Below are 57,671 nucleotides of genomic sequence, written 5' to 3'. Positions count from 1 at the left end.
CTGCGCCTTCGGCTCCTCTTTCTTTTCCACCTTCTCCGTCGCGGCAGTCGTCGCTTCTGCCTTCTTCGGCTGGTTCACCACGTCCTTCTTCTCAGCCTTTGCCGTGGGCGGAAGCTGCGCAACCTTGGCGTCCTGTTTTGTCTTGGCAGCGGCCGATTCGAAGGCCTGAGGCTGCCGACGGGCAGGTGCCGGCTGGGGCTTCGGCTGCTCCTTCTTCGGTTGTTCCTTCTTCTGTTGGGCTTGCTGCTTGGGTTTTTCCTGCTGCTTTGGCTGCGGTGGAGGGACGAGTTCGACGTTGACGCTCTGCTCGCCCTCAGGCTTCGGCGTCTCCTGCGGCAGCTGGATCAGAAGCAGGGCGATGACAAGCAGGTGCAAGCCCACCGAGATCGGTGTGCCCCATCTGATCTTCTCCCACCATTCTTCGGAAAACAGCTGCATTGCCTACGAGATAATGGACCTCAGGGACGGAAGCTAGGTGCCTGCAAAATCTGACGGAATTATTGCATGGTCGGCCCGTGCATTTGCCCATGCATTGGAATGTAGCAAATGCCCGCGTGTAGTGGGCGGGAGGCCAAGGTGGAAACGGGACAGCTGTTTTTTGTTTTGCTCGTGGGCGTTCCGGTCATCGCGCTCGCCTTGTTTGGCATTCTGTGGCTGATCTGCGTCGTAAAGCGTCCGCTTCTCGGAATTGTCGGAATGACGATCGTCGGTGCGACGTATTGCTACGGAGAAGCTCCTGTTCTCTTGCTCTTCGTTCCGGGCATCTTCGCCTGCGTCGCCGCGACCAAAGGGTCGAGGAAGCCCCTCTCGAAAAGGCTGCGAAAAGCGAAACCGGCGCCGCCTCTGCGCCCTTAGCGTCCATTGTGCGAGCTGGCGTCAGTTTCGCGCCGGAGCCGACGTCACCGCCATTTTTCTTTCAGATCAGAAATTTCTTCCCGCAACGGCGGAGATTCCGCACAACCATCCCTATTCTATATTCTCTATAGATTTAAAACATAAAACAGTTGCGGCCCTGAATGTGACGGGCGGCGCGACGGACGTACATCATGGCCAGGAGCCTCTTCATGCAGCGAAATTCTATCCGAAGCCGATTTTTCACAAAGGCATTTGCCGCGACGGCGGCCCTGACGGCCGCGCTGGTCGCCTCCTCCGCGCTCGCAGGCGAAACCCTCGACAAGATCAAGGCACGCGGCCTCATCAAGGTCGGCGTCGGCACCACGCCTGGCTTCTTCACGCCCGACAGCAGCGGCCGCTGGCAGGGTTTCTTTGTCGATTTCGGCCGCGCACTCGCCGTCACTGTCTTCAACGATGCCGAGAAGGTTGAGTTCACCAACTCCTCGCCGCAGCAGCGGCTTCCCGCTTTGCAGTCGGGCGAATTCGACATTCTGCTCTCTGGCGTGACCCAGACCGTTACCAGGGCATTCAAGCTCGGCTTCCATTTCGGCCCGGTGGTCTTTTATGACGGCCAGGGCCTGCTGGTGCGCAAGGATCTCGGCGTCGGCAAGGGCGAGGAGCTCGACGGTGCGACGATCGGGGTCCAGAGCGGCACGACCGGCGAACTCAACATCGCCGATTTCTTCCGCAAGACCGGCAAAACCTTCACACCTGTGACGATCGAGGAAACCGGCGAATTCCTGAAGGCGCTCGATTCCGGTCGCGTCGATGCGCTCACTCAGGACGCCACCGACCTTGCCGCCAAGCGCACCCAGCTCTCCAAGCCGGACGACTACGTTCTCCTGCCCGAGCGCCTGTCGAAGGAACCGCTGGCACCGGCCATCCGCGCCGGCGACGACCAATGGCTCGAAATCGTCAACTGGACCGTTTACGCCACGATCCAGGCCGAAGAATTCGGCATCACCCAGAAGAATGTCGACAGCTTCCTGACCAGCGAAGACCCGGGCATCAAGCGCTTCCTCGGCGTCGATCCGTCGCTCGGCGAAGCCATCGGGCTTGATCCGAAGTTTGCCTACAACATCGTCAAGGCCGTCGGAAACTACGGAGAGATCTTCGACCGCAATGTCGGCAAGGGCACCCCGCTCAACTTCGACCGCGGCTACAACCAGCCCTGGACCGCCGGCGGCCTGCTCTATTCGCCGCCGTTCCGTTGAGCCTTTGCCGGTATCTGCGATGACATCCACTCTTCAACCGGGCCCGCAAGGGCCCGGATTTCCCTCCCGCCTGCGCACATGGCTCGGCCCGCTGCCGCTACAACAGGTTCTGCTGTTTGCCGGCGTGCTCGCGATCTTTGCACTCTTCGGCTCCAACACCGCCGACAGCATGCACCGCATGGGGCTGACGCCGGGCTTCGACTTTCTCTTTCATCAGGCGAATTTCGAAATCGGTGAGAGTGTGCTCCCCTATTCGGCCGGTGACACCTATGCCCGCGCGCTTGCGGCGGGCCTTGCCAACACCATCAAGGTCGCCGCTGTCGGCTGCGTGCTTGCGACTGTGCTCGGCGTTGCGCTTGGCATCGCCCGACTGTCCGGCAACCTGTTGCTGGCGACCTTCGTGCACGGTTATGTGGAACTGCTGCGCAACACGCCGCTCTTGCTACAGCTCTTTCTCTGGAGCGCGATCATCCATGCGCTTCCGCCGCCGCGCGGCGCTTCTGCCTTCCTTGGCAGCATCTATCTCAGCAATCGCGGCGTCTATGTCCCCTCCGTTTCGCTGCAGGGGCTTTCCTGGGCGATCTGGCTGCCGGCGATCCTGCTGACTGGCTATGCCTCGTTGTCGCTCGCACGCCGCTTGCTGACAGGCACCACCTTCTACATGCCGAAGGCCACCATGACTGTCCTCGGCTCGCTCACCGTCTGCACGCTCGCCCTCACCTCCTTCGGTCTTGCCGCCACGATCGATCTGCCGGCCAAGGGTGGCTTCAACATCAAGGGAGGCCTTTCGCTGACGCCGGAGTTCTTCGCGCTTCTGATCGGTCTTGTCGTCAACGCCTCGGCTTCGATTTCCGAAATCGTGCGCAGCGGCATACAGTCGGTGAAATCGGGCCAATGGGAAGCCGCTCGCGCGCTTGGGCTGAGCCCCGCGCAAATCCTGCGCCTCGTCGTCCTGCCGCAGGCGCTGCGCGTCATCACGCCACTGATGATCTCGAGCTTTCTCGACCTGACGAAGAATTCGAGCCTCGCCGTCGCCATCGGCTATCCCGACATCGTCAGCGTCGCCAATACCACTGCCAACACCACCGGCCAGGCGCTCGAAGCGATCTGCATCATCGCCGCGGTCTATCTCACACTCAGCCTTTCGGTGTCCGCGCTGATGAACCTCTATAACCGGCGCGTCGTGCTTCGCGGGGAGACACGGCGATGAGCCATATCGAACTGCCGCCACCGACGGCCCCGGACTGGCATCGCTGGCGAAGCGGCCTTTTCGGCGGCTGGGGCAACAGTCTCGTTACGCTAGCCGCGCTCGGCGTCTTCGTCTGGCTCCTGCAACCGTTCCTCCGCTGGTCAATCTTCGACGCGGTGTGGACGGGTACGGCCAAGGAGTGCGCGGTTGACGGCGCCGGCGCCTGCTGGGCTTTCATCGGCGCCAAGCTGCGTTTCATCCTGTTCGCGTTCTATCCGCCGGACCTGCAATGGCGCCCCGCTCTTGTCGTCGCGCTGGTGATCGCCTTGCTGGTTCTGTCGGCATTGCCGCGTTTCTGGCGTTTCCGGCTCGTCCCGTTATGGATTGCTGCGCTCGTCTTGAGCTGGCTGCTGATGGCAGGAACGCTGACGCCTCCTCAGGTGTCGACCAACAATTGGGGCGGGCTGCCGATCACATTGGTGGTCTCGATTGCCGGCCTGGCTCTTGCGTTTCCGATTGCGCTCCTGCTGGCGCTTGCCCGGCAGTCGAGCATGGGCATCGTCCGCACACTCGCAATCGCCTTCATCGAGACACTGCGTGGCGTGCCGATGATCGCGGTGCTTTATGTGGCGATGCTGATCGTGCCACTCGCGCTGTCGAGCGGCGCAGCCATCGACAAGCTTTTGCGCGCGCAGATCGGCGTCACGCTGTTCTTCTCGGCCTACCTCGCCGAAGTCATCCGCGCCGGGCTGCAGGTCGTGCCGTGGGGACAGCGGGAAGCGGCGCTCTCGCTTGGCCTTGGTTATATCCAGACCATCCGGCTCGTCGTCCTTCCCCAGGCGCTTCGCGCCGTCATCCCGGCGATCGTCAATCTTTCGATCGGCATCGTCCTCAACACGTCGCTGCTGGCGGTGATCGGCATCTACGACCTCCTGAATGCGGCGCGGACCTCGGCCACGGATCCGACCTGGCTCGGCTTCTACACGGAGGTCTATGTCTTTGCTGCCTTGGTCTATTTCGCCATCTGCTTTACCGGCTCACGCTACAGCATCTGGTTTGAGAAACGCCTTGGCGCCGCCGTCCGGCATTGAGGCGGCCCTTCACTCCACCTTGCGCGCGAGGCGCCGACGGGCCAAGAGTGGCGGCAACGGAATCGGATGCCGGACGGGTGCATGAAACGAAGCGAAATCGCGATCATCGGCGGCGGGCCGAGCGGGCTGATGGCGGCTGAGATCCTGTCTCGGCAGGACCATTCGGTGACGGTCTACGACAGCATGCCGACCGTTGCCCGCAAGTTTCTGCTCGCCGGCAAATCCGGGCTGAACATCACCCATTCCGAAGATTATGAACGCTTTTCCGGTCGTTACGGCGCCTCATCGAAGCGCTTGCGAACTGCGCTCGACGCGTTCACCCCGACGGATGTCCGAACCTGGGCAGCTGATCTCGGGACCGAAACCTTTATCGGCTCGTCGGGTCGTGTTTTTCCGAAGGCGATGAAGGCTTCGCCGCTGCTGCGCGCCTGGATCAGGAGGCTCGAGACGCAGGGGGTGCGGATCCTGACACGGCACCGATGGACAGGTTTTGACGGGCAGTCCCTGACCTTCGACACGCCCGACGGGCGCAAGATTGTCCATTGCGACGCCGCGTTGCTGGCGCTCGGTGGCGCCAGCTATCCAAGGCTCGGATCCGATGCCGGCTGGGTGGCGACACTCAAAGACAAGGGTGTCGATATCGCCGATTTCCGCCCCGCCAACTGCGGTTTCGATGTCGACTGGAGCGATCCGTTTCGTGCGCGTTTCGCCGGCGAAGCGCTAAAATCAGTGACTGCGCGTTCTGAAGCCGGCACAATCCCGGGCGAATTCGTCATCACTCGCCACGGCATCGAAGGCAGCCTGGTCTATGCGCATGCGGCACAGTTGCGCGACCGCCTGCACACCCAGGGCTCTGCGACCTTGACGATCGATCTTACTCCAGGGCGAACGATGGACCGGTTGGCCAAGGACCTGGCGCGCCAGGACGGCAAGATGAGTTTTTCCAATCGCCTGCGCAAAGGCGCGGGGTTGGAGGGTGTCAAATCGGCGCTGCTGCGTGAAATTGTTCCCGAGGTGGCGCGCAGCGACGCGAGCTTCCTTGCGGAACGCATCAAGGCGTTGCCGATCACTATCGTGCGGCCCCGCCCGATCGTCGAGGCGATTTCATCGGCAGGCGGCGTGCGTTGGACCGCCATGGATGGCGCCTACATGCTGAAGGCGCTGCCGGGCATTTTCGTCGCCGGCGAGATGATCGATTGGGAAGCGCCGACCGGCGGCTACCTGCTGACCGCCTGCTTTGCCGTCGGCCGCGCCGCAGCGCACGGTATCGACGTTTGGCTGAAGCGACCGTAGCGCCATCGAGGCCTGCGCCTTGCACCAGGCAATACCGGGGCAATCGGAAACGACAACGCCGCTACCTGGAGATAGCGGCGTTCCGACGTTTGTCTGGCCGCCGGGCGGCAAGCCTCAACTGTCGTTGAGCACCAGCCCCTTGGTCAGTTCCAGCGCTTGCCGCTCGAACAGGCCGCGGTAGATGCCGCCGTCAAGGCGGATGAGTGCCTCGTGCGTGCCTTCCTCCGCGATCCGGCCGTGGCTGAACACCAGCAACCGATCGAGCGCGCGCACCGTCGACAGCCGGTGTGCGATCACCAGGGTGGTGCGCCCGAGCATCAGCCGCTCCATCGCCTGCTGGATCAGCACTTCCGATTCCGAATCGAGGCTCGACGTCGCCTCGTCCAGAATGAGGATCGGTGCATCCGCCAGGAAGGCCCGGGCAATCGCGATGCGCTGGCGCTCGCCACCCGACAGCTTGACGCCGCGTTCACCCACCAGCGTGCCATAGCCTTTTGGCAGGCCGGTGATGAAGTCGTGGGCGCTCGCAAGCTTTGCCGCCTTCTCGATCTCCGCTTGCGTGGCCGTCGGCCTCGCATAGGCGATGTTCTCCGCCAGCGAGCGGTGGAACAGGATCGGCTCCTGCTGGACGATTGCGATCTGCTGGCGCAGCGACGCCTGGGCAACGCCTGCGATATCCTGGCCGTCGATCCGGATCTGGCCGGACTTCAGGTCATGCAGGCGCTGGATCAGCTTGACGAAGGTCGTCTTGCCCGAGCCGGAGTGCCCGACAAGGCCGACACGTTCGCCCGCCGGGATCGTCACCGAGAACCGGTCATAGAGCGGCTTGCGATGGGCACCGTAGTGGAAGGTCACATCGTTGAATTCAATGCGGCCATCGGTGATGCGGATCGGCTTTGCATCGGCCTTGTCTTCGATACCGAGCGGCTGGGCGTGGATGTCCACCAGCTCTTCCATATCGTTGACCGAACGCTGCAGGTTGCGGATGTGCATGCCGACTTCACGCAGGTAGCCCTGCAGGATGAAGAAGGAGGTCAGCACGAAGGTGATATCGCCGGCCGTTGCCTGTCCCTTAGACCAGAGAAACAAGGCAAAACCGATGACAGCTGCCCTGAGGATGAGCAGCAACGCACCTTGAGTCGTGCCGTTCACCGTCCCGCGCACCCAGGTGCGGCTCGTGCGGTCGCGCCATTTGGTGATCACCTTGACCAGCCGCGCGTCCTCGCGCGCCTCCGCGCCGAAGCCCTTGACGACATTGTTGCAGCTGACGGCATCGGCAAGCGAGCCGCCGAGCTTGGTATCCCAGCTGTTGGCCAGGCGCGCCATCGGCGCGACATAGCCGAGCGACAACACGACCGTCGCGGCGATGAAGACGAGCGAGCCCACCCCGATGATGACACCCATCATCGGCCAGTACCACGCCATCAGCGCGGTGGAACCGACCAGCATGATGACCGATGGAAACAGCGCGATCAGCAACGTGTCGTTGAGCAGGTCGAGCGCCCACATGCCGCGCGTCACCTTGCGCACCGTCGAGCCGGCAAAGCTGTTGGCGTGCCAGTCGGACGAGAACCGCTGGATGCGGAAGAAGGCGGCTGAGGCGATGTCGGACATCATCTTGAGCGTCAGATCGACGACGCCCATGAAGGTGAAATGCCGGAAGATGATGGCGCCGAGCGACAGCGCCGTCATCGTCCAGAAGGCCGCAAGCGCCGCATCCCAGGCCACCTGATCGGAGGCAGCCCCAGTGACGACAGCGTCGACCAGCCGACCGGAGTAAAGCGGCGTCAGCACATCCGCGACCGTCGACAACATGACGGCGCCGAGGATGAAGGAAAGGCGAAGCGGCTGGCGCTTCCAATGAACCCAGGTGAAACCGAGAACGCTGCGGAACGCACCGCCGCGCAAGGCGAAACGAGTAAAAGCCATAACGATTGCCCAATGCCTTGAGCATTGGCCTCAAAATTCTAGTCAATGAAACATGCCGAGAAAGGGAAACTGTTTTCCGATCGGCACCAATGGATTGGTAGCTTCCGCATAGAGGGAAGACCAAAGTCAGCGAAACGGGCCCTGACTTGAAACGACCAAAGAGCGAGGCTCTCCAGCGCCTATGTCAGAACTGTACGCCGCCCCGTAGGGAGAAAGAATAAGCTGGCATCTGAAACCTCCCTGATCTGTTGCCGGAAGTCGGGTTATAGGCGATCCGCCCGCAACCGCCAAGCGAGGAAATCTAGCCATGCTGCCAAAGTGCAACCGGTGCGGCCCGATTGCAACAGTGTATGGAGGCCTGTCGGGGTTTACGGCGGGACGGTCTTGGTAGAAAAGTAGACCGCCGACCGATGGCGGGATCAACCCGCCGGGACGCCGACAAAGAGGGAGGGACCGCGCGGGCTTTTTCCAGAAAGAGCTGGCGTCGGTCGTGGTGACGTAAAGTGCTGAAGTTTCGGTTCGTCATTCTTGCGGCGTTGCAGCTGCTGGCTTTTGCCGGCCTCGCCATGTTCGCGACCGCCGCGCGTGCCGCCGAAAAACAGGATCTGGTGATCGTCACCTCCTACCCGCCATCCTTCTTCGAGCCGTTTCGACGTGCATTCGAGACTGCAAACCCTGATATCCGCCTGTCGATCATCCAGCGCAACACGGCAAGTGCCACGCGCTTCGTCATGGAGAAGGCCGATGTGCCGGCCGACATCTTCTGGGCCTCGGCGACCGATGCTTTCGAACTGTTGAAGCGCAGCGGCGAACTGCGGCCCATTGCACCGCGCCAGACAGGCGCCGCGGAGAAGGTCTTCGGCTACCCCGTCAACGATCCCGCGGGCTATTACCTGGGCTTTGCGCTGTCCGGATACGGCTTCGTCTACAATCAGTCCTACCTCGCCCAGAACAAGCTGCCGGTGCCCCGAGACTGGCAAGATCTTTTGAACCCTGTCTATTCCGGCCAGATCGGCATCACGACGCCGTCGCGCTCAGGCACCACTCATCTGATCGTCGAAGCGTTGCTTCAGACCTACGGATGGGAAAAAGGCTGGGCGATGCTCTCCCAGCTCGGCGGCAATCTGTCGACGGTTACCGCCCGCAGTTTCGGCGTTGCATCCGGTGTCGCCCAGAGGCGCTTCAGTATCGGCATCACCATCGATTTCCTTGCCAATGCGCCAGAGTTCGCGGACGCCGGCAATGTGTTCATCCTGCCGCCCGATACTGTGTTCGTGCCGGCAAGCATCGCGATCCTGTCACGAGCGCGCAATGTGTCCGCCGCCGAGCGCTTCATCGATTTCGTCCTGTCAGAGGACGGCCAGAAGGTCCTGTTGCTGCCGGCCGTCGCTCGCATTCCTCTCAACCCAGCGCTCAACAAGGGCCTGCTGCCACAGGAAAGCGGTGACGGCCTGCTGAAGTACAGCGGCTTCGACGCGGCGCTTTCGGCGCGAAGATACGGTCTCGTCAACCTGATCTTCGACGACTATATCGTGCGCCGCCGGGCGACGCTTGCCCGGCTCTGGAAAAGGGTGGCGGACCTGGAAGCACTAGAGATCGACGACGCGCAGCAGCGTAGCGTGCTTGCGAGAGCCAAGCGCCTGCTGGCCACGCCGCCGCTTTCGGCAAACGACGTCGAAAACGCCGACGAAACGCTGAAGGCCGATTGGCCGCGCAGCATCGCCCGCTCGCCGGCACATACCGCGCTGACGCAAAGAGTGCGCGCCACCATCGAGCGGAATCTGGCAACGGCCGAATTGCTGCTTGCCTCCGTCGGGCGCCCGGCGACAGACCTCACGCCATGGCGGCAATAATGGGACAATCGATCGATCACGACGCCGGCGCATCGCCCTGGCGTTTCGGCATCGGTGCGCGCCTTATCCTCGCCTTCGTTGCCATCGTTGGCCTTGCCGTTGGCGCGTGCCTCGTCGGCTGGCTTTCCTACGAGCGCCTGTCGGGTGAACTGTCTCGAATTGCCGAAGACCAGATGCCGCAGCTCGCCTTCGCCTCTCGGCTGTCGAAGGCGGGCGCCGACATCGGTTCGGTGACGACGGTTCTCGCTGGAGCCGAAACACGCGCCGAATATAACGAGATCCGCAGCAGCTACGCCGCACGCCTTACCACGTTGCGCGCGCTGCTCAAGGAAAGCGGCACGAAATCGGATGCGACCGACCTCTTACCGCTGGCCGAAGCGATCGGCGAAAACCTCGACAAGATCGACCTTGCGGCCGGCAAGCGCTTCACGCTCAGAGAGGCGATGCGCTCCGATATCGACGAGTTGCGTTGGGTTCAGGCGGACCTGCTCGAGGAGGCTGATCCGCTCGTAGACGATATTCGCTTCAACATTGAAGCCGAGACCCGCAACGGCCACGGCGCTGCAGCGCTTGCGGAACAGCAAAAGAGCGAGGCCCTGTTGACGGCGGTGTCGCAGGCAAACCTCGCCACCGGGCTGATCGGCCGCCTCGTCAACGCCACCACGCAAGAGGAAATTCAAGAAACCAACGCCTTTCTCGGCGACAGCGCCGACGACCTTGCAAGCCGCATCGCCAGCCTCGAAAACTGGCCGGATAGCATCACCGTCCGCCAGCTGGCACGCCGCATTCTCGACCAGTCGGACGTCTCGACAGGAATCCCCAATCGCAAGCGCTCGGAAATGATCGAGGCGGCAAAGCTCTCCGAGCTTGCCGCCCAGAACGGCCGCCTGGTCGACGACCTCGGACGCAGGATCGAAACCAAAGTCGTTGCGATCGAGGCGAGCGCCGCCGCCGCCGCGCAGCGCGCCGCCACGGCAATCGAAACCGGCCGCAGCCTGCTGCTGGCAATCGCCATTCTCTCGGTGTTGCTGGCGACAGCGATCGGCTTCTTCTATGTCTACCGCAATCTGCTGGCGCGCATCCGGCTGCTTTCGGCCGCCGCCGGCGCGATCAGCAGCGGGCGCCCCGCAACCGCCATCCCCGCACCAGAGGCAGACGAACTCGGCGATCTTGCCCATGCCCTGGTGCTCTTCCGCCAGACCCGCGACGAATTGATCCAGTCGGCAAAGCTCGCCGCTCTCGGACAGATGGCGGCGGGAATCGGCCACGAACTCAACCAGCCACTGGCAGCCCTTCGGGCACATATTCATAGCGCCACGACGCTGATCGGACGCGGCAAGGGGGAGCAGGCGGTCACCAATCTCGATAAGATGAAGGGATTGACCGGGCGCATGGCCGACCAGATCAGCCATATCCGCCGCTTTGCCCGCCGGCCCGACGCGCAGTTGCGGCCGGTCGATCTGACCGCTGCCGTCCGCGACGCGTTCAGTCTACTTGAACATAGGTTCGAGGAAGAGGCCGTCGAAATGCAATTGCGCCTGCCGGAGGATGCCTCTGTCCTTGTCATGGCCGAGCCGGTGCGGCTCGAACAGGTGGCAGTCAATCTCATCGGCAACGCCTTGGACGCCGTCAAAGGCAGGCCCAAGCGCCGGGTACATGCAACAATCGAGCAGGTCGGCGCCGATGCGCGGCTGGTCGTCGGCGATACCGGCAGCGGCATTGCCGCTGATGACGTCGCCGCCGTCTTCGACCCGTTCTTCACCACCAAGCCGGTTGGTTCCGGCCTCGGGCTCGGGCTTTCCATTTCCTACAACATCGTCAAGGACTTCGGTGGCGAGATCTCGATCCTTGAGACCAGTGCGCATGGCACGCAATTCCTCGTATCCCTGAAAGGCCCGCAATGACGTTGGACCCGGATATCATCCTGATCGACGACGATGCCAGCGTACTCGAAGCCTGCTGTCAGGTGCTCGAACTGGAAGACTTCAAAGTGTCGCCGCACGGATCGGTGACTTCGGCGCTCATCGGCCTTCGCGCCGACAGCCGAGCCGTCATCGTTTCCGACGTGCGTATGCCGGATCATGACGGCTTCGATCTGGTTGCCGCGGTGCGCAAGATCGACCAGGACATCCCGATCATCCTGATGTCGGGCCATGGCGACATCCCGATGGCCCTTCGCGCCATGCGCGATGGTGCGTGGGATTTTCTGGAGAAGCCCGCCGATCCCGTGCATCTCATCGAAACCGTTCGCCGCGCCCGCGACCATCGCCGCCTGCTTCTCGAAAACCGCCGGCTGCGGCTATCGGTCGACGACGATGGCTGGGAAACGCGCCTGATCGGGCATTCCGCGCCCATGGTTGCGCTACGCGAAAAGTTGAAGCGCATTGCGGCTGCGGCGACCGACGCTCTCATCCTTGGCGAAACCGGTACCGGCAAGGAAGTGACGGCACGCGCGATCCACGATTTCAGCGGGCGCAAGGGTCGCTTCGTCGCCGTCAATTGCGGCGCCATTCCCGAAACGATGCTGGAATCCGAGCTCTTCGGCCATGAGGCCGGCGCCTTCACCGGCGCGCGCGAAAAGCGCATCGGCAAGATCGAATATGCCGACGGCGGCACATTGTTTCTCGACGAGATCGAATCGATGCCGCTTGCCGCCCAAGTGCGGCTGCTGCGCGTGCTGCAGGAGCGTGTCATCGAACGGCTCGGCTCCAACGTCGAACTGCCGGTCGACATGCGTGTCGTGGCGGCGACCAAGGCGGATCTGCACGCGGCGGCGAAGAAAGGCGATTTCCGCGAGGACCTTGCCTACCGCCTCGACATCGCGCGTGTGGAGCTGCCGCCACTGGCCCAACGCAAGGGCGACGTCGGCCTCCTGTTCCAGCACTTCCTCGGCCTCGCCGCTAAGCGGCAGGGCCGCACACCGCCGCGCGTGAGTGCGGAGCTTCTGGCCGAACTCGATGGCCGGTCATGGCCGGGCAACGTCCGCGAGCTGCGCAACGTCGCGGAGCGCTTCGTGCTCGGGCTCGATGATCGCGCCGATGTGGATCGGGCGGCAGCAGGCGGCGAGACGCTGGAGGTGCAGATGGACCGGTTGGAGCGCGCCATCCTGCTCGATAGCCTTGCGAGAAACGACGGCCGCGTCGGCGCGACCGCCGATGCGCTCGGCATTTCCCGCAAGACGCTCTACCTCAAGATGCGTAAATTCGACATCGCAGCGCAAAGTGATGGCGAGCCCGGTTGATGTTACCGGTTTGACCCCGTCGTTTTGTGGGGATGTTACCGTTTTTACCCATAGGGCCGCCAGAACCCTTGATTTTCGGCCCTTCTCAATCTGGCACGGCGCTTGCTCTCAATAGAGCGGACACCAAACAATCGGTGTCCCTATTGGGAGGAGATACCTATGTTGAAGACCATTGCTGCGGCGATGCTGATGTCGGCCGCCTTCGTTGTGACGGTTCACGCCCAGGACGGCGGAAAAGTCACGATCGTGACGTCGTTTTCCAAGGACGTGACCGATCCGTTCAAGGCCGGTTTTGAGGCCGCAAACCCCGGCTTTACCCTCGACGTCCAGAACAAGAGCACCAGCTCGGGCGTCAAATACATCGATGAGACCAAGGTGAACAACCAGGTCGACCTGTTCTGGGCATCGGCTCCGGACGCGTTCGACAGCCTCAAGAGCCGCGAGCTGCTGGCCAAATTCACCCCTTCGGTCACGGGCCTTCCCGAGAAGGTCGGCTCCTATCCGGTCAACGACAAGGACGGCTACTATTTCGGCTTTGCCGCCTCGGGTTACGGCATCATGTCGAATGACCGCTACCTTGAAGCCAACGACCTGCCGAAGCCGGTCGAATGGAGCGACCTGACCAAGCCGGAATACCACGACCACATCGCGATTGCCGCACCCTCGCGTTCGGGAACGACCCACCTGACGATCGAAACGATCCTGCAGGGCGAAGGCTGGGACAAGGGCTGGGCGACGTTGAAGGGGATCGGCGGCAATCTGCAGCAGGTCACCGAGCGTTCGTTCGGCGTTCCTGACGCCGTCAACTCCGGCCAGACCGGTATCGGTATCGTCATCGACTTCTTCGCCTTCTCGGCACAGGCAAGCGGCTTCCCGGTCTCCTTCGCCTATCCGTCGGTGACGACGGTCGTTCCGGCCAACATCGGCATCGTCGCCAATGCGCCGAACCAGGCGGGCGCCGAAGCCTTCGTCAACTACCTGCTGTCGGAGAAGGGCCAGGCCGTTCTGCTCGAGCCGGCGATCCGTCGCCTGCCGATCAACCCTGCTCTCTACGAGAAGGCACCGGAAGGCTTCCCGAACCCCTTTAAGGATCCGCGCTTCCAGTCGATGATCACGTTTGATTCAGACGTATCGAAGAAGCGCACCGACGTCGTCGACACGCTTTACGACCAGCTGATCTCGTTCCAGCTCGACAACATCAAGGGCGCCACCAAAGCGATCCACGAAGCCGAAAAGGCAGTTGCCGCCAACGAACAGGCGCCCGCACGCGCACTGCTGACGGAAGCCCACGCGCTGATCGCCGCCATGCCGATCACGGCCGAAGAAGCTGCCAGCCAGCAGATCCGCGACGCCTTCACCGGCGGCGAGGAAAAGACCGCCCGCCAGGCGGAACTCGAGCAGAAATGGGCCGCTTTTGCGAGTGAGAAGTACGCCGCTGCCAAGGCGAAGGCCGAAGAAGCGCTGGCTCTCGTCGACTGACACGGATCCAAGAGGCCGCCTGCTACCCGCGGGCGGCCATCCCTGAAAACTTATGCCATCGCCAAGCCTGACGCGCCCGCCAGCCAGTCTCTAGAGATCCGAACAGATCCTGGAGCGGCTGCGCGGCAGTCGAAGACGTTGCAGTGACCCTAGCGATCCAGAGGCGCGAGGGTGCTGCAAGCGCGTCAGGCTTGTCGACCAAAATCCGGAGTCTGCCCCATGGCGCTCGTTCAATCCATTCCCATAAGACGCGTTTCGGCCAAGCCCGGACAGATCTTTGCGATCTCGCTGATCGCACTCTTCCTTGCCATCTTTCTGATCATCCCGGCCGGGACGGTCATCTACACGGCGTTCACCGAAAAGGGCACCGGCGCGCTGACGATCGTCAACTTCGTCGATTTCTTCAACACCGATCTGTTCCGGCGGTCGTTCTTCAACTCCGTCTACGTCTCCGGCATGTCGGTCGTCTGGGCAAGTGCCATCGCCTTGCCGCTAGCGGTTTTAACCACGCGTTTCGACTTCCGCGGCTCGCTGATCATCCAGACGCTCGGTTTCATACCGCTGATCATGCCGCCGTTCGTCGGCGCGGTCGCCATGCAGCTGCTCTTCGGCCGCAATGGCACCGTCAACCTGATCCTTAACGACTGGTTCGGCATCCGCATTCCCTTCATGGAAGGGCTGAACGGCGTCATCTTCGTGCAGTCGCTGCACTATTTCCCCTTCATCCTCATCAATCTGTCGACAAGCCTGCGCAACATCGACCGCTCGATGGAAGAGGCTGCCCAGAACCTCGGTTCGTCCGGCGTCCGACTGTTCCGCCGCATCGTCTTCCCGCTGGCGATGCCCGGCTATCTCGCCGGCGCGTCGCTGGTCTTCGTCAAGGTGTTCGACGATCTGGCAACGCCGCTGCTTCTCAACGTCAAGGACATGCTTGCGCCCCAGGCTTACCTGCGCGTCACCTCGGTCGGCCTCACCGATCCGATGGGCTATGTCATCTCGGTCATCCTGATCGCCGTCTCGATCTTCGCCATGTGGCTCTCCGCCGTTGCCATGCGCGGCAAGGACTACTCGACGACGCAGCGCGGCGGCGGCGGTCTTTCCCGGCGCAAGCTCAGCCGCGGCGAAAGCGTCATTGCCTACGGCGTCGTCGGCCTGATCCTGCTGCTTGTGCTGTCGCCGCATATCGGCCTGCTCTTGCTGTCGCTTGCAACCGTCTGGTCCTACAGCCCGATGCCTGATGGTTTCACCATGGCGCATTACGGCCGCGTCTTCGGCGAAAGCTCGCTCTACATCAAGAACACGCTGATCTACGCCAGCCTCGCCGGCCTGATCGACGTCGTCATCGGCGGCGCCATTGCCTATCTGGTGCTGCGCACCAAGGTCGTCGGCCGTCGCTGGCTCGACTGGGCGGCAACATCCGCTCTTGCGATCCCCGGCGTCGTGCTCGGCATCGGCTATCTCCGCACCTTCTACGGCGTAACGCTGCCGGACGGCACGCCGCTTGCGACCCTCTGGGTCATGGTGGTGCTGGCGCTCGCCATCCGCCGGCTGCCCTATGCGCTCCGGGCCTGCTACGCGGCACTGCAGCAGGTGTCGGAATCGTTGGAGGAAGCCGCCGAGAACCTCGGCGCCACCAAGCAGCGGACGATCCGGCGCATCGTGTTGCCGCTGATGACAGGCGGTCTGCTCGCCGGCTTCGTCACCAGCTTCTCGACGGCTGCCGTCGAACTGTCGGCGACGCTGATGCTGATCCAGAGCAACTCGGACGCACCGATCGCCTACGGGCTCTACGTCTTCATGCAATCGCCGGCGGGTCGTGGCCCGGGTGCTGCCCTCGGCGTCATCGCCGTGATCATGGTCGCACTCTGCACCCTGCTCTCGCACTACGTCATCGAGCGCCGCCAAAAGGCGCTTGGCATGACGAAATAGAAATTCGGGAGGAACATTATGACTGTCAACATCAACAGCGCTGCACTTGCGGTGAGCCCCGCCAAGGCGATCAGCATCAGCGACGTCAATCTCTACTACGGTGCACTTCACGTGCTGAAGGACATCAACCTCGAGATCCAGCCAGGCGAATTCTTCGCCTTTCTCGGCCCGTCCGGCTGCGGCAAGACCACGCTTCTCCGGCTGATCGCCGGCTTCAACAACGCCCGGCAGGGCAAGGTCGTCATCGGCGGCCAGGACGTGCTCGACATGCCGCCATGGAAGCGGGACATCGGCATGGTGTTTCAGTCCTATGCGCTCTGGCCGCATATGACGGTGGCCGCCAATGTCGCCTTCGGCCTGGAAGAGCGGCGCCTGCCGCGCGCCGAGGTCGAGCGCCGGGTACAGGCCGCCCTCGAACTCGTCGGCCTGAAACACCTTGCCGATCGCCGCCCGTCGCAGCTTTCCGGCGGACAGCAGCAGCGTGTCGCACTTGCCCGCACGATCGCCATCGAGCCGAAGGTGCTTCTGCTCGACGAGCCGCTCTCCAACCTCGACGCCAAGATGCGCGTCGAAGTGCGGCGCGAGTTGCGCGACCTGCAGCAGCGGCTGAAGCTGACGACGATCTTCGTCACCCACGACCAGGAAGAAGCCAACACGGTCTGTGACCGTATCGCCGTCTTCAACGAAGGGCGCATCCAGCAGGTGGGCACGCCGATGGGGCTCTACGAGAAGCCGGCCAACCTGTTCGTCGCCAACTTCCTCGGCACGGCCAACATCCTCGACGGCGCGGTCAAGGGCACAGGCACGCAGCGCACCTTCGAGGTGGCGGGTGCCGGCTCGATCCCGATCCCGGCCGGCGTGACGGTGCCGACAGGCGCCAAGCTCGTCTTCCGTCCGCAATACGCGACGCTGGGCACGCTTGAACCGGGTGCCGTCGCCCTGACGGGGACGATCGCCCACCGCGAGTTCCTGGGCGCCACCGTGCGTTACGGCGTTCAGGTCGGCACGGCGACAGTGCTGATCGACGCGCCGTTCCACTCGGGCGACGCCCTGCTGGAGACGGGTGCCACGACCACGCTCGGCCTCAAGCCGTCCTCGGCGCTGTGGCTGGCCGAGTAAACAAGCGGACACCCGCCGGCCAATGGTCGGCGGGTATCCCCCTCTTCTCATTTCCGGTCGGGACACCGCACCGGCGAACTCCGAGCATGCCATGACCTCCCCACTGCCAAACATCATCCTCATCCGCCACGGCGAAACCCAATGGAACGTCGCCGGCCGGCTGCAAGGCCGAAAGGACACGCCGCTGACGGCAAACGGTGTCCGACAGGCGCTCGCCGTCGGCCTCAGGCTTTCGGAAAGAATAGCCGGCGAGACGAAACTCAAGTTCTGGGTCAGTCCGCTCGGACGCGCGCGCCAGACCGCGTCGATCCTGGCCGACACCTGGTCGGTTCCCTTCGAACGGTTCACCCATGACGAAGCGTTGGTGGAGCGGTCCTATGGTTCCTGGGAGGGCCTTGCTCACGACGAGATCGAACGGGATCTGCCACATGAATACGAAGCGCAGAGCGCAGAGCCATGGGATTACGCCATGCCCGGCGGCGAAAGCCGGACCACCCTCGACAGCCGCCTTATCGCCTGGCTCACGACGCTCGACCGCGACAACACGCACGTCGTGGTCACCCATAGCGGCTGCGTGCGCGCCCTGCGCGGCATCTACACCAAAGCCTCCCGCGCGGAGATCCTTGCTTATCGCGAACCGCAGACGGCATCCTTCCTGCTGTCTGCCGGCAGTGAAACCACGATCGGCATTCCGCTCAGCATTCTGCGCGCACTCGGCTGCGAAGGCGAAGGCCGGACCGTCTGGATCTGAACGCGAACCGCATACTCTATGCAGACAAGCCCCGCCGTCACGACGGGGTTTGTCAGACTGCTGACAAGGCCGTTCCTGACAGTTTGCTGGCTGCGGCAGGCTCGGGGTCGGCCAAAATCGCCCTCGTTCCCGTGCCTGTCACAGGAAACCAGCCAGCCCGGTTGCTTGGACCGAAGGGTATTTTGACCTTGCGGTCGCCAGGTCGCTGGCACCTGTATTGTCAGAATGGTTTGAAGACAGTCTTGTTCCTGAGCAACGCGTTTGCAGTGGCAAGCAGCTGACCGACAGCCTACCGGACGGGAGCATCGTCGCCCTGCTGCAAAGCACGGCGTGGTCATTCACCACTCGCCGCCTTGGCACAACACGATTTAGACGACGACCAGGCCCGAAGAGCAGACCGTCATGTTCTGTCCCCGCGCCTTGGCGTCGAGCAAGGCGGCATCCGCCCGCGTCAGAAGTGTTGCCACCGTGCCCTCGCGCGGCGACGAGGCGATGCCGATCGACACCGACACGGAACCGAGGATGCGTCCCCGATGGGAAAGCGGCGTCGTGCCGATCTTGTCGCGCAGGCGCTCGGCGAATTCGAAGCCGGCCGTCTCGCTCATCTCAGGCAAAAGCATGGTGAACTCTTCGCCGCCGAAACGATAGGTCGTTCCGAGCTCGGCTGCCGCATCGAGCATGATCTGGGCAACGTATTGCATCACCACGTCACCGGCATCATGGCCGAACTCGTCGTTGAAGCGCTTGAAGTGGTCGATATCGATCATCAGGCAGACGAGTGGTCGGCCGGCCCGCTCGCGCAATTGCTTGTTCAGCGCTTCATCGAGGCAGCGCCGGTTGAGCAATCCCGTCAAGGCATCGCGGACCGCGAGGTTGGTCAGCTTCTCGCGCAGCTGCAGGTTGGCGACGGCGAGGCCGATGTTTTCCGCGATGAGTTCGAGATAGAGTCGCGACGTTTCGACGGCCGGCTGCTCGGGCGAGCGCTCCTCGAAATAGAGCAGGCCGATCGTATCGCCTTGCGCCGTCAGCGGTACGCAGAGGCCGGCGACATCGCTCTCGTCCAGATGCTGGCAGGCGATATCGCTCTGGCCGCCATTGCTGACATGAGGCCTGCCGCGCCGCAGGCCCCAGCAGGCGCTCGACGGAAAGCTGTCTGCCGAATGCTGCGGGTCGAGCCAGGTGCCGACACGCGTCAGGGACGTCCGGTTATCGTTCAGCACATAGAGATGGCCGGCAAGATTGGGGAAGATCTGCGGCGCGAACCGCGCCACGACTTCTGCCAGCTCCTCCTGGATCTGGCAGGCCTGCAGCCGGTGCATCATCTGCAGGATCAGGTCCTTGGTCTGCTGATCGAGCCGCCGTTCGGCATCCAGCCGATCGCGCTCCAGCCCGTTGGTGCGGAAGATATGGATCGCCTCGTTCATCTCGCCGATCTCGTCGCGACGGCGATCGAGCGGCACTTCCACTTCGTAATCCTGCTTGGCGAGCCGCGTGACGATACCCGTCATGCGCACGAGCGGCATGGCCACGCGCCGTTTGAGCACGAAATAGAGAACGCTGAGAAAAAGTGCTGCCGTGATCGCAAGCATCGTCCTTGCGGCAAGGCCGAACCAGTCGCTCCGTTCCTTCGCCTGTTCCAGCATCGCACCGGTTCTGGCCTTGGTCAGCTCGCGGAAGCGGACCACCGTTTCAAGCAAGGCGGTCTGGAGCCGGTCGTGCTCGGGGCCAAAAAGCATCTGTTGGGCGGCCGCCTGATCGCCCTTCTGATAGGCGTCGATTGCGGCCACCTCGATCTTGTCGAGAGCCTCTGCCTCACGCTCGACCTCCTGAAGCGCGGCCAGCTCCTCCGGCGACGCGCCGAGTTGGCGCACATTCCGGATGGCCGCCTCGTGGGTGCGCTCCTCCTCTTCCTTGCGATGGAAGCGTTCGAGATGGCGCAGGTCCCCCCGCATCACATAGAGGCGCGCGGCATCGCTTCGCTCTTCCGCGCCAAGTGCGAGATCCTCGCCAAGCGTGTCGAGCACAAGATGCTGCTCGGCCGCCTGCCGCTCCTCGATCGCACTGTTCGTCGACAGGATGAACGCCACGCCGGACAATCCGGTCAGAAGCACCGTGACGCCATAGGCCCAGTTTGTAATTGCGTTGATTCTCATAGGATCATCTATAGCCGACGTCGGCAGCCGGCTGTAGCCGGTGCCGACGTCGTTTACGCACAAACTAGGGCACGGATGTCGTCGTTACCATTCCTTGCTGAGCTTCAGGGTGAACGTCCGGCTTTCGCCATAGCCGCAGACCGAAAGGCCCTGGCATCCCTTCACATATTCCTTGTCGAAGAGGTTGGAGACATTCAGCGATGCCGCCCAATCATTCTTCTCATAACGGATTGCCGCGTCGACCAATGCAGCCGAGTGGACCTTGCGCGTGTTCTCCGCATCCGCCCAGGATTCCCCCTGGTACCTGACGCCTGCGCCAAGGCTGATACCCTCGAGCGCTCCGGATGGCACCGTGTAGTCGAGCCACAGCGATGCCTGAGCATTGGGAACAAGGTACGGCGTCGTTCCCACCAACGCCGGGTTGGCGTCTTCGGTCACCTCTAGATCGATGAAATCAACGCCGGCGATCAGCTTCCAGTCTTCGTTGATGTTGGCCTTGCCCTCAAGCTCGATGCCGCGGGACCGCACTTCACCCGTCTGGGTCGAAATGCTCGTCAACGGGTTGGTCACGAGAGCATTGCGTTTGGTCAGTTGGTAGAGGGATGCCGTCAACACGCCGTCGAAGAACGTCGGCTCGTACTTCAGCCCGACCTCGAACTGTTCGCCTTCCTGGGGCTTGGTATTTCCCGTTGCCGTCACCGCCACGATCGGGTTGAAGAAAGTCGCAACGCTGACATAAGGCGTCACGCCGTTGTCGAACTCATAGGCAAGGCCAGCGCGGCCGCTGAAAGCACCTTCGTTGTAGCTGAAAGTATTGTCTTGCGTCGGCGCCCAGAAGGTCGGGCCGTTCCGGGTGTTGGTGTCCACGTAGTCGTAGCGACCGTTGAGCGTGACGAGCCAGCCGTTACCGAACCGGATCTGATCCTGCGCGTAAACGCCCAGTTGCTGCTGCGTAACCACCTGATTGATATAGGTGGCGTTGGCGGGCTGCGGCGCCCCATAGATCGGATCCGTTGCGCTGATGGGCGTTGCAGGCGATGAAGCCTGGACGTGGTCCAGCCGGTAGTACTTGTAGTCGAGGCCGACGAGCAGCGTGTGGTCCAGAGCCCCGGTCTCGGATTCTCCTTCGACGCGGTTGTCGACGGCGAAGGTATCGACCTTCGACGTCGCCTCAAATCCTAGACGATAGAGAAGATTGTCCGGGGTGGCGGGCACCGTCGACGACGGAAACGGCAGGCTCGGATCGTAATATCCGTAGGGATAGGGGCCGTTCTCATGCTTGTAGAGATGGCCGTAGCGCAGGTTCTGGCTGAATTGCCATCCCCCCTCGAACTCATGCTTGAATTCATAGCCAACCATCTGCTGGACATAGGTGCCCTCGTCCAGATCGGGTTCGCCAAAGAATGCGTCGCGATCGATCTTGCCAAAAGGTGCGTCGACGACGGTGCCGACATAGGGAAGGAAGCCGTTGCCGACATGCACCTGATCGAGGCCCTGCAGAACGCCATAGACCGTCAGGCTGGTCGCATCGTCAGGAGCGTAGGTGATCTGCGGAACGATCAGGCCACGCAGATCGTTTGAGAAGTCGGTGTAGGTGTCGCCGCCCGACACCTTGCCGGTGACGCGATACCGGATGGTGCCGTCGTCCGTCAGTTTGTCGTTGACGTCGAAGCCGGTGAAGGCGTTGCCGTCGCTGTTGATGCCGATCTCTGTGTAATAGAGCGGCTCATCGCGTGGTCGCTTGCTGATCAGGCTGATGATGCCGCCAGGGTTGGCACCACCATAGAGCACCGAAGCCGGCCCTTTGAGCACTTCAACGCGCTCAAGCATGAAGGGGTCGATCTGGAAACCGCCGAAGCCGAAGCTGAAGAGTGACAGGCCGTCGAGGAATACGCCTGTCTGCGCCGCGTCGAAACCGCGAATGTAGTACCAGTCCGTATCGGCATCGACGCCGAAAGGCTCGGTGGTGACGCCGGGCGTGTAGCGCAGTGCCTCGTCGATCTTGTTGACGACGCCGCGATCGTCGAGTTCCTCGCGACCGATAACGGAGACGGATTGCGGTATTTCGCTGATCGGCCTGGCCGATTTCGAGCCGGTCGTCGAGGCCTTGGCGACGTACCCCTCGACGGGGCCGGTGGCGTCGTCGCGCCCGCCCTGTGCCTGTACTTCGATTTTTTCGAGCTTCGTGGCGCTACCGTCCTGGGCCGCAGCCACCGTCGACATAAGCAACGCGACGCCAGCAACGCCGCTTGCAAGCAGTTCCTTCAAACGCACACCCTTACCGTCATGCTGCATCGTATCGTCGCCCCTGGTTGCCCGGCCTGCTATCCCCACAGCGTAGGGCCCGGCTTTCTGACTGCTGATAAGATGACCGTTTATATCAAGTATTTGGGCGCGGCTTGTTTCGATTCCTGAAAGTTGAACGCTTTTGGGCAAATATGTACGAGCAACCGTTCAACACCGACGGCATTTGCTCACACAAGACGGCTTCTTTTCCACAGCGCCGGCGTGGCTCCGACCGCCTTGCGGAAGGCACGGGTGAAATGGGCCTGGTCGGAGAAGCCGGTTTCGGCAGCGATCTCGGTCAGCGACGCTTCGTTTTTCAGGAGCAGTTGCTTTGCGCGCTCGATCCGAGCGTTTGTCTGCCACTGGTGGGGCGCAACGCCGGTCGAGGCCTTGAAGGCGTGGCTGAAATGAGATTGCGAAAGGCCGGCAAGACCGGCCAGTTCCTCCAGCCTGATGTTGCGAACGCTGTTTTCCTCGATGTAGTCCATCACCCGGCGCAGCTGCCAGGACGCTAGCTGGCTGCGCTTGCGGGCGCTGCTGCGGTTGAGCTTCATCAGATCGATGAAAAGAGCGACCGTCAGTCCGTCGCCATAGAGATCGTGAAGCGGCTGCGGGTTCAGGCATTCCGACGCGATCAGCCGGGCGAGCTGAAGAAACCGCTCGTCCTCAAACATCAGCCGCGGCACGTCGCACTGACCGGCATCGAGGTCCTCCATCAGCCGTCGGCTGAGGATGTCGATGTTGAAGTGCAGATCGAGATGGCGGATAAATTTGACGTCAACCACATCGGCCCATATCTCCATGCCGGCCGGGATGTAGGAGATCGCCTGTTCTCGGTAGCTTTGGACGGTGCCGTTCGCCTGGGATGAGAGTTTGACGTTGCAGCGGCTCCCACCCTGCGCATCCAGCACGATGAACATCCGCGGATCATTCGAAACGTAATAGCCGCCTGCATGCGGTTCGCACTCGACATCCCACACATCGGCGATAATCCCGTTCCACTCCCGACGATGCAACTCGCCCAGGACTTTGAAACCGGTAATCTTGTTCTGCATCTGCGGCTGAAACGTCATTATCGCGTTGCCCGTCTTCGGGAAGGTGGGGTTTTCGTTTGCTTTATTCCTTCCCCTATTACTCACCTTTAAACCGCTACGAAAGTCCCCGGTGGCGGCTTTTCGATGGGCACAGCCCAGAGGGCCGAAGCACAAAACCCTCTGACCGCACGACTATTTCACGCAGTCCACACCAAAGGACCACGCGGACAGTCCCCAAGGTGGTCGATCGGGCTATAAGGCCTTCCATGAACAAATCAGGAGATCACGATGGAAACCGTTGAAATCGCCGACCGCAGCGAGTTTGCCCTCTGGGCAATCCAGCGCGCCCAGGAAATCGTCGTAACCGAAGGCGCGTCTTTCGCGATGGCAGCCCGCGATATGGACGACGCGGCCTTGAGTGCCGCTGCGGCAGCACTCGGCAAGGCCATCAGCGAGGCCATGCTCGAAGTTTTTGACGGCCTCGTTTCCGACTGATTGGGCAGACACAAAGGGCAGCGCACATGGCGGCCCTATCTCTCTGTCATTGTCTGGCCTTCTGCCTTGCGAGTTCCTTCTTGAAGGCGGCGCGGGATTTTTCGACGATCTGGCCGAGCAGATCCGGATCGACGAAGGCATTCTTGTCGCCTGCGTCTCGCCGGGCCGCCCTTCCGAGAACATCCGCGAATTCCGGATGCGCCGGCAGCACCACATCCGCCTTCATGGCGGCAAGCCGGTCGAAGCTCACCTCGAAATCGCCGACGATGCCGGGATAGCGCTTGTTGCCGAAGAGCTTGTTGCCGGCAACGGTGACGCTGCAGGGAAAGACCACTTTGAGCGCGCGTCCGTCCTCGAACGCCGATGTCGACCAGGTGGTGCATCCCGGCGTGTGCCCTGATGTCAGCGTCGCCTGCATGCTGACATCTCCGAGCGTCACGACGTCGCCGTCGGCAAGAACATGGTCGACCTTGACAGGCGGAAACGTTCCACGCCTGTAGCTGGTCTCACCGTCATGCAGACCGTTTTCCAGCGCCCAGCGATCGGCCGCGACCGCATGCAGCCTGGCGCCGCTGTCGCGCTTGATCTGGGCCACACCGGCAACATGATCGTAGTGCGCATGGCTCGTGACGATGATCTTGACATCGGAGAGCTTGAAGCCGAGCGCTGCGATATTGTCCTCGACAAGCGATGCGGTGCTCTTCAGCGTGCCGTCGAGCAGAATGGCCTCTCTCCCCGAGGTGATCAGATAGGCCGACAGCCCCTTGGTGCCGACGTAGTAAATGTTGCCGACGACGCGAAACGGCTTTGTCGGTCGGGACCAGTCGGCGTTGTCGGCCATGGCCGCACTGGCCAGGCAAAAGGTGGCGACCACCGTCGCCAGACAGCGCCGCATCAACGTTCTCATGCATGCCTCCGCATCTCGAATTTGGTTTCCGTGAACTTTGGATGCGTCTTGCCTAAGCAGCCGCGACGGTGTCGACAAACGACGATAATTTGCGGCAGTCATTAGAATAATTTGGATTTCGGCTATCGACTGCGATCACCATCGGCCGCCGTGCCGCTGACGATTGCGGCAGCGAGAAAACTTCGACCACGCAATGCTCATGCAACCCTTGAGACCGAGTGTCGCTCTCACTGCCACCAGCAGAAGAGGGACGATGGTGAAGGGAACCGGGCTTCACGGCGACGGCGGCACGCGGCAAAGCGTGACTAGGGCTTGCGTGCGAAGGGTTCGCACGATCGGGCGTTTCCTGCTGCTTGCTTTCACGCCCTGGCTCGCCATTGCCTTCTTCCTCGTCGAGGCCCATGCCGAAACCAAAGGCGGCGCGCGCGAGAAATCCGTCGCCATTACTTTCGACGACCTGCCCCACGCAAATGCCGGGGAGGACGGGACGGATCACCCCTCCACCGAAAGCATCGAGGCGGCGAACGCCCGCATTCTCGCGGCCCTCAAGGCCCACAAGGCGCCGGCCATCGGCTTTGTCGTGGAAAGCAAGGTTCGCGCTGTCGGGCCGCGCGCAAAAAACATCCTGAAGGATTGGACCGGACCGCGCCTGACGCTCGGCAATCATACCTTCTCGCACGCGGACACCAATACGCTCGACATCGCCGGCATCAAGCGCGAAATCGTCGACGGCGAGAAAACCACGCGGCAAGTGCTCAAGGCAGCCGGCAAGGATCTGCGGTTCCTGCGGTTTCCCTACAACCACACCGGCGACACCGAGGAGAAACAGAAGGCGATCGCAGCGCTTGCCGCCAAGCACGGCTACACGATCGCAGCCTCCACCATCGACACCTCGGACTATGTCTTCGATCGGGCCTATGAACGCGCCCTTGCCGAGAACGACACGGAAGCGGCCCATCGCATCAGGACCGCCTATCTGATGCACACCCAGCAACAGATCGCCTACTACGCCGGTCTCAACGAGCAGGCCCTTGGCTACGAACCGCCAGCGATCATGCTGCTGCATGTCAACCGGTTGAACGCAGACGCGATGAAGGCGATCCTGTCGCTGTTCGAAGAGAGCGGCTACGGTTTCATAACGCTTGAGAAGGCGCTGGCCGACGCCGCCTATCGGCGACCCCTCTCCCATGCGACGAAATACGGACCGATGTGGGGTTATCGTTGGGCGAAGGACAGGAACATGCAGGTTGATGGCAGCCTTGAAAGAGAGCCGCCGGAATGGATCGTCACTTACGGCGAATAGCCACCCGCTGCCGATGCCGACCTGACCACTCCAGCGCACCGACGCCGAGACACCGTCTTCGACTGGCGGAACGCCCGCCCAAATGCGACGCCGCCTACGCCGAGCTGCTTGCCGCCGGTCCATCGGATTGCAGGGAGCTGTCTTCCATCGCCGCCATCAGCCAATCGTTAAAGGCCGACATCGCCAGCGTCGGTGCGCGCGACCGCAACCGCGTCAGCCAGTAGCTTCCCATCGACGTATAGACGTCGAAGGGCTGACGCACCGTGCCGTTCGACAGCAGTCGGGAAAACATGAGTGGCGGCGCAAGGGCCACGCCGATGCCCTGGGCCGCCGCCTCCATCATGGCAAGCGACGAATCGAAGACAACACCCTTGAGAAGCGGTGCCGGATACGTGATGCCGGCGGCGGCAAACCAGTTCACCCATTCATCGGCCCGGTAAGACCTGAGCAGCGTGTGGTTCAGAAGGTCAGCGGGCCGACGAAGCGTGTCGGCAATCTCCGGCACGCACAGCACCGAAAGCGGTGCCTCGAACAGCCGCGTCGCCTCGATATTGTGCCAGGAACCGCTGCCGAAGCGTATGGCGTAATCGAGGCCCTCGGCCGCCATGTCGACACGATTGTTGTTCGTCGACAACCTGATATCGATGAAGGGGTATTTTTCCTGAAAATCCGCAAGCCGGGGCAATAGCCAGCCGACGGCAAAGGTGCCGACGGCGCCGATCATCAGGACTTCGCGCAGGTGGCCGCCCTCGAAGCGCTCCAGCATATCGGCCATACGGTCAAAGGAATCCTGCAGCACCGGCAGCAGCGCCTCGCCCTCGGCGGTGATCATCAGGCCGCGCGGCAGGCGCTTGAAGAGCGTCACGTTCAGCCGGCTTTCGAGCAGCTTGACCTGGTGGCTGACAGCCGCCTGCGTCACGCACAGTTCGATCGCCGCGCGGGTGAAACTCAGATGTCGTGCGGATGCCTCGAAAGCACGCAGTGCATTGAGAGGGAGATGCGGCCTGACCATGAATGCCCTAATTCAACTTATGGGTCCTGCAAATAAACGTGGTTTGCCGCTTCGGCACAACCCCTTTACGGTGAACTCACTTCGGCACCCCGTTTCGACGGGACGTGGCCGCCAACACATCGAGGTTTTGGCCCCTCAATCAAACGTCTTGTGAAGGATCCAACCATGTGTCGTCTCAGCTGAACCTCCTTTGGGCACGCCCCACACATTTTGCCCCCTTCGCATCTGGGCCCACAGCCGCCGCGAGCCAATGCGCATGTCACAGCCTTTGGTGGCGAAACCGAGGCAGCCGTGACGGGATAGGCGAAACATCGGGCTCCTGAGCCCGGCCCGCCACGGCGCATCATATTCACGCAACAGACCTGCGCACGCCAACCGCTCCCATCTGCAGCGGATGGCGAAGCCATGTCTTTCGACCCCCGAAAGTCGCCGATCTCCATCATGAAATTCATTGCAAACCTGCTCGCGACGCTGATCAACCTAGCTACGCTTCTCGGCGTCGGGCTCGCATTTTGCGTTGCGGCCCTGACACGTGACCTGCCGGACCATCGGGCGCTGGCGACCTGGGAACCGGCGGTCTCGACCCGGCTTTACGCCGGCGATGGCGCGATGATCGCGCAATATGCGCGCGAACGCCGGCTGTTCCTGCCGATCGGCGCCGTGCCGGCGCGGGTCAAGCAGGCGTTCCTCTCGGCTGAAGACAAGAACTTCTACCTTCATCCCGGCATCGACCTGTCGAGCCTAGCCACCGCGCTCTGGTCGAACGTCGCCAACTACGGCTCCGGCCGGCGCATGATCGGCGGATCGACGATCACGCAGCAGATCGCCAAGAATTTTCTCCTGTCATCGGACCGCACCTTTGAGCGCAAGCTGCGCGAAGCAATCCTGTCGATCCGCATCGACCAGACCTATTCCAAGGACCGGATTCTCGAGCTTTATCTCAACGATATCTATCTGGGTCTTGGCGCCTACGGGATCGCGCAGGCAGCGCTGACCTATTTCGACAAGTCGGTCGATCAGCTGACGGTGGCCGAAGCGGCCTACCTTGCCGCCCTTCCGAAGGCTCCGAACAACTATGACCCGTACCGCCACCCGGATCGCGCCGTTACCCGGCGCGACTGGGTCATCGAACAGATGCGCCGCAACGGCGTCATCGACAGGGACGTTGCGGCCGCAGCGACCGCCTTGCCGCTCGGCATCAAGCCGAAGCGACAGGAGGCATCCGCCGAAAAGGCAGACTATTTTGCCGAGGAGGTGCGCCGTCAACTCGGCAGCCGCTATGGCGAAGCTGCCCTCTATACCGCCGGACTTTCGGTGCGCACGACGCTCGATCCGCGGCTGCAGCAAGCGGCCATGCAAGCGTTGCGAAACGGACTGGTCGCCTACGATCAGGCAAAAGGCTACAGGGGACCGATCGCCCGCCTGCCCTCCCTTGATGGGTGGCAACGGGCGCTCGCCAAGCGTCAGCCGCTTTTGGACGTGCCGGAATGGCGGCTGGCCGTCGTCCTTTCCGCCGCCAAGGACACGGCCGAACTCGGCCTCAGGCCTTCGGGAACAGAAGCGCAGGCGACGGCCCCCGCCGACACCGTTGCGATTGACCGCGACGACAATGGCTGGGCCTTGTGCCGCCTCACCGAAGGCAGGCGCCGTTGCACCCCTTCGCTCGACGGTGTGCTGTCGCCCGGCGACATCGTCTATGTCGAGAAACTCGAGATCGGTTACGTGCTGCGCCAGCCGCCGCAGGTGCAAGGCGCGCTGGTCTCGATGGATCCGAACACCGGGCGGGTGCTTGCAGTGGCCGGCGGATTTTCCTACGCCCAATCCGAATTCAACCGCGCGACCCAAGCCTATCGCCAGCCCGGCTCGTCGTTCAAGCCGTTCGTCTACGCCGCAGCGCTCGATACCGGCTACGCGCCGACCACGCTTGTCATGGATGCGCCGATCGCCATTCCCGACGGCACCGGCAAGACATGGCAGCCGAAGAACTACGACGGGCGGTTCAGCGGCCCGTCAACCCTGCGCACGGGCCTTGAGAACAGCCGTAACCTGATGACGGTTCGCTTGGCCCGCCATCTGGGCATGGATCTGGTCGCCGACTACGGCAAGCGCTTCGGCATCTACGACGAGTTGCGCAGCTATCTGCCGATGGCACTCGGTGCCGGAGAAACCACGCTGCTCAGGCTCGTTTCCGCCTATGCCGTCATCGCCAATGGCGGCAAGGCCGTAACCCCGTCGATGATCGACCGTATCCAGGATCGCTATGGCCGGACGATCTACCGGCAGGACAGTCGCCATTGCACGGACTGCAACGCACTCACCTGGGAAAACCAGGAGGAGCCGGTGCTTGTCGACAACCGGGACTATGTGCTCGACCCGATGACGGCCTACCAGATTACGTCGATGATGCGCGGCGTCGTGGAGCGAGGCACCGCCCGCAATGTCGCCACGCTCGGCGTCCCGATCGCCGGCAAGACCGGGACCACCAACGACGAGAAGGATGTCTGGTTCGTCGGCTTTACGCCCGGTATCGTCACCGGTGTCTTCCTCGGCTACGACACGCCGAAACCGATGGGCTACGGCGAGACCGGCGGCGGGCTTGCCGCCCCGATCTTCATCGACTTCATGAAGGTGGCGCTTCAGGGAAGGCCTGTGGCCGACTTCCACCCGCCGGCCGGCATGACCTTCCAGCCGGTCGATCGCAAGACGGGACGGCCGGCTGAGGAAGGCGCTCCGGGTGCCATCATCGAAGCCTTCAAACCGGGGACGGGTCCCTGCGACGGCAGTTGCGCCATCATCGACGACAGGGAAATGGCCGAACTGCCTGGCGATGATGCGGACGCGGGCCTCTCTCCCGAACTGCGGGAAAAACTGCTCAACAACACCGGCGGGCTCTACTGATATGGCTCAACGCATGTCATCGCGCGCGGATCGCCGCAAGCGCATCGCCTTCCTGATCACCGCCTTTGTCGTCGTATTCCTGACGATGCTCGGGCGCTTGATCCAGCTGGGCACGGCCGAGATCGAGACCACCGGCTACGTGCCGAAGCGCCCATCGGTCGGCCGCCCCTCGATCCTCGATCGCAATGGCAACCTCCTGGCGATCGACGTGCCGAGCTCCGGCGTCTATGCCGAGCCTCGCTTCATCGTCGACGCCGACGAAGCGGTCGAAAAGCTGACAACGATTTTCCCGGATCTCGATGCCCGCGAACTGCATCAGCGCCTGAAAAGCAAGGCGCCCTTTGCCTGGATCAAACGGCAGGTGACGCCGGCACAAGAGCAGGCGCTCTGGGACGCCGGCATTCCGGCGGTCGGCTTCCAGCGGGAAAAGCGGCGCGTCTACCCGAACGGTTCGCTTGCCGCCCACGTGCTCGGCACCGTCGATATCGACAATATCGGCATTGCCGGCATCGAGAAATGGATCGAGACGCAAGGGCTCGACGTGCTGCGCCAGACGGGCATGGACCTTTCCCATCAGAACCTGCAACCCGTCACCCTCACGCTCGACATCCGCATCCAGCACGCTCTGCAGATCGAGCTTGCCAAGGCAATCGAAAAGTTCGGGGCGAAGGCCGGCGCCGGGCTGGTGCTCGATATCACCAATGGTGAAGTGCTGGCGCTTGCCTCCGCTCCGGACTTCGACCCGAACAATCCCGCCGATGCGCTCAAGCCCGACCGCATCAACCGCATTGCCGCCGCTACCTTCGAGATGGGCTCCACCTTCAAGGCGCTGACCACGGCGATGGCGCTCGATTCCGGCCAGTTCAACATCCGCTCGGTCATCGATGCCAGCAAGCCGCTCGCCTTCGGTCGGTTTCGTATCCGCGACTATCTCGGCAAATACCGACCACTCAGTCTGCCGGAAGCCTTCATCTATTCCTCCAACATCTCTATGGCGAAGATGGCAATCGCGCTCGGTCCTGAAAACGTCCGCGCCTTTCTCTCCCGTTTCGGCCAGATGTCGCGGCTGACGACCGAGTTGCCGGAAAGCGCTCATCCGCAGCTGCCGCGTTCCTGGGGTCAGATCGACACAGCAACCGCATCCTACGGCCACGGCATTGCGGTAACGCCACTGCAGGCAAGCATCGCCGTTGCAGCCCTCGTCAACGGCGGCCACCTGATCAGGCCGACGCTGATCAAGGGTTCCGATGTCGAGGAGCGGGTGCTTGCCACTGATCTCATCAAGCCCGAAACCGGAGAGGCGATGCGCTTTCTGCTTCGCCTCAATGCCAGGACCGGATCGGCACGAAAGGCCGAGGTCAAGGGCTACTTCATCGGCGGCAAGACCGGCACGGCAGAAAAGGTCGTCGGTGGGCGCTATGCCAAGGATCTCAATCTGACATCCTTCATGGGCGTCGTCCCGGCAGACAACCCGCGCTATCTGCTCCTGACCATTCTGGACGAGCCCAAGGGCCTTCCAGAAACCTATGGCTTTCGCACGTCCGGCTGGAACGCGGCGCCGCTCGGTGGTGCGGTGTTCGAGCGTATTCTGCCGATGATGAACCTGATGCCGACATTCGAGGTTCGCGACGTCACATTTCCGTCGATTGCGGCACAGGATGCCTATGGCTCAGAGCTGTTCTCCGGGCCGAACCGGGGAGAGCACTCAGACCCGGCAACGCCATTGGGCACCCCCTTGTAGCCGACCGAACCGCTCAGGAGGCAGAGATGCGCGCTGCCGCGCAATATCCGGCGGTCGCGGCAGTGGCGGTCAAGGCCGCGCCCCAGATCATGTCGACGATCGTCAGCGTCAGCGACCAGTTGCGAAGCGTCGCCAGGTTGCTGAGATCATATGTGCCATAGGCGACGAGCCCGAGAATGGCCCCTGCCATCATCGCAGTCGTCCAGCTTCCCGCCTGAAGTGCTGGAGATACGGCGAAGTAGACGATGCCGGCCACGTAAACCACGTAAAAGGCGCCTGCGGCGGCGAAATTGGGCTGATCAAGCAGCAGCCCGCCCAATCTCTCGCGATAGAACCCGGATGCGACACGTGTGAGCCACAGAAAATCCAGCACCAGGAACACGAAGGCGGTGGAGAGGTAGGCGACGACATGCACCAGCATCAAACCTGCTCCTTTCTGGTGGGCCAGCGGCTCATATGCCGAGCACCGGCTGAATGAGCCGGACCAACCAGCTCTTGAACTTCAAGGGCGCATCGGTGACGGCAAGGCAAATGCAGTCCTCGCCTTCGCTTGCCAGCGGCTGATGCGTGAGGCTCGCATCCGCCTCCTCCAGATCACCGCGCGCAAAGACATCGCTGCCATCGCGGAAACTTCCGGCGAGCACAAGGGTCAGCTCCTGCCCCGCGTGGCCATGCTCAGGTACAGGCTTGCCCGCCGGTATCCTCAGCAGCCTTGCGATGGTGCTGGCATCGGCCAATCGGATCGGAATCTGGTAAGCCCCCATCCCGAGCGAGCGCCATTTGAGGCTGTCGATATCGCCGCCGAGATAAGAACGCAGCGGCTCCGGCAAAATGGGCATGGCGCCCGGTACCTGTGGGTGGTCTTCCTTTGGCCGCGACACCGGCGCCTCCATCTTGTCGATCCGGCTGCGCATGCGTGCCCAGGCATCATCGGATGCCGTGCCCATGGAAATGTTTTCGAGAAGTGCACCGCCGATCGTCTCCATCTTCGCCAGGCGTTGGCGACAGGACGGGCAAAGCGCAAGATGCGTCGCAACGGCTAGGCTCCAGCCTTCCGCCAGTTCGCCGGAAGCATAGCGTAGCAGCAACTCGTCACTGACGTGATGATTGATCGACATCATCGCTCCTCCAATGCTGCGCGCAGCTTGGCAAAGGCGAGACGGATACGCGACTTCACCGTGCCGAGCGGGATCGAGAGCGCCTCGGCAATGGCACTGTGGGAGGCGTCCTCGTAGAAGGAACGTTTCAACAGCTCGAGTTGCTCGGTCGGCAGTGCCGCCATCGCACGGTGCAGCCGCTCGGCCTCCTGAAACGCCTCAAACGCCTTGTCTGCCGGCGCCGCGTCGTCCTGGACGAAGGTGGGATCATTCAGGTCGAACTCCGGTCGCTTCGTCCGGCGGTAGACATCGATCCGCACGTTGCGGGCGATCGTATAGATCCAGGTCGAGACAGTGCCACGCGAAGGCTCGAACTGGGCTGCCTTGTTCCAGACGACCATCATCGTTTCCTGCATCAGTTCCTCGGCGGCAGTCCCATCCCTGCAGAGGCGCGCCATGTAAGCCTTCACCCGTGGCGCATAGTGGCGAAACAGCACCTCGAAAGCCTCGACATCCCGGTTCAGCCCGACCAAAACAAGCAAGCCAGACATCTCGTCCGTGGGCTGTTCCTGATCGTTTTCATCCATGCGCGCGCGCCTGCTCCCGCTTTTCGGCAAAGCCCTGGCAAGACGATCCGGACATGGCTTCCGGTCGTTTTCGCATGGTGGCGCGAGGATGGAAACAGCGATTGTCATGCAGATCGATACGGATCGTCGGAACGGGCAGATCACCGCGCCGAAAAATTCTTCGGGCAATCGATCCAATCGCGACCCGACTTCGTAGTGAAGGGCAGGCAAAAACGTGAGAGGTTTGTGAATGGGTGTCTGGGACGGAGAGAAACGGCAGCAACGGCGCGTTGCGGTCATCGGAACCGGCATATCGGGCCTTTCCGCAGCATGGCTGCTCAGCAAGAGCATGGACGTCGTCCTCTATGAAGAAGCCGACCGCCTCGGAGGGCATGCCAACACCGTGACCGTGCCCACCCCGATCGGTCCAGTGCCGGTCGATACCGGCTTCATCGTCTATAACGATCGCAACTACCCCAATCTCGTGGCGCTTTTCGACCATCTCGATGTGCCGACCCTTGGTTCCGATATGTCGTTCTCAGCCTCTCTGGATGGCGGATCCTTCGAATATTCCGGGTCCGGCTTGCGCGGGCTTCTCGGCCAGAGACGCAATGCGGTGCGTCCGCGCTTCTGGCGCATGCTTTCGGAGATCGTCCGGTTCTACCGCGAGGCGCCGCCCCTGCTTCGGCAACCGGAGTTCGAAGCGGTTTGCCTCGGCGACTATCTCGACCGCGGCGGCTACGCCCGCTCATTCGTCGACGATCACCTGCTGCCGATGGGTGCCGCCATCTGGTCGACGACGGCCAGCGAGATGCGCGCCTATCCGCTGCACGCCTTCATCCGGTTCTTCGAAAGCCATGGTCTGCTTTCACTCTCGAACCGGCCGCGCTGGCGAACCGTCGAGGGGGGAAGCCGCCAATACATCCAACGGCTGATGTCGGACTTTTCCGGTTCCGTGCGGCTCGCGAGCGCCGTGCGCAGCGTCCGGCGTATCGCAGGTGAGGTCGAGGTCGTCGATCGGCGCGGTCATCTCGACCGTTTCTCGGATGTGGTCATCGCCACCCATGCGGACCAGGCACTTGCGATGCTCGACGATCCCGACGGCCAGGAGCGCCATTTGCTGTCCGCCTTCAAATACACGGCCAATGATGCGGTGCTCCATTGCGACGAGGCCCTGATGCCCCGGCGCAAGCAAGTCTGGGCGAGTTGGAACTATATCGGCGACAGCGCGCACGAAGGGGTGAAACCGCTCTGCGTGACCTATTGGATGAACCGCCTGCAGGGGATCAATCCGTCGGCGCCGCTGTTCGTGACCCTGAACCCCTGCCGTCCGGTTGCAGCGGAGCGCACGCTCGGAACTTTCGCTTACACCCATCCGCTCTTCGATCAGGTCGCCCTCGTTGCGCAGCGTCAGCTCTGGCAGTTGCAGGGACGCCGCAACACGTGGTTCTGCGGTGCCTATTTCGGCAGCGGCTTTCATGAGGACGGACTACAATCGGGTCTCGCGGTCGCGGAAGAACTCGGCGGCGTCGATCGACCCTGGGCGGTTCAAGAGCCGTCAGGCAGAATTTTCCGCACGCAAGCATTGTTGGCAGCCGAATGAGACTGAAATCATCGATATATACCGGGCATGTCGCCCATGCCCGCCATCGGCCCCGCTCACACCGGCTGCGCTATCGTGTGTTTTCGTTGCTGCTCGATCTCGACGAACTGCCGCACGTTGACAGAAGCAGCCGATTGTTCGGCTATAATCGTCCAGCCATCTTCGGTTTTCGCGACGAGGATCACGGCGATGGCAGCAGGGGCGGCTTGAGGAACTGGGTCGGGCGACAGCTGGAGGAAGCCGGACTGCCGGCGGAAGACCTGCGTGTCCGCGTGCTCTGCTATCCCCGAATTTTCGGCTACGTCTTCAACCCGCTGACGGTCTACTTCTGCTACCTCCCCGACGATAGCCTGTGCGCAGTCCTGTATGAAGTCTGCAACACCTTCCACGAGCGCCACACCTATGTCATCCCGGTCGGCGAACCGTCCGGCGCATCGATCAGACAGCGTTGCGACAAGGCGCTCTACGTGTCGCCATTCACACCCATGACGAGCCGATATGACTTTCGCGTCGAGCCGCCGCACGAGCGCGTCTTCGTCGGCATCAATCAGTCGGACGACGATGGTCCGCTTCTGGCGGCGAGCTTTGCCGGAAAATACCTTGCCTTTTCCGACAGGGCGCTGCTGAAGCTGCTGCTCGCCTATCCCCTGATGACCCTGAAAGTCATGGGCGCGATCCATGTGGAGGCGTTTCGGTTGTGGCTCAAGGGCGTCCCCGTTCATCCGCATTCGGCGGCAAACATGCCGCGCGCCACCACCATCGTGGTCGAGGAAGACGCCTCTCAGTCGAGCCATGCGAAAGCGCGGGCCAGTTAGTCCCTCACCTCAATCGCGCAGCATTCGTCGCGTTATCGCAAATCTCAGGCGGGCGGGCATCAGCCTCAGTGCCTTCATCGCTATGGCCATCTGCCAGGGAAAGATGATCTCGTAGCGGCGCGCCTTCAGTCCGCGCACGATGATCGCAGCCGCCTTGTCCGCCGGGACCAGAAACGGCATCGGAAAGTCGTTCTTCTTCGTCAGAGGCGTGTCGACGAAACCGGGATTGATCAGGCTGAGATAGATTCCTTGCGCCCTGAGGTCGGGATACAGCGCCTCGCACGTGGCAATCAGTGCTGCCTTGCTCGCGCCGTAGGCCGCCGCACCCGGCAAGCCGACGAGGCCGGCGGTGGAGGCGACGACGGCGATGTGTCCGCTGCCGCGGGCGAGCATCTGCGCCATGGCGGCTTCCAGGCAATGGACCGTGCCGAGAAGGTTCAGATTGACGATCGATGAGAAGCGAGCGGCATTGAAATCCCGGACACCATCGCGCGCATAGGTGCCGGCCGAAAACACCGCGAGATCCACCGGCCCGAGGCCGTCCTCGATCAGGCCGAAGGTTTTGGCGACAGCCGCAGCGTTGGTGACGTCGAGGGGAAACGCAAAAATCTGGCCGGGAACGACGCCCTCAAGCGCCAGCAATTCGTCCCTGCTGCGCGCGCTGATGGCGACCGCCCAACCTTCGCGTGCCAGCGCCACGGCCAGCGCGCGCCCGATACCGCTGCTGGCGCCGGTGACCCAGGCGGTCCCGGCCGTTCCGGAAGTCTTGCGCCTCGTTGTCTCCATATCCAATTTCAGCATCCGAAAGATGTTTCAACATATGCAGATACGGTGCGGCGCGGCAGTTGGTTCACACCGCCTCGATTTTTTGCCTCAAGGCGCGCTGCTCGGCCTCTCCGATCGGAAAATTCCACATCAGCGCGATCGCCGCGAGCTTGGTAGGGATCGGCAGCCAGGCGTAAAGCATCGAAAGCGCATCGAGCGCTCCGGCGGAATTGTTGTCCTCACCTGAGAACCCGGCAAGGGCAAGCAGCGGAAAGACGATGCCGACTGCCGCGGCAAGCGACAGTTTCGTCGCAAGGCTCCAGGCCGCGAAATAGACGCCGGATCGCTGTTCGCCCGAAGAGGCGGTATCCTCATCGATGACATCCGCCTGGATGGCAGGCGGCAGAACGAGGTCGAAACCGAGCATCAAGCCCGTGGCAACGCAGATGGCGGCAAACGGGTAAACATCGCCCGTCCCAAGAAAGCCGGCCCCGGCGAAGATGGCGCAAGCGACGGCCATTGCAATACACCAGGCCCGGTGCTTGCCGAGCAGACGGGCCGAGAAAAGCGCAAGCGGAACGCCGACAAGTCCGCTGACGAAGTAGGCAAGCAGCAACGGCCCGCTCCATTGCGGCGCCTCCAGTCGTTGGCCAACGAAATAGAGGAACAGCGTTGCCGGAATGGCATTTGCAAAACCGTTCAAGACAAAGGCAAGGATCAGCCGCCTGAAGGGCCTGTTTGCAGCAAGAAACCGCCCAGCATCTCCAAGCGAGAGACGATGCCTCGATCTGTCCTGTGGTTCGGGCACGCAAAGGAATGCGACGCAGGCCGCAAATGGCAGAAACACCGCGACAAAAACAGCGAGCGGCTGAAGGCCGGCTGGGCTCGACAAGGCCCCATCGCCGACCGCGAACGGCAGACCAATCGCGCATAACGTGCCGATCAGCGTTGCGCCCTCTCTCCAGGCGGATACGCGCAGACGCCCGGTATAGTCGTTCGCCAGTTCCGCTCCCCAGGCGGAATAGGGCAGCAGCGTGCCCGTGTATCCAAGCGACAGAACGGCCGCCCAAAGAGCGAGATAGGCAAGCCCGGCATCGTCCGGCGGCCAAAACAGCATGAAGGCGCCAAGCGCGGTGGGGGCGGCCGAGGCCAGAAACAGTGTGCGCCTGCGCCCGGCCCGCGCACTGATCCGGTCCGACAACCAGCCGATGGCGGGATCAGCGACCGCATCGACCATACGGATTGCAAGCAGAACCAAGCCGACTGCCCCGAGCGGCAAACCGAGCGCGCTCACATAAAAGGTCGGAACGACGATGTAGAGTGGCAGGGCGAGCGCCGCCAGGACAACGGCGGGCAACGCGTAGCCAAGCAACAAGCGGCTTGTCAGCGGCTGCTGGCCGGAACGAAACGTCATCGCCGGGAACGCCGAAACGTGACATTCGTCCATGCCACGGGCAGACCATACTTCGTCACAAGCGCCGTGTTTCTGACCTCGCCGTCATCGCCGAGCACCATGAGGTCGTGGAACCGGACTTTGTTCTTCCGGGCAGCGTCGAGATAGACGACATATGAGAACCGCGCCTTGCGGCCTTCGATCCTGACTGGCACGTTGCCGACCACATCCTCGCGCGAGCCGAGATATTCCCCCGGCCCCGTCCTGCGAAACCGCCAGGTCTTTGTATCCCGCGCACCATCATCGAATGTGAAGTCTTCGCGAAGCGTCAGCGTCTCTCCGTTCCAGCGCCCCTGCAAGGCGACCGAGAACCGTCGCGACACACCATTGATCGCCGTGAAGCTGCCCGTCGCCTGCGCTCTGCCCACGAAGTAGCGTTCAAGCGAGAAGACGGGGTCTCGCGCCTGAGCGAAGATCGGGAATGCGAAGATTGAAGCCAAGAAGGCAATGGCAACAGTACGCATGAAGAACCTCCCGTGATCGACGGTTGTCGCAAGAATTGAAGTCGGTTTGGCTCGAAAGGCGGTGCGCCGCGTCATAGCGCCGGTCCGATGCGCGCGGTTCCCTTGTCGCCGTTGTTCTGGATCCAGCGGATACGCGTTTCATCGAGGCGGTAGAGTTCAAAACAGAGCTGCGAACCGTCATACCAGGTGCTGAACTTCTGGCAGAGCCGGTCACCGTCTATCCACCAGGTGCCGCTATCGCGTGGGCGGGTGAATTTTCCCAGCCCCAAGGCTTCGCCAGTACCATCGACGCGACCATCGCGGCGATAGTTCAAGGGGAACTCCCCGCCGAACGGGACCGCAAGAAACACGGTCCTGCCGACGATCCGGTCGCGGATATCTTCGGCCGAGAAGCGATCCGATGCCGCATGACTTGATTGGGCAACGAGCATGAACAGCAAAACGGGCAGCAGACGCATACGCTCCTCCATACCGCATCGGGGGACGGATCAGGTTCTTCCCTGTGAGGTACGCGGCATCGCTCGCCTCGGATCACCGGCGGCGGTCGAATTCATGAAGACTGAAAACATCGGAAGTGCGGGCCCGGCGGCGCAAGCCTGAACGAAGTGCAGCAGCCGTCGTCACGCCATCACTTGCGGGGGCGCAGAGTTCTCAGGAGCGCCAAGGCGCTGGCGGCCATGAGGCCTTGGCCGTTTTCAGGGGGACTCGGCCGGCTCGCCCGTTGCCAAAGGCGTGCCGGCCGACTGACGTCAAGCCTGTTCGAACCGGCCTTCGGAGACGATCTCGGCAAGAGCCTTTCGCGGACTTGGGACTTCGCGCTCCCTCAGCCCGTCCGGCAGTTGCGCCTTGTCGCCGATCCTGCCGATCGCGACCGCGGCCTCGACGCGGTAGTCAGACGGGACGCCAAGGTCGATCCGCGCCCGGTCATAGTCGAGACCAGCCATGCCGTGCGCCTGCCAGCCGGAATAGGCCGCCTGCAGCGCCAGCGCACCCCAAGCGGCGCCGGTGTCGAACGAATGCGTGTAGGATGGCACTTCGTCCGTCGCGCCCGGCGGCAGCAGCGATGTTTTCGACAGCACGAAAATCAGTGCCGAAGCGTCCTTCGCCCAACTCTGATTGAAGGCGTTGAGAATGCCGAACAGCTTGTCCCAATGTTCCGTGCCGCGACGGGCATAGATGAAATGCCAGGGCTGGGCATTGTAGGCCGAAGGTGCCCAGCGCGCCGCCTCCAGAATGCCGAACAATTCGGCTTCAGCGATGTCCGCTCCGGCATAGGCGCGTGGCGACCAGCGTTCGAGAAAGAGCGGATTGATCGGGTGGCCGGCGATCCGCGAATTGATTTCGATGGTCATGGTTTTCCTGTGTGTTGGCTTCGGTATCTGCTCTCAGCCGCAATCGCCGTCACCAGGCTTCGTAACGCTCCGGTCGGAGCTTGAGATTGGAAATCTCGTCCGAAAGCTCGGCGATGCGATTACGAAGGTCGTTCGTTGTTCCGTCCTCGAAATCGTCGATGCCGAAACAGTCCCTTGCTTCGTAGAGCTCAAGCTTGCCTTGCAAGACATCCCGGATCGCGCTCAAGCGTTCATATTGTCGCAGGACACTCATGACACACCTCGTCAAAAGCCATCGTTGTTTAGAAATGCGCAAACAACGGAAAAGGTTTCGTTCGATTGCTCGGCTTCAAGCATTCCAAAAATTATCGAGTTAAACAGTAGATTAAAGGAACCGCGGCCCAAAGATCGTGCCAGGCTTGGAAAAGTGATCCGGCGGCGTGCCGCGAGCACTCAGTCGTGGCTTGCCCCATGGCTACAGCCTGTCGCCTTTCAGGTGCTGCTCCAGGAACGCCAGATTGTCCTGGCCCCAATAGATCTCGCCGTCGTAGCCGAAAGTCGGGATGCCGAAAACGCCGCTCCGGACGGCATGATCCCGATCGGAGGCCCATTTCCCGGCGACGTCTTCATCATTTTCCCGCGCGCGCAGGGCGGCGCCGTCGAAACCCGCTCGGATGGCCACCGCCTCGCGCACGTCAGGCTGGCCGATATCCTCGGCACGGACCCAGTAGGCTTCCTGCAGCACCTGCGTCAACGCGAGCCAGTCCTTGCCGTCGAGATAGGCTGCAATCACCAGCCGCGACGCAGGCGTCGGATCGGCGAGCGGTGGACGGCCATCGAGAAAAAGGGCCTTGCCCCGCGTCCGGCTCCAGCGTTTGAGGTCGCGCGTGCCATAGGCGCGTCGCACCTGCGGCTTGTTGCGGGAGAGAATGCCGCCATTCTCCTCGACCACGGTTGCGAGGTACGGCGTGATTTCCGCTTCGTGGCGGCGTGCAAGAGCAGCGAAGGCTTCAAGCCCGATGAACGACCAGGGAGAGCCGATAGAGAAGAAGTAGTCGATGCTTTTCGTCACTGCTGAACTGCCTTGATGGAGTTGGGGTCTGAGATTGTGGGCGAGCGCGTCAAGCCGCCGCCGGGTTTGTGGAGGGTGCCTCGCCGATCACGTCGTTTGTCTGCGACCAGCCAAGCTGCGGGGCGATGCGCGAAACGACGTTATCGAGGATTTGGCGATACTCGTCGTGCTCGAACTCGTAGGGCAGCTCGAGCCGAAGCTCGCGCACATGCGGCAGGATCGGATCGGCGAGCAACCGCTCGAGGATCTGTTCGGACGTACCGACAAGGTCGCGGGCAAAGAGCGTGCGCCGCTCGCCCTGCGGGGTCAGCGTGCGCTCGTGCCGGCCGGCGGCGTAATCGAGGTAACGGCGCCTTGTGCCGGCATCCGCGCCATCCAGCGGAACGATGACGCGGCCAAGTGCGACGCGTTTCCCTGCTCCGCCCGCCTGCCGATAGGTTTCGAGCTGGCGTGCCTGCGCCTCGAATAAGTCGTCGGTCTGCTCGCCGGTCGTGACGTTGCCGATCAGCAGATTGAAACCATTCTCGCCAGCCCATCGGGCCGAGCGCATGGAGCCGCCTCCGTACCAGAGCCTGTCGGAAAGCCCCTTGGCATGAGGCTGCAATCGCGGGCGCTGTGGACCAAACGGCGTCTTGATCACCGTCTGTTCGTCACCCAGATACGCGCTGCGCAGATTGTCGGCGAAACGTAAGACCCGCTGATGCGAGAAATCGTACGCTGACCAGTCTCCATCAAAAGCGAGTGGCCCGATCAGGTCGACATGCGGCGGGCGCCCCGCACTCAGCCCCACGTTCAGACGGCCGCGCGATAGCACGTCAACCGTCGAAAGGTCCTCGGCGAGCCGGTAGGGATTTTCATAGCCGATCGGGATGACCGCCGTGCCGAGTTGAATGCGGTCGGTCCTCTGGGTCGCCGCCGCCAGGAAGGCGGCCGCCGACGAGATGCCGGGTTCGAGGTGGCGCTGCCTCACCCAGGCGCTGGCGAAACCGAGACTCTCGCCGTATTCGAGCAAGCGCAGCGTTTGCTCCAGGCCGGCCAGCGGATCGTCGCTCGCATAGTTTCCCGGCGTCAAAAAGCCGATATGGTCGATCGCGATCTTGTGGTCTGTCATCGTCGCGCGCCCTTAAGTTTTCGGCAGACCGGGAGGATTGGTCTCAGACTTCGGCAGCGCCTCTTCCGCCAGATGCCAGCGATCGAGGATCCTGGCATAGGTGCCATTTTCGATGAGGCCGTTGGTGGCGGTGGTCAGCGCATCGGCAAGGCCGCTGCCCTTGCGGGTGGTGATCGCAACATCGGAGCGTTCCGGCCAGCCGGCGCTCAAGGTGCCGACGCGTTTGATGTTCCGGTCGCGGGCGGCGATGAAAACAAGCTGCGCATGCGGCTGGACGATCACATCGGCGCGGCCGGACGCCAGCGCCACAAGGCTCGTCGCCTCGTCGTCATAGTATTGCAGTTCAAGCGGCTTCAGGCCGGCGGCGACGTTCTCGTCGTTCCATTTCAGAAGAATGCGCTCCTGGTTGGTGCCCGCACCGACGATGATCCTGAGACCCGCCGCATCCTTCGGTTCCTTGATCGAGGTGACAGCGCTGTCCGCCTTGACGAAGAAGCCGTGCAGTCCCTGGCGGTAGCTCGAAAAATCGAACTTCTCCTTGCGCTGCTCGGTGACGCCGACATTGGAGATGACCGCATCGTATTTGCCCGATGTCAGGCCGAGAGGCCAGTCGATCCAGGCGATCGGCACGAGTTCCAGCGTCAAGCCGAGACTGTCGGCGACCGCAAGCGCATAGTCCGGATCCGCGCCGATCACGGTTTTTGCGTCGGTCGCGTAGGTCGCAAGCGGTGGTCCGCCGGGGCTGACGGCGACGGTGAATTTGCCTGGCGTGACGAACTTGAAACCCGGCGCTATCGCCGCAACTGCCGCATCGTTGCGTTCGGCGCGGATGCGCCCCGGCTGTTCCGGGCTGAAATCGAAGCCGTCGGCGGCCGCACCTGGGCCGAGATGAAGGAGCGCTGCCGCAAAAGCGGCGAAAATTGCTGGGCGTAAAGCGGCTGGACCGAACATGTCTGTCGTCTCCGGAGGGGATGATGAAGGAGCGGGCCGGCGACACGCCGGCCCACAATTCCGCGAGCGTTACGAGCCGCTCTTCGGCAGGCCGGGAGGATTGGTCTGCGACGCGTCGACGGCCTCGTCGGTCAGGCTCCAGCGCTTCAGCACCTCGCCGTATTTGCCGTTCTTGATCAGGTCGTTGACGGCCAGAGTGATGGCATCGGCAAGCCCGCCGCCCTTGCGGGTCGTCACGGCGATTTCGGCGGTCAGCGGCCAGCCGCCGCTGGCAATGCCGACAACCTTGGTGTCGTTGCGGATCGAGGCAGCATAGGCGCGTGTTGCGTTCGGGTTGAATTCGACATCGGCCCGGCCGGATTGCAGCGCCAGATCACCAGCCGCGCGGTCGTCATAATACTGGACCTCGATCGGCTTCAGCCCGGCGGCAACGTTCTGCCGGTCCCATTCCAGAATGATCTTTTCCTGGTTGGTGCCAGCGCCGGTGATCACCTTCAGGCCGGCCACGTCCTTGGGCTCCTTGATCGAGGTAATCGGGCTGTCGGACTTGACGAAGAAACCGAGCACGTCGCGTCGGTAGGTCGAGAAATCGAACTTCTCCTTGCGCTCCTCGGTGACGGTGACGTTGCTGATCACCGCGTCGTACTTGCCCGAGGCAACCCCGAGCGGCCAGTCGGCCCAGGCAACCGCCACGAGATCCAGTTCAAGGCCGAGGCTGTCGGCAACCAGCGAGGCGAGATCGGGATCGGCGCCGACGACGGTCTTCGAGTCCGAGGCGTAGGTAGCGATCGGCGGATCCCACGGGTTGACGGCCACGGTAAACTTGCCGGGATTGACGAACTTGAAGTCGGGCGCGATCGCCTTGATCGCCGCTTCGTTGCGCTCCGCGCGCACTCGGTTGGACGTGTCCGGGCTGAGATCGAACTTTTCCTCAGCCTGAACCGAGGCTGTACCGAGCGTCGCGATGGCGACCGCCCCTGCCAAAAGCAGTTTTGCTCTGTCGAAGAATGCCATGTGCTTAATCTCCATCTCATCTTAAGGTTGTAGTTACTATCGATCGTGTCCGCGGTGCCCATGCACGCGTCGAATTTTCAGAGGACCTTGGCGAGGAATTCGCGGGTGCGAGGATGTTCCGCGGCGGTGAAGATGCGGGACGGCGGGCCGGCCTCAAGGATGCGGCCCGCTTCCATGAAGACGACGGTGTCGGCGACCTCGCGGGCAAAACCGGTCTCGTGGGTGACGATCACCAGCGTCGTGCCGGTGCGCGCCAGTTCCTTGATGACATCGAGCACTTCGCCGACCAGTTCCGGATCAAGCGCCGAGGTCGGCTCGTCGAAGAGCAGGACCTTCGGCCGGAGTGCCAGAGCCCGAGCAATCGCCACGCGCTGCTGCTGGCCGCCCGAGAGCTGTCGGGGATAGGCGTTGATCTTGTCGCTCAAGCCCACCCGCGCCAGCAGATCCTGCGCCAGCCGCACGGCGTCGTCGCGCTTCAGGCCGCGAACCTGGACCGGCGCCTCGATGAGGTTTTCCAGGACCGTCAGATGCGGGAAGAGATTGAAATTCTGGAACACCATGCCGATGTCGGCGCGGCGCTTCAGGATGTCCTTCTCCTTCAGCTCATAAAGCGTGTTGCCCTTCTGGCTGTAGCCGACGAGATCGCCGTCGATCGAGATGAAGCCATCGTCGACCCGTTCCAGATGGTTGATGGCACGCAGCAGCGTCGACTTGCCCGAGCCTGATGGCCCGAGGATCGCCGTCACGCTGCCCGCCGGCAGGTTCAGCTCGACATCGTCAAGCACTTTCAGCGAACCGAAGCTCTTGGAGATGCCGTGGATGCGGACGGCACCACCGGCGCGAAAGGCCGTTGCGTCATGAAAGCCGGCCTTGCGGACGACAGCGCCATTGCCCGCAATCTCGCTCAGCGGACGTCGAAACCGCGAGAAGAAGGCCTGGAACGGCAGCGGCACCGGATTGCGGACCGCACCCTTGGAAAAATGCCGCTCGATATAATACTGGGCGATCGAAAGGCCGGTCATGATCACCAGGTACCAGACGGTCGCAACCATCAGGAGCGGAATGACTTCGAGATTGCGGCGGTAGATGACCTGAACGGTATAGAAGAGCTCCGGTAGCGCCAGCACGTAGACCATGGACGTGCTCTTGGCGAGACCGATGATCTCGTTGAAGCCGGTCGGCAAGATCGAGCGCATCGCCTGCGGCAGCACGATCCTGAACGCCTGACGATGACGCGGCAGGCCAAGTGCGGCCGCCGCCTCGTGCTGCCCATGATCGACGGAAAGAATGCCGCCGCGCACGATCTCGGCGAAGAAGGCCGATTGGTTGAGCGTGAGCCCCAGGAAGGCGGCCGCAAACGGCGTCAGCAGTTGCGTGGTCGGATAGTTGAAGAAGGTGGTGTCGGTGAAGGGAATGCCGACCGAGATCGTCTCGTAGAGATAGCCGAGATTGTTGAGCACGAGCAGCAGCACGATCAGCGGAATCGAGCGCAGCAGCCAGATGTAACCGAAGGAAAGGCCACCCAACAGCGGCGACTTCGAAACCCGGGCGAGCGCCAGCGCCGTTCCAAGCAGCGAGCCGGAAACCGTCGCCAGCGCCGTCAGCAGCAATGTCCGTCCGAGGCCCGCGAGCACCGGTTCGGCAAAGAACCATTCGGCAAAGACCGGCCAGCCCCAGCGCGGGTTGGTCAGCACAGAATAGAGCACGCCTGTAATGACGAGTGCAGCAAACAGCGTACCGAGTGCGCGGCCGGGATGGCGTGCGGGCACGACGCGATAATGGGCATAGCCCGGATTGGGTTCGCTCGTTCGCCCGGCGCCGGCAACGCCGGCATAATCGGTCAGAATGGCCATGATGCATCCTCTCTGGAAGTGGTTCGTGCGCCCGTGGTACGCTGGCGCTAGGGGTGATGGGCAGCCTGCAGATGCGATGGATGCGGGTCTCCGAGAAGTGCCAGCGATGCGACGAGATGGGTGATGTCCTTCTCGAACGGCAGCGTCTTGTAGATCTCCGGATCGGCGTCGACGTCGAATAGCGCCGTGTAACCATTGACGAGATAGAGGCCGACAGCCTCTGGCTGCCGGAAACCGGTCGTCAGGTAGATGCGGGAATAGCCTTGACGCGCGGCCTGCGCTTCGAGTTCGAGCAGAACCTTGCGCGCCAACCCCTGACGGCGCAGATCGGAACGCGTCCAGATGCGTTTGAACTCGGCGGTGCAGTCGTCATAGTGCTTGAAGGCGCCGCCGCCGATCGTCTCGCCATTGCGCACCAGCAGCACGAAGTTGCCGTGCGGCGGCGCGAAAGCCTCCGGCGGATAGCGGTTGAGTTCTGCCGCCGCGCCCTCGTCGCTGAAGTAGTTGCCGTAACGGCTGTCATATTCGATGATCAGCTCATCGATCAGCGGCTTGGCACGCGGGTCGAGGGGGCTGGTGTAGAAAAACGTATCGCTCATGGGTTTCGCCAATCCCGTTGTCGTCATCTTGCGAGGAAGGTTTCGACCAGCCGCACCCAGTAGCGGGCGGCCGGCGCGATGATTGCGTCGTTGAAGTCGTAGTTGGCGCTGTGAAGCGGCGCGCTGTCGCCATTGCCGACGAAGAGATAGCTGCCAGCCTTCTGCTCCAGCATGAAGGCGAAGTCCTCGCTCGCCGTGCGCGGTTTGAAGTCGCTGACGACCTGGCCCGCGCCGAAGGCTTCGAGCGCAACGCTGCGGGCAAGATCCGTCTCGGCGCGGTGATTGATCAGCGCCGGGAAGCCGCGCCGGTAATCCACCTCCGCGGTGGCGCCGAAGCTTTCGGCCTGCGCGCGGGCCAGCGCCGGAACGCGCTCGCCCAACAATCCGCGAACGGTTTCGTTGAAGGCCCGCAGGGTCAGCTTCAGCGCCACGCTTTCGGGAATGACGTTGGAGGCAGAACCGCCGTGGATAGAGCCAACGGTGACGACAGCCATTTCCTGCGGATCGACATTGCGCGACACCACGCTTTGCAGCGCCGTGATCAGCGAGGCTGTGGCGAGCACCGGGTCGACGGTCCGTTGCGGTTCCGCGCCATGGCCGCCCTTGCCGACAATCTTGATGTTGCACTGATCGACCGAAGCCATGGCCGAGCCGGCGACAAAGCCGAACTGCCCTGATGGAACACCCGGCCAGTTGTGCAGGCCGAAGACGGCATCGACGGGAAAACGCTCGAACAGGCCCTCCGACAGCATCTTGCGCGCGCCCGCACCGATCTCCTCGGCCGGCTGGAAGATCAGTCGCAGGGTGCCATCGAAACGGCCGGCCTCGGCCAGGTAGCGCGCGGCGGCCAGCAGGATCGCCGTATGGCCGTCGTGCCCGCAGGCATGCATGACGCCGCGATTGGTGCTGGCATGGGCAAGGCCCGTCGCCTCCTCGATCGGAAGCGCATCCATGTCGGCGCGAATGCCGATCTGACGCGATCCCTCGCCCCGGGGCGATCCCTCGCCCCGGTTCAACGTGGCCACGACGCCGGTCCCGGCAATTCCCGTTTCCACCTCGTAGCCCCAGGATTTGAGCCGCGTGGCAACGATGTCGCTGGTGCGATGTTCGTGAAACGAAAGCTCCGGGTGCTGGTGCAGGTCATGCCGCAGCGCGACGATCTCATCGAGATAGGCGCCAATGCCTCGCTCGACGGCATCCCCTGGCTGTGCGTCCTTGACGTTGATGTTCATAGGCGGCTCCATCGGCGCCTCAGGCGCCGACGGCCCTTCCCTGCTCGATGTCTTCCTCCGGGGCCGCATAGCGGCTTTCGCGATAAGGCAGCCCCAGATGGTCGCGCAGCGTCTCGCCCTTCAGGTACGGGTCGAAATAGCCACGCTGCTCGAGGATCGGCAGCACATGGGCGGCAAAGTCCTGCAGGCCTTCGGCAATGACCGGGAAGCCGAGGATGAAACCATCTGCCGCATCGGTATCGACCCAACGGATGATCTCGTCGGCAATGTGCTCGGCGGTGCCGATGAAGGCGGTTCGCGGCGTCGCCACATCGAGCGCGATCTCGCGCAGTGTCTGGCCGGTCTCGCGCGCCGTCTTCTTGATGCGGTCCGTCGTTGCGCGGAAGCTGTTCTTGCCGATGTCGCCGATATCCGGGAAAGGCTCATCCAGCGGATAGACGCTGAAATCGTGATGATCGAAGAACCGGCCGAGATAGAGCAGCGCCTCCTCGACCGTGACCAGTGCACGGATCGCCTGGTATTTGGCTTCTGCCTCCTCGGCGGTCGCGCCGACGATCGGAGCGATGCCGGGGAAGAGGCCGATATCGGCCGCTCTTCGCCCCTGCGCGATCGCGCTCTGCTTGATCTGCTTGTAGAAGGTTCGGGCGTCTTCGACCGGGCCGCCATTGGTGAAAACGGCATCAGCGTGTTTGCCGGCAAGGCGAATGCCGGAATCAGACGCTCCAGCCTGGAAAACGACCGGCTGCCCTTGGCGCGAGCGGCTGATATTGAGCGGCCCCTCTATGCGGAAGAAACGGCCCTTGTGGTTCAACCGGCGCATCTTGGCCTTGTCGACATAAACGCCCGCCTGGCGATCGCGTACGAAGGCATCGTCGTCCCAGGAGTCCCACAGCCCCTTGGCCGCATCCAGATATTCGTCGGCGATTTCGTAGCGCAGCTCGTGTTCGGGATGCTCACGCCCGTAGTTGCGGCCGGACCCCTCAAGCGGCGACGTCACCGCATTCCAGCCGGCCCGTCCGCCGCTGATGAGGTCGAGCGAGGCGAATTGCCGGGCGATGGTGAAGGGGTCGCTGTAGGAGGTCGAGACGGTCCCGACCAGCCCGATCTTCGAGGTCGACGCGGCCAGCGCCGACAGAATGGTTAGCGGCTCGAAGCGGTTGAGAAAGTGCGGGATCGATTGTTCGTTGATGTAGAGGCCGTCGGCGACGAAGGCGAAGGCGATGCCGGCGGCTTCCGCCTTGCGTGCTGTGTCGACGAAGAAGCCGAAATTGACGCTGGCATCGGCGGGACCGCTCGGATGCTTCCAGGCATTCATGTGGCCGCCAGGCCCTTGCAGCATGATACCGAAGGTGACGTTTTTGCGGGTCATGGACGATTTCCTTCTGCGGATGTTCAGGCGACGAGCGACAGCCGCTCTCTGGCGATGAGCTCGATCGAGGCGAAACGTTCGGCGGCCGGAAGGGCCGGCGTGTCGATCACGAATTCCTTGACGCCGTAGCGGCGATGAAGCGCATCGAGCTCCTGGCGCACCTGACGTGGCGTCCCGTGCAGCACGCTCGGGCTTTTCTCCTCGACCCGGTAGTCGCTGACACCGGCCTGACGGGCGAATTCGGCCGCCTGCTCCTCGCTGCCGACATTGACGCTCTGACCATTGCCGAGGAAAACCTTGAAGATGCGAAGGCCGGCGACGCGCTCGCGGGCGCGCTCTTCGCTTTCGGCCGCCAGTGCTGCGACCGCCAGGATCGGGCGTCCGCCGCCCGTCGCACGCTCGTAAGCTGCAACCGTTCGCTCGAGGTTCTCCGGATCGCCGTTGAGATGCGCGGCAAAGACCAGCTGCCAGCCTTTGGCTGCTGCGAGTTCGGCGCTTTCGACACTGGCGCCGAGCAGGAAGCGTTCCGGCGGATGCGCCGGCAACGGTGTTGCCAGGAGTGTCGACTCGTCAATCTTACCGGGCGCGAGGTAGTGGTTGAGATCGCTCAGTTGCTCGGCAAAACCCGGCTTGCGCTCGGGATCGCTCCCGATCTGCAGCGCCCGCGTCGAGAGCGGAAAGCCACCCGGCGCCTTGCCGACGCCGAGATCGACCCGCCCCGGTGCAAGCGACGCCAAGAGGTTGAATGTTTCGGCGACCTTGTAGGCGCTGTAATGCTGCAGCATGACACCGCCGGAGCCGATGCGGATCTTGGACGTACGCGCCAGGAGATAGGCGATCAGCGTCTCGGGGGACGAGCTTGCGAGGCCCGCCATGTTGTGATGCTCTGCCAGCCAGAAACGGTGATAGCCCCACTCCTCCGCTTTCGCTGCCAGCCGGGCGGTCGCCTGCAGGGCGTCGGTGGCGGTACTGCCGGGATCGATGGGGCTCTTGTCGAGAAGGCTGAGAAGATAAGACATGCCACGTGTTCCAGATTGTCTCGGCGCCGCCGTCGGTCGCCATTAATCTATAAAACACATAGATAATATGCATTATAAGAAATGCATTTCTATTTCGCACCGGCTTGAGAGAAAAACCCGCCCACGCTTCCAACCTCGCCGTGCAATCGAAAGTACCGAATGCCACGCGCGATCTGTGTCAGCAAAGGCGCTCGTAGTGCCGAGGGCTCGCAAATTGGCAAAAGGGGTGGGATGTCTTGGTACATGGGAGGACCAGCGCTCAAGGCCGGCCGCACCAGGGTGTTACCGTCTGGAAATGCAAGGACGCCGAGCAGGCATCGGCGCGCAGCAGAGCCGCGCGCCAATCAAAAACAAAATCAGTTCACCGAAGTGAGCGTCATGGATGTGCCGGTAGCGGCAACATTGAGGCCGAGCTGGCCCGTCACGCTGACCGTCTGCAGGTGGATGGCACCAGCCGTACCGCCGATGAGGATGTTGGCCCCGACGCCGGCGCCGAGCGTCGCTTCGGCCGTCGCACCCTGGTAGATGCCGGTGAGCGAACCCTTGTGGTAGCCGGCCGTCGGTGCAAACACCGCCCAGATCAGCCGGCTGCGCGTGGTGAAGCCGACATCCACGCCAAGCTTGCGGATCGCGCCCGCATAGTGATCGGAGGCTTCGGCACCGACGGTCGAACGGAAGACGCACTCGACTTCCTTGGCAGATCCCAGCACATAGCCGGCACCGCCGGAAATGTTGCAATCGAGGTAGCCGATCTTCACGCCGTTGCGCGCGTCCGGCTCCCTATAGGTTTCCTTGTAGGTCGGCAGGTCGGCAGCATTGACAGCCCACGCACCGGCAGACGCCAGGGAGGCGGCGGCAAGCGCCATCGCAAGAGTCTTTTTCATATGTTCGCTCCTTTTCGGGTCGTTATTGATCAACAGCATTCGGTCTTCCGGCAAAGGAATCGAGCTGCAGAGACGTCACAGTTGAGCGCCGATCGGACATTTCGAAGGCACCGCGCCGAACGCCGGGCACCCAATGGAATTTTGCAGTGGACTGTTGCTCCGGGAGAACACCTGCCGGCGATTGACGCCTGCCCAAAGGCATCTGCGGCAGAGTTGACATAGGATTGCTGATGCGCAGGACCAGCGCGGCGAGAAAACCTCACCGCACGGTGACCTCGACAAAGGAATGAGCGGTTATTCCCCCCGCGTTTCAAAAGCCAGGGCGCGAGGGGGTCTTGCGGTCGAGGCCCGCCACCCACCCGATCGCCATCAGCAGGACGATCGCGGCAAGGGCGACCAAGCCAATGGCATACATCATCAGGAGTTCGATGAGGCGCGGCACGAAAAGCACGACCTTGGTCAGCAGCGACTGAGCGCCACGCCACGCGGACAACTCATCCCGATTGAAGGCCTCCAATCGACGAACAAGGAAACGCATGCTCACCTCTTCCGGCCGACAGCGAGCCCATGCGGCGCGTCGGCAACTCCCGTTTGAACGTCGCACGCCAGTCGTTCGTGCCGGCTGGCAGCCAATGCGTGGTGCCGCGCGGGCTCAATGCAACGGCGTGGCACTTTCGGGCTCACGCATCTGGAATCCGCCGATCGCCAACTTTCCGTCACCGAACGGCAGCGCACGGCGCAGGCGAAGCTCGTCGTCAATGACCGTCTGCATGCCGGCCTTGAATTTCCTGACGCTGAACTGCGCCGTGTGCGCCCTGATGACGTCGGGTCGGAACGCGTCTTCCCGCGCCTCGAAGGCGTAGATCGCCTTGATCAGCGCTTCGACGCTCTGCTGTTCGAAAAGCATGCCCGTCAGATTGGGCACGACGGTCTCGAGCGCCCCGCCGGCGCCGAAGGCGATGACCGGGCGGCCGCTTGCCATAGCTTCGACAGGCACGATGCCGAAGTCTTCCTCGCCGGGAAAAACCAGCGCGCGACAGCGGGCCAGCTTTTCCTTCAGCACAGCAAAGGGTGCGCGACCTAGGAACGTGACGGTCGGGCCGGCCATGCGCTTGAGCCTGGCGATATCCTGTTCCTTGCCGTCGCCGATCACGACCAGGTTCTTGCCCATTTTCGTGAAGGCTTCCACAGCCAGGTCGATCCGCTTGTAGGGAACGATCTGGCCGGCACAGAGGTAAAAGTCCTCGATCTGGGTCGAGGGCGCAAAGTCCTCGGTGCTGACGGGCGGATAGACCACGGTGGCCGGGCGCCGATAGTATTTGCTGATGCGTGCTGCCACGTGATGCGAGTTGGCGACAAAGCGGTCCACCCGCATGCTGGTGTTGACGTCCCAGGTACGCAGCATCGGCGCCAGAACCGGCATCATCATCCGCGACAGGAGGCCAGCGCTCGACCGATAGGCGTGATAGTGATCCCAGAGGTAGCGCATGGGCGAGTGGCAATAGCAGATATGGGCCGCATGCGGTGGCGGAATGATCCCCTTCGCCGGCCCGGATTCGCTCGAAATGATCAGGTCGTAACCGCTGAGATCAAGACTTTCGAGCGCGAAGGGCATCAGCGGCAACAGCGACTGATAATGCCCGATAGCACCGGGAATGCGCTGCAGGAACGACGAAGTGACCTTATGCTTCTTGATCTTGTCCGACACGCGGCCCGCATCATAAACCAAAGTGAAGATGTCGGCCTCGGGATAGAGATCGCATAGCGCCTCGATCACCTTCTCCCCGCCCCGCATCGATACCAGCCAGTAATGAACGATTGCGACGCGCATGGCGCTCCCCTAATGCAACGATCCTGCCGCAGCATGGAGCAGACGGACCTCGCGTGCACAGCGCCAAGATCGGTCCGGCAGTGCATCCGAAGGAACGATCGTCTTACTCGAAAGGTTTAGGGGTCGGTGCCGGCCGACCGGTGTTTAACCATCGGCCGCGGCAACCCTATCCGATGGTGCCGCCGGTTTAGAATTGCTCCCCTAAAGGGATTAGCCGCGATTAGACCGCAGGGAATTTACCTCGAACGTTTTGGGCCGACAATCAATCCGACGCGCCACGCCAAGCTGACAAGTCCAGCACCGCGGCGCGCAGGAACATCTGCGAGGCCCCATGCCCCATGCCGACCATAGTCTTTCCTATCGCCTGTCGTGCCTTGGCCGTGCCTCGACCCTGTGTCTTGCAATCGGCTTGAGCGCGCTTGCTCCACTCCATCAGGCACAAGCCGAGCCGGTGTTCCGCCTGCAACCTCAAACGAGGGTCAAGGTCGCGATTGTCGAGTGGGTCGCCTCGACAGGAGAATACAAGGAGTGGACCGCGCTCAACGGCGAGTATGTCGTCTCCCCCGCCGGCACGATCTCGGTTCCGCTGGTCGGCGAAGTCAAGGCCAGGGATAGAACGCCCGCGGAACTGGCGGCCGCCATCGCCGATCTCCTGAAGGAGCGTACTGGCCTCAGCAAGGCGCCCGAGACATCCGTCGAAGTTGTCCGTTACCCGATGATCTACGTCACGGGGCTCGTCGATCGGCCGAGCGAACTCGAATTTCGGCCCGGCATGACCGTGATGCAGGCGGTGGCGATGGCCGGCGGACGCGAACGCCGCACGAACCCTGCCGGCGGCTACTCGGACATGGAGCAGATCCGCTACACCGGCGAATTGAACCGGATGGAACTAGAGATGATGCAGCTCGCCGCCCGCCGGGCTCGGCTGAGGGCAGAGTTCACCGACAGCACCAAGGTCGAGTTTCCCCAGGCGCTCAAAGCTGCCGATGGCGCCGCGATCCAGCAGATCGTGCGCGACGAGAGCACTCTCTTCGACGCCCGCGTCGAGGCGATGCGCCGCCAGCTCGATTCCCTTGCCGAACTCGGTACGCTTTTGAAGAACGAGATCGACGTGCTCGACGAAAAGACGGCGGTGCAGCAACGTCAGATCGAGATAGCCCAGGATGAGCTCAAGGGCATCTCGAAGCTGGTGAATGACCAGACCGTGACGAAGTCCCGACAGACGTCGCTCGAGCGCATTGTCGCCGAGCTGCAAAGCGACAAGCTCGACCTTCAGGTTGCCGCCATGCGCGCCAAACAGAAGCTGAGCGAAACCGAACGCGATGCGGTGACCTTGCAGGGGCAGCGCCGCACGGAGGCCGGCCGCGATCTGCAGACGACGGAAGCCGCGATCGAGGATCTGAAGCTGAAGCGCAGCACGACGCTGCAACTGCTGCAGATCAACGGTGCGTCCCTCTCCCGCTTTGCCGACATGAAGGCGATGGATCTGGAGCCGCTGGAGTACTGGATAACGCACGGCGGCACCGACCCAGCCGTGAAGGTCACGGATGCGACATTGCTGGTTCCGGGCGACGTGCTCGACGTGCGCTCGGCGCTGACGGCAGCGCTCGACAACAAGCTTCTGACATCCGTGGGCATCGAACAGTCCCAGTAGCATCGGCAGATCGACTGCAGTGCAATGTATTTCGTGGGGAACAGCAATGGTCGTGCATGACATCTCAAAAATCGTGATGGATGAGAATTTCGAGGCCAAGCGTTCGGGTGGCCAGGAGAGTATATCCTTCCGCGATGTTTCCGACTTCCTGCGACGCCACCTCGTTCGCATCGGGATCTGTGGCATCATCGGAATGGCGCTCGGCGCCTTCTACATCCTCAACACGGCACCGACCTTTACTGCGACCGTCCGCCTGGTGATCGACCCCGAACAGGGCCGCATCGCCTCGCAGGATGCCTCGACCGGAACGATCATCATCGAAGCGGCCGAGATCGCCAGCGAGGTCGAGATCGTCAAATCCGAAGCGATTGCCCGCGCCGTCATCGAACAGCTCGACCTGACCAACGATCCGGAGATTGTCGGCGGCGGCGTCTCGATCCGCGGCATGATCGGCTCGCTGTTCTCCTCGGGCACCAAGAATTCCGACAGTGATAAAACCGACGACGAATATCTGATGCGGCGCACCATGGCCGCGTTTCTCTCGCGCGTTACCGTGCGACGCGTCGGCCAATCCTACGTGCTCGAGATCGGCTATTCGTCCACGGATCCACAGAAGGCGGCAAAGACTGCCAACGCCATTGCCGGCGCCTACATCCGCACGGGCATGAACGAGCGATCTGACGCCGCAAGAAGTGGCGCCAAGTGGCTCGAAAGTCGCCTGATCGAAGTCGGCGCGCAGGCCCGCGCGGCCGCCATGACCGTGGAAGAATTTCGCGCCAAGAACGACATCACGACGGTCGGTACCGCGTCGACGCTCGACCAGCAGCAGCTTTCCGAACTCAGCAGCCAGATGCTCGCAGCGCGCGCTGCATCAGCGGCGGATACGGCCAAGCTGATGACGCTGCAGCAGCTCATGTCGAAGGACACGATGATCGGCAGTGTCAACGATAGCCTCGACAACCCGCAAATCCAGAAACTCAACGAAGAAATGCGCCTGGCGAAAGCCAAGCTCGACAATCTCAAGACGCGATACGATAGCGGAAACCCGGCAATTGTTGCGGCCGAGGCCGACATTGCGCGGCTGGATGCCTCTCTTCGCAACGAATTCCTGCGCATCGAACAGTTCTACAAGTCGAATGTCGAGATCGCCAAGACCCGCGAAAAGCTGCTCGAAAGCGAGCTTGCAAATCTGACCGCGACGGGTGCGGGCAAGAACGTTGCTCGCGTCGAACTGTCCGAGATGGAAAGCCGCGCGACGACCTATCGCAATATGTACGAGGGTATTCTTCAGCAGCTCATCGGCGCGCTGCAAAAGCAGTCCTTTCCGCTCGGCAAGGCACGTATCGTGACTGCGGCAACGGCGCCGCTGGGAAAGACCTGGCCGAAACCCTCGACGATCATGCCGTTCTCCCTGATGTTCGGATTGGCGACCGGGCTGATGCTGTCGGTGCTGCGTGACGGCCTCGACCGCCGCGTCAGCTCCAGCGAACGCCTGCGCGCCGAACTCGGCATTACCTCACTCGGCCACGTACCGATGTTCAGAAGCAGCCCCCGCCCCCATCAGCCTCCGATCGCCTCCACAATGCTGCCGCTCAGATCGGTCCTGGACATGCCCTATTCGCGGTTCTCCGAGGCCTTGCGCGGCGTGAAGAATTCGGTCGATTCCGCGTTCCCCGCCAATGCATCGGCAGTCATCGGGGTGACCTCGGTCGGCCCCGGGGAAGGCAAAACCACGATCGCGGCCAATCTCGCCCAACTCTACATGAACGAAGGCACATCGGTCCTGCTCGTCGACGCGGATTTCATCGGCTCTCGCCTCAGCCGCGTCGCCACTGAAGACGGCGCGGGCTTCGGCATGGAGAGCCTGCGGATCCTGGGCATTCCCGGCCAATATTCGAGGCGCAGGTCGAGTGAGGGACAACAGCACGTCGAGGAATTCGACGGCAAGGCGGTGCGCTGCGTTCCGGTTCTGACCGTCGAACAGACGCGCAAGGCCGCGGTCGGACATCAACGCTACGGCCACCTGCCGGCGCTGAAATCGGAACTGGAACTGCTGAGACAACGCTACAAGGTGATCATCGTCGACATGTCCGGCTTTGAAGATTCAGCCGACACGCGCGTGATCTGCACCTATCTCGACGGCATCGTCGTGGTTCTCGGACAATCCGACAAGATGACTGTCGAACGGCTCGGCGAGGCCCTGTCGACATTCGGCAAATCGCGTGTCGCGTTGCTCGGTGTGATTTCCAACAGAAGCGACGGCCCTCGCCGGACCAACATTCGCTGGGACCGAAAACAATGGCGCAAGTTCAAGAAATGATGCCGGCAACGCACGAGCATCCAGGCGATCGCCCGGCAACGGTTGCCATCGGCATACCGAGTTGCGGGCGAAGCGACATTCTCTCCGCTGTCCTGCCGCTCATCGCCCGGCAGTCCCGGCAACCGGACGCGATCTATGTCTGCCTGTCGTCGCCGGAGGATATGGACCCTCGCTGTGTCGAGGGGCTCGCCTGCCCTGTCACCGTGATCCTGTCCGAACGGGGCCTCTGCCGCCAGCGCAACCGGATACTGGCGGAAGTAAGCACCGATATCATTCTGTTCCTTGACGACGATTTCCTGATGGCGCCGTCCTATGTCAACGAACTCGTGGCGCTGTTCGCCAGCCAGCCCGACGTCGCCATGTGCACCGGCACTGTCATCGCCGATGGCATCATCGGCCCCGGCATCGCAGTCGATGATGGCCTTGAGATGATCGAGGCCAGATTGGCTCGTCCGGATCTGCCGGTGACCTTCGCGCCGATTTACAGCGCCTACGGGTGCAACATGGCTGTTAGGACTGCCGCGATCCGGCGCTCAGGGTTGCGCTTTGACGAAAATCTGCCGCTCTACGGCTGGCTCGAAGATGTCGATTTTAGCCGCCTGGTTGCCGAGCATGGCCGTGTCGTTCGGTCGAGCCGGCTGCTGGGTGTCCACCTTGGAACGAAGAAGGCCCGCACCCCTGGCGTCAAGTTCGGCTACTCGCAGATCGCCAACCCCATCTACCTGATGCGCAAGCACACGATGAGCATCCGTCACGCCACCGTCCAGATGGGGCGAAACCTGATCGCGAACATGGTCAAGGTCTGGAACCCGGAGCCCTGGGTCGATCGAAAAGGACGTCTGCGCGGCAATGCCCGC

Annotated in this window: 47 protein-coding genes and 1 pseudogene (2 of these 48 cut by a window edge); 20 read left to right on the top strand and 28 right to left on the bottom strand. The window is 62.5% G+C overall.

Annotated elements, in window-relative coordinates; all coding sequences use genetic code 11:
• Positions 1–438, bottom strand: partial view of a DUF930 domain-containing protein gene (locus BLJAPNOD_RS22325; protein WP_115421526.1) — the 5' end (the start) only. The gene continues 600 nt to the left of window position 1, outside the view; only the first 438 of its 1,038 coding nucleotides appear in the window; the start codon lies at positions 436–438; its stop codon lies off the left edge, out of view.
• 626 nt (positions 439–1,064) lie between these two features.
• Here BLJAPNOD_RS22325 and BLJAPNOD_RS22315 point away from each other — a divergent pair.
• The 4 genes from BLJAPNOD_RS22315 (at position 1,065) to BLJAPNOD_RS22300 (ending at position 5,681) form a co-directional block, all read left to right on the top strand.
• Positions 1,065–2,108 (top strand): amino acid ABC transporter substrate-binding protein, encoded by a 1,044-nt coding sequence (locus tag BLJAPNOD_RS22315; RefSeq protein ID WP_077502716.1) that lies wholly within the window; start codon positions 1,065–1,067, stop codon positions 2,106–2,108.
• Positions 2,109–2,127: 19 nt separating this feature from the next.
• The gene (locus BLJAPNOD_RS22310; protein WP_115421525.1) at positions 2,128–3,318 is read left to right on the top strand and encodes an ABC transporter permease subunit; all 1,191 of its coding nucleotides are present in this window, start codon (positions 2,128–2,130) and stop codon (positions 3,316–3,318) included.
• Complete coding sequence (locus tag BLJAPNOD_RS22305; RefSeq protein WP_115421524.1) at positions 3,315–4,388, top strand: amino acid ABC transporter permease; 1,074 nt, start codon at positions 3,315–3,317, stop codon at positions 4,386–4,388. Before BLJAPNOD_RS22310 ends, BLJAPNOD_RS22305 begins: the two co-directional genes overlap by 4 nt.
• Positions 4,389–4,469: 81 nt before the next feature.
• Positions 4,470–5,681 carry a TIGR03862 family flavoprotein gene (locus tag BLJAPNOD_RS22300; protein WP_115421523.1) on the top strand — a complete coding sequence of 404 codons (1,212 nt, stop codon included), beginning with the start codon at positions 4,470–4,472 and terminating at the stop codon, positions 5,679–5,681.
• 114 nt (positions 5,682–5,795) lie between these two features.
• On the opposite strand, the gene BLJAPNOD_RS22295 is transcribed toward BLJAPNOD_RS22300, so the two are convergent.
• Positions 5,796–7,610, bottom strand: coding sequence for an ABC transporter ATP-binding protein (locus tag BLJAPNOD_RS22295; RefSeq protein WP_077502534.1), 1,815 nt, complete (start codon positions 7,608–7,610; stop codon positions 5,796–5,798).
• 503 nt (positions 7,611–8,113) lie between these two features.
• Between BLJAPNOD_RS22295 and BLJAPNOD_RS22290 the strand changes: the two genes are divergently transcribed.
• The 7 genes from BLJAPNOD_RS22290 (at position 8,114) to BLJAPNOD_RS22260 (ending at position 17,982) form a co-directional block, all read left to right on the top strand.
• Positions 8,114–9,463 carry an extracellular solute-binding protein gene (locus BLJAPNOD_RS22290; protein ID WP_077502535.1) on the top strand — a complete coding sequence of 450 codons (1,350 nt, stop codon included), beginning with the start codon at positions 8,114–8,116 and terminating at the stop codon, positions 9,461–9,463.
• Positions 9,463–11,367, top strand: a complete 1,905-nt coding sequence (locus BLJAPNOD_RS22285) for an ATP-binding protein (RefSeq protein WP_115421522.1) — start codon at positions 9,463–9,465, stop codon at positions 11,365–11,367. Before BLJAPNOD_RS22290 ends, BLJAPNOD_RS22285 begins: the two co-directional genes overlap by 1 nt.
• On the top strand, positions 11,364–12,704 hold the full coding sequence (locus tag BLJAPNOD_RS22280) for a sigma-54 dependent transcriptional regulator (protein ID WP_115421521.1): 1,341 nt from the start codon (positions 11,364–11,366) through the stop codon (positions 12,702–12,704). Before BLJAPNOD_RS22285 ends, BLJAPNOD_RS22280 begins: the two co-directional genes overlap by 4 nt.
• A gap of 183 nt (positions 12,705–12,887) precedes the next feature.
• Positions 12,888–14,183 carry an extracellular solute-binding protein gene (locus BLJAPNOD_RS22275; RefSeq protein WP_244611090.1) on the top strand — a complete coding sequence of 432 codons (1,296 nt, stop codon included), beginning with the start codon at positions 12,888–12,890 and terminating at the stop codon, positions 14,181–14,183.
• 219 nt (positions 14,184–14,402) lie between these two features.
• A complete protein-coding gene (locus tag BLJAPNOD_RS22270; protein ID WP_077502539.1) occupies positions 14,403–16,112 on the top strand; it encodes an iron ABC transporter permease in 1,710 nt (569 codons plus the stop codon).
• A gap of 18 nt (positions 16,113–16,130) precedes the next feature.
• Positions 16,131–17,231 carry an ABC transporter ATP-binding protein gene (locus tag BLJAPNOD_RS22265; RefSeq protein WP_077502540.1) on the top strand — a complete coding sequence of 367 codons (1,101 nt, stop codon included), beginning with the start codon at positions 16,131–16,133 and terminating at the stop codon, positions 17,229–17,231.
• Between the two features lie 91 nt (positions 17,232–17,322).
• On the top strand, positions 17,323–17,982 hold the full coding sequence (locus BLJAPNOD_RS22260) for a histidine phosphatase family protein (protein ID WP_115421519.1): 660 nt from the start codon (positions 17,323–17,325) through the stop codon (positions 17,980–17,982).
• A gap of 368 nt (positions 17,983–18,350) precedes the next feature.
• On the opposite strand, the gene BLJAPNOD_RS22255 is transcribed toward BLJAPNOD_RS22260, so the two are convergent.
• From BLJAPNOD_RS22255 to BLJAPNOD_RS22245, 3 genes are all read right to left on the bottom strand, one after another.
• Positions 18,351–20,135 carry a diguanylate cyclase gene (locus BLJAPNOD_RS22255; RefSeq protein WP_115421518.1) on the bottom strand — a complete coding sequence of 595 codons (1,785 nt, stop codon included), beginning with the start codon at positions 20,133–20,135 and terminating at the stop codon, positions 18,351–18,353.
• 84 nt (positions 20,136–20,219) lie between these two features.
• Positions 20,220–22,430, bottom strand: coding sequence for a TonB-dependent siderophore receptor (locus BLJAPNOD_RS22250; protein WP_115421517.1), 2,211 nt, complete (start codon positions 22,428–22,430; stop codon positions 20,220–20,222).
• A gap of 179 nt (positions 22,431–22,609) precedes the next feature.
• Entirely contained in the window at positions 22,610–23,494 is an 885-nt protein-coding gene (locus tag BLJAPNOD_RS22245; protein ID WP_115421516.1) for an AraC family transcriptional regulator, read from the bottom strand.
• Positions 23,495–23,743: 249 nt separating this feature from the next.
• Between BLJAPNOD_RS22245 and BLJAPNOD_RS22240 the strand changes: the two genes are divergently transcribed.
• A complete protein-coding gene (locus BLJAPNOD_RS22240; protein WP_077502544.1) occupies positions 23,744–23,950 on the top strand; it encodes a hypothetical protein in 207 nt (68 codons plus the stop codon).
• A 46-nt stretch (positions 23,951–23,996) separates the two neighbouring features.
• Here BLJAPNOD_RS22240 and bla read toward each other — a convergent pair whose 3' ends face one another.
• The gene (gene bla / locus BLJAPNOD_RS22235) at positions 23,997–24,857 is read right to left on the bottom strand and encodes a subclass B3 metallo-beta-lactamase (RefSeq protein WP_115421515.1); all 861 of its coding nucleotides are present in this window, start codon (positions 24,855–24,857) and stop codon (positions 23,997–23,999) included.
• Positions 24,858–25,110: 253 nt separating this feature from the next.
• On the opposite strand from bla, the gene BLJAPNOD_RS22230 reads away from it, so the two are divergent.
• A complete protein-coding gene (locus BLJAPNOD_RS22230; RefSeq protein ID WP_158556152.1) occupies positions 25,111–26,160 on the top strand; it encodes a polysaccharide deacetylase family protein in 1,050 nt (349 codons plus the stop codon).
• Between the two features lie 94 nt (positions 26,161–26,254).
• Here BLJAPNOD_RS22230 and BLJAPNOD_RS22225 read toward each other — a convergent pair whose 3' ends face one another.
• Positions 26,255–27,172, bottom strand: a complete 918-nt coding sequence (locus BLJAPNOD_RS22225) for a LysR family transcriptional regulator (protein WP_115421513.1) — start codon at positions 27,170–27,172, stop codon at positions 26,255–26,257.
• Between the two features lie 441 nt (positions 27,173–27,613).
• Here BLJAPNOD_RS22225 and BLJAPNOD_RS22220 point away from each other — a divergent pair, with 441 nt between their 5' ends.
• On the top strand, positions 27,614–30,070 hold the full coding sequence (locus BLJAPNOD_RS22220) for a penicillin-binding protein 1A (RefSeq protein ID WP_115421865.1): 2,457 nt from the start codon (positions 27,614–27,616) through the stop codon (positions 30,068–30,070).
• Between the two features lie 13 nt (positions 30,071–30,083).
• A complete protein-coding gene (locus tag BLJAPNOD_RS22215) occupies positions 30,084–31,811 on the top strand; it encodes a penicillin-binding protein 2 (RefSeq protein WP_244611048.1) in 1,728 nt (575 codons plus the stop codon).
• 13 nt (positions 31,812–31,824) lie between these two features.
• On the opposite strand, the gene BLJAPNOD_RS22210 is transcribed toward BLJAPNOD_RS22215, so the two are convergent.
• From BLJAPNOD_RS22210 to BLJAPNOD_RS22200, 3 genes are read right to left on the bottom strand one after another with little or no spacing between them, the layout of a single operon-like run.
• A complete protein-coding gene (locus tag BLJAPNOD_RS22210; protein ID WP_115421864.1) occupies positions 31,825–32,229 on the bottom strand; it encodes a DUF2177 family protein in 405 nt (134 codons plus the stop codon).
• 34 nt (positions 32,230–32,263) lie between these two features.
• Entirely contained in the window at positions 32,264–32,929 is a 666-nt protein-coding gene (locus tag BLJAPNOD_RS22205) for a ChrR family anti-sigma-E factor (RefSeq protein WP_115421511.1), read from the bottom strand.
• Entirely contained in the window at positions 32,929–33,495 is a 567-nt protein-coding gene (locus BLJAPNOD_RS22200) for a sigma-70 family RNA polymerase sigma factor (RefSeq protein ID WP_244611047.1), read from the bottom strand. Before BLJAPNOD_RS22200 ends, BLJAPNOD_RS22205 begins: the two co-directional genes overlap by 1 nt.
• 229 nt (positions 33,496–33,724) lie before the next feature.
• Between BLJAPNOD_RS22200 and BLJAPNOD_RS22195 the strand changes: the two genes are divergently transcribed.
• On the top strand, positions 33,725–35,077 hold the full coding sequence (locus BLJAPNOD_RS22195) for an FAD-dependent oxidoreductase (protein WP_115421510.1): 1,353 nt from the start codon (positions 33,725–33,727) through the stop codon (positions 35,075–35,077).
• Positions 35,074–35,892 (top strand): DUF1365 family protein, encoded by an 819-nt coding sequence (locus BLJAPNOD_RS22190; RefSeq protein WP_077502552.1) that lies wholly within the window; start codon positions 35,074–35,076, stop codon positions 35,890–35,892. The genes BLJAPNOD_RS22195 and BLJAPNOD_RS22190 overlap by 4 nt, the downstream gene beginning before the upstream one ends.
• Before the next feature lie 9 nt (positions 35,893–35,901).
• Here BLJAPNOD_RS22190 and BLJAPNOD_RS22185 read toward each other — a convergent pair whose 3' ends face one another.
• The 18 genes and pseudogenes from BLJAPNOD_RS22185 to BLJAPNOD_RS22100 all read right to left on the bottom strand — a co-directional run bounded on the left by BLJAPNOD_RS22185 (position 35,902) and on the right by BLJAPNOD_RS22100 (position 52,840).
• On the bottom strand, positions 35,902–36,678 hold the full coding sequence (locus tag BLJAPNOD_RS22185) for an SDR family NAD(P)-dependent oxidoreductase (RefSeq protein ID WP_244611046.1): 777 nt from the start codon (positions 36,676–36,678) through the stop codon (positions 35,902–35,904).
• 64 nt (positions 36,679–36,742) lie between these two features.
• Complete coding sequence (locus tag BLJAPNOD_RS22180; RefSeq protein ID WP_115421509.1) at positions 36,743–38,071, bottom strand: MFS transporter; 1,329 nt, start codon at positions 38,069–38,071, stop codon at positions 36,743–36,745.
• Entirely contained in the window at positions 38,068–38,574 is a 507-nt protein-coding gene (locus tag BLJAPNOD_RS22175; protein ID WP_115421862.1) for a DUF3833 family protein, read from the bottom strand. Before BLJAPNOD_RS22175 ends, BLJAPNOD_RS22180 begins: the two co-directional genes overlap by 4 nt.
• A 71-nt stretch (positions 38,575–38,645) precedes the next feature.
• Positions 38,646–39,032 carry a hypothetical protein gene (locus BLJAPNOD_RS22170; RefSeq protein WP_244611045.1) on the bottom strand — a complete coding sequence of 129 codons (387 nt, stop codon included), beginning with the start codon at positions 39,030–39,032 and terminating at the stop codon, positions 38,646–38,648.
• Positions 39,033–39,323: 291 nt separating this feature from the next.
• Positions 39,324–39,926: a nitroreductase family protein gene (locus tag BLJAPNOD_RS22165; RefSeq protein WP_077502557.1), complete on the bottom strand. Its 603-nt coding sequence runs from the start codon at positions 39,924–39,926 to the stop codon at positions 39,324–39,326.
• A gap of 49 nt (positions 39,927–39,975) precedes the next feature.
• Positions 39,976–40,179, bottom strand: coding sequence for a hypothetical protein (locus tag BLJAPNOD_RS22160; protein ID WP_077502558.1), 204 nt, complete (start codon positions 40,177–40,179; stop codon positions 39,976–39,978).
• Between the two features lie 201 nt (positions 40,180–40,380).
• On the bottom strand, positions 40,381–40,977 hold the full coding sequence (locus BLJAPNOD_RS22155; RefSeq protein WP_115421508.1) for a DsbA family protein: 597 nt from the start codon (positions 40,975–40,977) through the stop codon (positions 40,381–40,383).
• Positions 40,978–41,026: 49 nt separating this feature from the next.
• Positions 41,027–42,088: an LLM class flavin-dependent oxidoreductase gene (locus BLJAPNOD_RS22150; RefSeq protein ID WP_115421507.1), complete on the bottom strand. Its 1,062-nt coding sequence runs from the start codon at positions 42,086–42,088 to the stop codon at positions 41,027–41,029.
• 12 nt (positions 42,089–42,100) lie between these two features.
• The gene (locus BLJAPNOD_RS22145) at positions 42,101–43,039 is read right to left on the bottom strand and encodes an ABC transporter substrate-binding protein (protein ID WP_115421506.1); all 939 of its coding nucleotides are present in this window, start codon (positions 43,037–43,039) and stop codon (positions 42,101–42,103) included.
• A 69-nt stretch (positions 43,040–43,108) separates the two neighbouring features.
• Positions 43,109–44,053, bottom strand: a complete 945-nt coding sequence (locus tag BLJAPNOD_RS22140; protein ID WP_077502562.1) for an ABC transporter substrate-binding protein — start codon at positions 44,051–44,053, stop codon at positions 43,109–43,111.
• 77 nt (positions 44,054–44,130) lie between these two features.
• Positions 44,131–45,906 carry an amino acid ABC transporter permease/ATP-binding protein gene (locus BLJAPNOD_RS36435; RefSeq protein WP_115421505.1) on the bottom strand — a complete coding sequence of 592 codons (1,776 nt, stop codon included), beginning with the start codon at positions 45,904–45,906 and terminating at the stop codon, positions 44,131–44,133.
• A 47-nt stretch (positions 45,907–45,953) separates the two neighbouring features.
• On the bottom strand, positions 45,954–46,505 hold the full coding sequence (locus tag BLJAPNOD_RS22130; RefSeq protein ID WP_115421504.1) for a GNAT family N-acetyltransferase: 552 nt from the start codon (positions 46,503–46,505) through the stop codon (positions 45,954–45,956).
• Positions 46,506–46,518: 13 nt separating this feature from the next.
• Positions 46,519–47,737, bottom strand: a pseudogene (locus tag BLJAPNOD_RS22125) (M20 aminoacylase family protein); the annotation flags it as partial.
• Positions 47,738–47,756: 19 nt separating this feature from the next.
• The gene (locus BLJAPNOD_RS22120; protein WP_115421502.1) at positions 47,757–49,106 is read right to left on the bottom strand and encodes an LLM class flavin-dependent oxidoreductase; all 1,350 of its coding nucleotides are present in this window, start codon (positions 49,104–49,106) and stop codon (positions 47,757–47,759) included.
• A 23-nt stretch (positions 49,107–49,129) separates the two neighbouring features.
• The gene (locus tag BLJAPNOD_RS22115) at positions 49,130–50,125 is read right to left on the bottom strand and encodes an LLM class flavin-dependent oxidoreductase (RefSeq protein ID WP_077502567.1); all 996 of its coding nucleotides are present in this window, start codon (positions 50,123–50,125) and stop codon (positions 49,130–49,132) included.
• A gap of 356 nt (positions 50,126–50,481) precedes the next feature.
• Positions 50,482–51,009, bottom strand: coding sequence for a DUF992 domain-containing protein (locus BLJAPNOD_RS22110; RefSeq protein WP_077502720.1), 528 nt, complete (start codon positions 51,007–51,009; stop codon positions 50,482–50,484).
• Positions 51,010–51,319: 310 nt separating this feature from the next.
• Positions 51,320–51,547 carry a hypothetical protein gene (locus BLJAPNOD_RS22105; RefSeq protein ID WP_077502568.1) on the bottom strand — a complete coding sequence of 76 codons (228 nt, stop codon included), beginning with the start codon at positions 51,545–51,547 and terminating at the stop codon, positions 51,320–51,322.
• A gap of 114 nt (positions 51,548–51,661) precedes the next feature.
• A complete protein-coding gene (locus BLJAPNOD_RS22100) occupies positions 51,662–52,840 on the bottom strand; it encodes a glycosyltransferase (protein ID WP_077502569.1) in 1,179 nt (392 codons plus the stop codon).
• A 331-nt stretch (positions 52,841–53,171) separates the two neighbouring features.
• Between BLJAPNOD_RS22100 and BLJAPNOD_RS22095 the strand changes: the two genes are divergently transcribed.
• The 3 genes in view from BLJAPNOD_RS22095 to BLJAPNOD_RS22085 are tightly spaced (at most 46 nt apart) and all read left to right on the top strand, a layout consistent with a single transcriptional unit that may run on beyond the window.
• Complete coding sequence (locus BLJAPNOD_RS22095) at positions 53,172–54,494, top strand: polysaccharide biosynthesis/export family protein (RefSeq protein ID WP_077502570.1); 1,323 nt, start codon at positions 53,172–53,174, stop codon at positions 54,492–54,494.
• Positions 54,495–54,540: 46 nt separating this feature from the next.
• The gene (locus BLJAPNOD_RS22090; RefSeq protein ID WP_077502571.1) at positions 54,541–56,814 is read left to right on the top strand and encodes an exopolysaccharide transport family protein; all 2,274 of its coding nucleotides are present in this window, start codon (positions 54,541–54,543) and stop codon (positions 56,812–56,814) included.
• Positions 56,793–57,671, top strand: the 5' portion of a protein-coding gene (locus BLJAPNOD_RS22085; RefSeq protein WP_244611044.1) for a glycosyltransferase. It continues 60 nt past the right edge of the window; the window shows 879 of its 939 coding nt (coding positions 1–879); the start codon lies at positions 56,793–56,795; its stop codon lies beyond the right edge, outside the window. The genes BLJAPNOD_RS22090 and BLJAPNOD_RS22085 overlap by 22 nt, the downstream gene beginning before the upstream one ends.

Origin of the sequence: Ensifer sp. M14 (assembly GCF_003355565.1) — a bacterium.
GTDB lineage: Bacteria > Pseudomonadota > Alphaproteobacteria > Rhizobiales > Rhizobiaceae > Ensifer.
The sequence above is the reverse complement of the archived record's forward strand: the minus strand, read 5'-3'. Positions and strand labels throughout refer to the sequence as shown.

Coding starts and splice junctions, on each gene's coding strand:
- BLJAPNOD_RS22315 (WP_077502716.1), top strand. CDS start 1,065: ATGCAGCGAAATTCTATCCGAAGCCGATTTTTCACAAAGGCATTTGCC.
- BLJAPNOD_RS22310 (WP_115421525.1), top strand. CDS start 2,128: ATGACATCCACTCTTCAACCGGGCCCGCAAGGGCCCGGATTTCCCTCC.
- BLJAPNOD_RS22305 (WP_115421524.1), top strand. CDS start 3,315: ATGAGCCATATCGAACTGCCGCCACCGACGGCCCCGGACTGGCATCGC.
- BLJAPNOD_RS22300 (WP_115421523.1), top strand. CDS start 4,470: ATGAAACGAAGCGAAATCGCGATCATCGGCGGCGGGCCGAGCGGGCTG.
- BLJAPNOD_RS22295 (WP_077502534.1), bottom strand. CDS start 7,610: ATGGCTTTTACTCGTTTCGCCTTGCGCGGCGGTGCGTTCCGCAGCGTT.
- BLJAPNOD_RS22285 (WP_115421522.1), top strand. CDS start 9,463: ATGGGACAATCGATCGATCACGACGCCGGCGCATCGCCCTGGCGTTTC.
- BLJAPNOD_RS22280 (WP_115421521.1), top strand. CDS start 11,364: ATGACGTTGGACCCGGATATCATCCTGATCGACGACGATGCCAGCGTA.
- BLJAPNOD_RS22275 (WP_244611090.1), top strand. CDS start 12,888: ATGCTGATGTCGGCCGCCTTCGTTGTGACGGTTCACGCCCAGGACGGC.
- BLJAPNOD_RS22270 (WP_077502539.1), top strand. CDS start 14,403: ATGGCGCTCGTTCAATCCATTCCCATAAGACGCGTTTCGGCCAAGCCC.
- BLJAPNOD_RS22265 (WP_077502540.1), top strand. CDS start 16,131: ATGACTGTCAACATCAACAGCGCTGCACTTGCGGTGAGCCCCGCCAAG.
- BLJAPNOD_RS22260 (WP_115421519.1), top strand. CDS start 17,323: ATGACCTCCCCACTGCCAAACATCATCCTCATCCGCCACGGCGAAACC.
- BLJAPNOD_RS22255 (WP_115421518.1), bottom strand. CDS start 20,135: ATGAGAATCAACGCAATTACAAACTGGGCCTATGGCGTCACGGTGCTT.
- BLJAPNOD_RS22250 (WP_115421517.1), bottom strand. CDS start 22,430: ATGCAGCATGACGGTAAGGGTGTGCGTTTGAAGGAACTGCTTGCAAGC.
- BLJAPNOD_RS22245 (WP_115421516.1), bottom strand. CDS start 23,494: ATGACGTTTCAGCCGCAGATGCAGAACAAGATTACCGGTTTCAAAGTC.
- BLJAPNOD_RS22240 (WP_077502544.1), top strand. CDS start 23,744: ATGGAAACCGTTGAAATCGCCGACCGCAGCGAGTTTGCCCTCTGGGCA.
- bla (WP_115421515.1), bottom strand. CDS start 24,857: ATGAGAACGTTGATGCGGCGCTGTCTGGCGACGGTGGTCGCCACCTTT.
- BLJAPNOD_RS22230 (WP_158556152.1), top strand. CDS start 25,111: ATGGTGAAGGGAACCGGGCTTCACGGCGACGGCGGCACGCGGCAAAGC.
- BLJAPNOD_RS22225 (WP_115421513.1), bottom strand. CDS start 27,172: ATGGTCAGGCCGCATCTCCCTCTCAATGCACTGCGTGCTTTCGAGGCA.
- BLJAPNOD_RS22220 (WP_115421865.1), top strand. CDS start 27,614: ATGAAATTCATTGCAAACCTGCTCGCGACGCTGATCAACCTAGCTACG.
- BLJAPNOD_RS22215 (WP_244611048.1), top strand. CDS start 30,084: ATGTCATCGCGCGCGGATCGCCGCAAGCGCATCGCCTTCCTGATCACC.
- BLJAPNOD_RS22205 (WP_115421511.1), bottom strand. CDS start 32,929: ATGTCGATCAATCATCACGTCAGTGACGAGTTGCTGCTACGCTATGCT.
- BLJAPNOD_RS22200 (WP_244611047.1), bottom strand. CDS start 33,495: ATGGATGAAAACGATCAGGAACAGCCCACGGACGAGATGTCTGGCTTG.
- BLJAPNOD_RS22195 (WP_115421510.1), top strand. CDS start 33,725: ATGGGTGTCTGGGACGGAGAGAAACGGCAGCAACGGCGCGTTGCGGTC.
- BLJAPNOD_RS22190 (WP_077502552.1), top strand. CDS start 35,074: ATGAGACTGAAATCATCGATATATACCGGGCATGTCGCCCATGCCCGC.
- BLJAPNOD_RS22185 (WP_244611046.1), bottom strand. CDS start 36,678: ATGGAGACAACGAGGCGCAAGACTTCCGGAACGGCCGGGACCGCCTGG.
- BLJAPNOD_RS22180 (WP_115421509.1), bottom strand. CDS start 38,071: ATGACGTTTCGTTCCGGCCAGCAGCCGCTGACAAGCCGCTTGTTGCTT.
- BLJAPNOD_RS22175 (WP_115421862.1), bottom strand. CDS start 38,574: ATGCGTACTGTTGCCATTGCCTTCTTGGCTTCAATCTTCGCATTCCCG.
- BLJAPNOD_RS22170 (WP_244611045.1), bottom strand. CDS start 39,032: ATGCGTCTGCTGCCCGTTTTGCTGTTCATGCTCGTTGCCCAATCAAGT.
- BLJAPNOD_RS22165 (WP_077502557.1), bottom strand. CDS start 39,926: ATGACCATCGAAATCAATTCGCGGATCGCCGGCCACCCGATCAATCCG.
- BLJAPNOD_RS22160 (WP_077502558.1), bottom strand. CDS start 40,179: ATGAGTGTCCTGCGACAATATGAACGCTTGAGCGCGATCCGGGATGTC.
- BLJAPNOD_RS22150 (WP_115421507.1), bottom strand. CDS start 42,088: ATGACAGACCACAAGATCGCGATCGACCATATCGGCTTTTTGACGCCG.
- BLJAPNOD_RS22145 (WP_115421506.1), bottom strand. CDS start 43,039: ATGTTCGGTCCAGCCGCTTTACGCCCAGCAATTTTCGCCGCTTTTGCG.
- BLJAPNOD_RS22140 (WP_077502562.1), bottom strand. CDS start 44,053: ATGGCATTCTTCGACAGAGCAAAACTGCTTTTGGCAGGGGCGGTCGCC.
- BLJAPNOD_RS36435 (WP_115421505.1), bottom strand. CDS start 45,906: ATGGCCATTCTGACCGATTATGCCGGCGTTGCCGGCGCCGGGCGAACG.
- BLJAPNOD_RS22130 (WP_115421504.1), bottom strand. CDS start 46,505: ATGAGCGATACGTTTTTCTACACCAGCCCCCTCGACCCGCGTGCCAAG.
- BLJAPNOD_RS22120 (WP_115421502.1), bottom strand. CDS start 49,106: ATGACCCGCAAAAACGTCACCTTCGGTATCATGCTGCAAGGGCCTGGC.
- BLJAPNOD_RS22115 (WP_077502567.1), bottom strand. CDS start 50,125: ATGTCTTATCTTCTCAGCCTTCTCGACAAGAGCCCCATCGATCCCGGC.
- BLJAPNOD_RS22110 (WP_077502720.1), bottom strand. CDS start 51,009: ATGAAAAAGACTCTTGCGATGGCGCTTGCCGCCGCCTCCCTGGCGTCT.
- BLJAPNOD_RS22105 (WP_077502568.1), bottom strand. CDS start 51,547: ATGCGTTTCCTTGTTCGTCGATTGGAGGCCTTCAATCGGGATGAGTTG.
- BLJAPNOD_RS22100 (WP_077502569.1), bottom strand. CDS start 52,840: ATGCGCGTCGCAATCGTTCATTACTGGCTGGTATCGATGCGGGGCGGG.
- BLJAPNOD_RS22095 (WP_077502570.1), top strand. CDS start 53,172: ATGCCCCATGCCGACCATAGTCTTTCCTATCGCCTGTCGTGCCTTGGC.
- BLJAPNOD_RS22090 (WP_077502571.1), top strand. CDS start 54,541: ATGGTCGTGCATGACATCTCAAAAATCGTGATGGATGAGAATTTCGAG.